The sequence below is a fragment of the Bacillus cereus group sp. N12 genome (genome assembly GCF_016483575.1).
Taxonomy (GTDB): Bacteria; Bacillota; Bacilli; order Bacillales; family Bacillaceae_G; genus Bacillus_A; species Bacillus_A toyonensis.
Genome location: NZ_JAEHBO010000032.1, coordinates 1 through 52,264, shown reverse-complemented (window position 1 = coordinate 52,264; position 52,264 = coordinate 1). Strand labels below are relative to the sequence as shown.

Below are 52,264 nucleotides of genomic sequence, written 5' to 3'. Positions count from 1 at the left end.
TATATTGTTTTCATTTACTAAAATTAAAAAGGATTGCAGAATGTTGGGAACCCTAAAGGGTTTCCCAACACTCTGAAAGAGCTTACTATATAGTAAGCTCTTCATTAAAAATCATTTATTTCACAATCGGTAATATTACTTCGCTTAATTTTACTGTAAGCTTCGTACCCGCTTTCGGTCTAATTGTATAATCATAGTCACTAGCAATTAAAACGATCCCAATTTGATGTCCTGCTTTAAATACATAATCATCTGGCTGCATGTCCCATGTAAATGTATAATCTTTTCCAGGTTGAAGCGCTGTTGAATTTTTTATACTATTTAAGTTTTGCGGGTCCATCCAACCTCTCGTAACGATTTCAGGCTTTGCTCCACCGTAATCAACAAGTAAAGCTGTTAAATTTGCTACAGAACGGTCAATATTTCCTTTGAATGAAACTTGCGGTGTACCGCTTATTCGTATATCTTTTTGCAACACCGGCATTGTATACACTAATCGATTTGCTACTTCTAATTCCGGGTTTGCTACTAATTGGTTTGATTTCATTTTTGCATCATCTACGAATGAGAAAACCTTATTAGCAGATCCCATACTTAATGGCAAATTGACTGCTTTATTACTTAAATACATTCGGATTTTTGACGGCACAGCCGCTGGATCTGGCCAATTTTTTAACCTTTCCCATGTTTTATTTTCTCGTTGTACATCAACCATTGGTTCATCCATAATTCCATTTTCAATTCCGTACAACCAATAATCTAACCATTTATTTTGTGTTTGCTGCCAGTTATTACTTGATGTTCCGCCGTGTCCACCTTGATGTAACCACATTTTACGAGGTACATCATTTTCTCCAAGCGCATCCCACCATTGCGCGAACTGCTTCGTTTTTACGTTCCAATCGTTTAAACCGTGAACGACAAATACGCTCGCTTTTACATTTTTAGCATCTTTCACATAGTTACGTTTATCCCAAAAATCATTATAATTACCAGTTTTCCGGTCTTGTCCATCAGTGAGCTCTTTTATAACTTGTCCGCAAACTTCAGGGTTTTCCCTTGTTAGTACTGCTTCTGCCATATTATCTGTATCTTCCCCTTGATACCCACCTGGTGCAATGACTGCGCCATTTGCACGATAATAATCATACCAACTACTAATCGCTGCGATTGGAATAATTGTTTTTAACCCTTCAACGCCAGTCGTCGCAACAGCATTTGGTAACGTACCATTATAAGAAACCCCTGTCATACCTACATTTCCAGTAGACCAATTTGCATTTACTTCTTTTCCATCTTCTGTATATGCTTTCGCACGCCCATTTACCCAATCGATGACAGACTTCGTCCCGAGTATTTCCTGTTCGTCTCCAGTCGTAGGACAGCCATCTGATTTTCCAGTACCGATACTTTCTCCTAAAATAACTGCATAACCTCTTGGCACGTAATAGTTTCCGTACGAACCAAGATTAACCGCTCCATACGGTTTTCCTTCATACGCATACAATTCTTCATCTACATTATATACAGGAACATCTTTTAATCCAGCTCGATATGGACTCATTTCATAAATAACAGGAACTTTCACATTCGGATCAGTTTTTGGACGCATAACCTTTACTGATACACGATCCTTTTTACCATCGCGATCACTATCAACTTCTGTTTCTACAAACAAATTTTCAATAATCGCTTCATCAAGTGAGTAAATAGGTTTTGTCATCCCATTTTCTAATTCAATTTTCGTGTTCGAATGTAATGCTTCTGAAACTTTTCCATTTAACTTAACGCCATTTTCATTTCTAGTGTTTGTTTCCTTATTTTCTGCATACGCAGTCATAGTAGAAACTCCTGATGTAATTGATAAAGATAAAATAGCTGATAGTGTAATTGCAATTTTCTTTTTCTCCATGCCCTTCCCTCCCCAATACTTCTCTTCTTACTATACAACAAAATTACTGAAAATTCAGTTTATATTTTATACAATAACTTGAGAAATTTGTAGAACATTCTCCCTACGAGCTTTCAAAATTATATAGTTCCACTTAATACTGTCTTATAATCATAAAAAAGCATCGTCTCCTATTGAAAATAGACGATGTTTTTTTAGTTTTTAATTAGCCCTTCTTCATATAAATATCAAATTGTATCTCTCCATCTATAGTAGAGACTCCATATTCAAAACCATGTCTTTCTAAAATACTTTTTACTATCGCTAGTCCTAATCCTGTACCTGATTTTTCTTTACTACGAGAAGATTCTAATACATAAAATGGTTCCCAAATTTTATCGATATCTTTAATTTGTTCAGCATGAATACCATTTTGAATTTGAAAATATATACCATCGTTTCTATTTTCTAAATAAATTTTTACATTTTGATTCGTTGTATATTTAATCGCATTAGAAATTAAATTTTGAAACACCATTCCCATTTTATTTAAATCGGCATAAATGATTGTATCACCAACAGTATTGTTCACTTGCAAATTGATTTCTTTCGATTCCAGTTCAATCTTATGTTTATCTATTATACTTTGGACTAGTGGCTCAATAGGGAATTCTTCTTTTTGTAATATATCTCTTTCTAGTTTAGAAAATCGTAATAACTCTTCAACTAGATTTGAAATTTGATCAGTTTGTTTAATAATTGTATCTACGTACGTACCATCATCTAACCCATCTTTTATTCCCATAGAATATGCTTTTACTAATGCTATAGGTGTTTTTAATTCATGAGTGATATCACCCATAAATTGTTTTAAATGTTCATTACGATCTGTTAAATCTTGATGTGCTTCATGCAATTTATCACTCATAATATTGATACTTTTGGCTAAGTCTCCTATTTCATCGTTCGTTTTCACTTTCGTTCTTTTAAACTTCAAACGTGAAATTTCTTCTGCAACATCACTTAATTCTTTCAATGGTGTCGTGATTGTTTTTGAAAGTATCCACACAAGTAAAATAATGAGAAGGAGTGAGAGACACAAAATGTATAAGTAAAATGTATTTAACGTATTAATAATTTCATTTGAATTTGCAATAGAAGTCCCAATTAAAATTATCGTATCATCTTTCGCAATATACTTAGCAAAAAAGCTTGCTTTTACCTTTCCTTGATCATATAGTTTATTCGATTGCCCTTCCGTTTTCACTTTTATGACTTCGTCTTTCGTAATCCACAGTTTATTTAATGTTACCTTCTTTCTCATAAGTTTTGTGTGTAGTGCTTCGTTCATATCAACTATTGACTGGTTGATTGGCGTATACACAATTGAAACATTACTTTCATTTTCAATTGTATGGACAACATCTTCTAAATCTTTTACTGATGTATTTTGTATTTGCATTGTAAATTTATTTAAGTTTTCACGTGTTTTATAAATATTATATTTCGGTAAAAGATAATTAATTAATAATAAAGAGATCATAAAAATAAGAATAACCGTTAAAGAAATGCTGAAAAATAGCTTTTTTCCAAGTTTATTCACTTTGTTCCTCCAGACTATAACCTAAACCACGATGCGTCTTTATAATATTCTCTCCGATTTTTTTACGCAATCTCCTCACATGTGTATCAACCGTTCTCTCTTCTCCAAAATAGTCAAATCCCCATACGATATCTAACAATTTTTTACGCGTTAAAATCATTCCTTTATGATTTAAAAAGCACTTTATTAATTCTAGTTCTGTTTTTGTAATATCTAATTCTATATCATTTTTATATACTTTATTTTTGGCGAAATTTATCTTTACATCTTGCACTTGAATTACATCATCCTGTTGTACAAGCTTTTTCGCTCGGGTAATTAGTACTCCTGGATGAAATGGTTTTTTCACATATTCATCTGCCCCGCTTTGAAGCGCTGCTAATTCATCTTCACTTTCACTTTTCGCCGTAAGCATTAACACTCTTACACTTGAATTCTTTTTTATTTCCTGACAGACTGTAATACCACTATGTTTCGGCATCATCCAATCTAAAATAGCTAAATCTATTTTCTCATCATAAAAAATTTGAAGTGCTTCCTCTCCATCTTTTGCTAATAAAACTTCGAAACCTTCTTTTTCAAAATAAGCTTTTAAAATTTTCAACATATCTTGTTCATCATCTGCAATCAATACTTTCATAATTTATCCTCCATTGCTTTTAAACAAAAACCAATTGTATCATACAACTTCTTTGTTACATGTATGTGACAGAAAAATATTTAAACCTTTTGAGGGTATAGTAAAGATGAGGTGTTGTATTATGAAAAAAAAAATCGGGGTCATTTCTCTTCTTTTCTTCCTATTATCAACAAATGTGCTCGCAAATACAAATCAACAAATTGAAGTGTTTGATTGCAAAAAAGAAATGGTCATTCAAAAACAATCTTTAGATCCAGCAATCGAAAAAGAAGCTGTTCAATACGCTAAAGCAATAACTGGACCATTTAAAAACTTAAATGTCGTTCCGAAAGATGGACATATGATAAAAATCCCTTTATCTAAACCTGTTTCTATTGCCAATCAATGGTTACATACTACAATAGACGAAGTACTTATACTGCTCCCACAAAATGAAAAACCTTATATTATGCTATATGATGATGAGAATAATCCGCATTTTTATTATGTGAAAGGTGATCCAAATAGATTATTGAAACAAATGAATGTTACATTATAATTTAAGAAAGATCCCACAAATATCATTTGCGGGATCTTTCTTTATCGGTTAACAACTTGATTTTCATTTAAAAAATGCATAACCTGTCTTTTATGATGGTTATCATGATCTACAAATTCTTTAATAATATATATAAGAGAATACGGCGTTCCAGTATGAGGACAATGTGATACTCCATTGGCAGTTACAGGTTTCTTTAGATTTCCAGCAGGCAATAATCTAATTTCTTTTACGAGTAACTCTCTTTTTGTTTTTGCTTCTTCAAGAAGTTTCATCTTAGATATACCTGATTTGGCATAACTAGATGCTATTTTATTATATGTATTAAAGTCAGGGAACTCCACTCCCTGTCCTTCTCTCACTGATGGTAAGACCTTACTTAAAAGACATTCATCCCAATTCATAATATGAGATACAATCTCACCAATAGTCCATTTCCCCTCTGATATTGGTGCCACCCACAATTCTTCTTTCATACCTTTCAATGTATTTAACCAAATTGAATATTCATTGAAATCATGAATAATTTTATTTTCTCCCATCATCCAATTCCCCATTCTAATAATAGATTCAAATAAATTATATCATCAATCCACATAAAAATAGAACAAAAGTTCTGTCAGAGTGGATAAATAATAATTCACTACATCCTTTTATATAAGTTCAAATAATGGCTCGCTCCTACATATTTTTTCCCTTTCACAAATCCACCCGAAGTATAAAATTTGTCACCCTGTTCCGTATCTGTATTTTAGACAACGATATTAAAATATTTTTTAGCATCACTTAAAATTCGCACTAACAGTAACCTTCCTAATCCTTTCCTTCGGTATTCTTTTGCAATATAAAATCTCCTTACCCTACCAATCTTATTATTTTCTGTATATGGATCCTCATTTAGCCCTCCTATTCCAATTAACTTTTCCCCTTGAAAAATACCATATAAACATTCTCCAGTTTTATTAAATACATTTATTTTGTTTTCATATTCATTTATTAATTTTATTAGGAAGTTAAAACCTCCTTCCTTACTGTCCTGAACGAGATGACTAATTTCATATTTCATTAAATTTTCTATTTGTTGAATATGTATATCTTTCAAGTAAATTCCCTCCCTTAATATAAAAATATATAAAAATGCTCAAGAATCATTTATTCTGAGCATTTTTATGGTTGTTACCTTATTCAATTCGTAGCATGCGTATTCTGCACTTCAGACAATATCCCCTTCAACTCCATTAAATCATCAATTACTATATCCGCACGAGCCAGTTCATCTTCTTGTGCAAAATCAAAATTGCATCCAATCGCAATTAAACCGTTATCTTTCGCTGCATTTATATCAGATAGTCGGTCTCCAACTACGGCTGCTTCTTTTATATCATATTTGTTCAAAATATTTTTGACTAAGTCACTTTTATTTAGCGATTGTATTTGTTCAATACTACATGTTTCAGTAACCCACTGATCCAAAGCATAATAAGATACGATTGCTTGTAAGTATTCTTTTAAGCCATTACTAGCAATGTATATTGAACAATTATTTTCTTTTATGTGCATAAATACTTCTTTTACATTTGGATATAAAGCACCTTTTCCGCTCTTTATGTTTTCAATTAATCTTTCCAAAAAATATGCGTCTGTTTGTTCTCTCGCTTCAATAGAATGGTCTGGTAATAACGTCTCCCAAACTTTCGGTAACGGCACACCCATAATTTCACGATACTTATCAATTGGCGTTACTGCATCCCATAATTGTAGTGACCGTAAATGATTAAAAGTATCATCTAGCGATACTTCTAAAATTTTATCTGTTTGAAATAACGTTCCGTCCATATCGAAAATTAGTGCTTGAAACATGTCATCCTCTCCTTACATAAGCTGCAAATATTCATCAATATCTTTAGAAATTTGTATAAAAGCTTTATCCCAAAATTCATAGCTTGTTATATCTATTTGAAAATGTTTTTTCATCAGCTCTTCTACTGGAGCTTTTCCTGTTTCTCGTAGAAATTCTTTATACTTTAAATGGAATGTACTTGAGTTTTGCTTCGCTATTTCTACTAAACTAAAACTTGCTAAATATCCAAATGTGTACGGATAATTGTAAAAAGGAACATCCGCAATATAAAATTGAATATATTTCATCCACACGAACGGCTGATATTCACTTAAAGCATGTCCATATACTTCTTCTTGTGCCAATATAGATAACTTCTCAATTTCGTCAGCACTTATGGGACCTTCTTTACATTTTTCATAAAAATTCTTCTCAAATTGAAATGATGCTCGAATGGCCATAACATAATTAAAAGTATTTCTTATTTTCCAGCTAAGTAATGACTTTTTCATATCTATACACTTTGTTGTTTCAATTAAATAGTTTATGAGTACTGTTTCAAAGAAAATAGACGCGGATTCAGCCGTACTCATTGGCAAATAATCATCTAAGAAAGAAGTAGTTTGTTCAAAACTCATATTATAAAAATGCCAAGCATGTCCTAGTTCGTGGACAAGTATCCTTACACTATCGATACTTCCGTCATAACGCATTGAAATACGGGATTCTTTCTCACTGAAAAAAGGAGCGCAAAACCCACCTGGTGGTTTATTCTCTCTCGGTTCACCATCTACCCATCCACTTTCTATCGCATTACGTGCAAATTCTGCTAATTCTTCATCAATAGCTTTTAATGCATCATATATGTTTTGTACTGCTAGTGAAAAAGGAATAATAGCCTCATTATTTTCCTTTATTGTCATAAGTTCATGCCATGTAATGGAATCTTTCCCTATTTTATACATGTTTAAAGCACTAACTAATTTATCAAGATTTTCTTCTGTCGCATTCCACATTTGTAATAATACAGTTTCAGAAATACCATTCACATGAAGAGATTGTGTTAAAATCTCTCTATCTTCTTTTTCATTACTCTTTGTATTACGCAATCTCCCTATTTGATTTAATACAGTAGCAAAGACTTCTTTTTCCTTATGTAATGCATTTATTAGTAGCACAAATACTTCTAATCTTTCCTTTTCATTATCACTATTCATTGCAATATGATTTGCTTGACCAAATGATAATTGTTTATTATTGTGCTCTATTTCTATCTTATTTCTTAATTGTATGTACATATTTTCCCACGCATTAAGTTCATCTTTTATGAACCTAGTATTAATATTATCAGAAATTTCCACCTCACTTTGTTGTATTACTTGCTGTACTTCACTTTTTAGTTCCTTTACTTTCACAGTCAATATAGTATTGTCAGATGAAACACTTTCTTCAGCCGATCGGCAATACAAATAGTATTCTGCCTTTTCAATAGCCTGTATAAGTTTTGAAAGGATTTCCACATCCTTTGTCACTATATATTGTTCTTTCAACTCTAATATCGGAAATATAATATCTTCACACGAATATAATCGATCTAAATCCCACCTAGCAATTTCATGCATTTTTATAGCCGCCTCCTATGTTTACAAATAATTACAGATATTTCTCCCTACCCAATTATATATGAAACTACAATTTTTTAATATCTTTAAATATTTCGTTTTTTCGATGAGCAGGACTAGATTTATATTCGTTTCTTTCACCACTCAATCACAAATAGCATAAACACATGAATGATACGATGCGTAAAAAAGACAATAAAGTTATTTACTTTTAAACCTAAAACAAGCATAACCCCGTTCTAAATTTAGGACGGGGTTAAAATATAGTTGTATAATTTTCGATATAAGATACTTCACTGTACTTAAAAATATAACAATAAAGTCGTTTGAAAATCTAATTTTTATTCAACAATAGCGCCTATTGTTGAATAATGTTCAATTTTAAACGAATAAAGCCATTAATATTAAATTTTGATAGCCGTCATCCAATTTTACACCCTTTGCTTTTCTACCCTCTTCAAAAAATCCTAGATTCTTATATAACTGGATTGCACCTAGATTATCTTCCATTACCTCAAGACAAACTTTTTCAATCTTACTGTTATTTTTAGCCCAATTGATTAACGTTTCTAGAAGGGCTCTTCCAATACCATAATTTCGATATTCAGGTAGTATGGTCATCGCAAAAGCCCCTTGATGACTAATTTTTTCTTTGTTTCCGTTCTTAAAATCGATTGCACCGACTAACTTACCATCAACTTCAGCAATAAACTGTACATAATTTGGATTTTCATGATAAGCTTTTAACGTTTTTTGAATAGCATCAACACTCATCTTTTTTACACCCTCAACCGTACTTAGCATGTATGGAGCATTTATTAAAGCTTTTGAAGCAGCATTTAGCATTCTTTCTGCATCCTGTTCTTTAGCTTCTCTAATTATTACTGTTTTTCCATCCTTAGATTTATAAGTAAAAACATTAGTTGATAATATATTACACACACCCTTTCGGAATATACTTAATCGGATTTTTTAAATATTCCACAATTCTTAAGTAAGAGAAAGTCGTATCACCTTTTTCTGTAATCGCCCTCTTTTAACTTAATAACAATTATTTCAAATATTTTTAATTTTGACAAGAAATCGTATCGTTATATAGCTCGATTGTTGAATAGCATGACTAGCATTTTTTAACCGACTTTATTATTTCTTTACACGATGATTGATATAAGTATCACTTCACCAATACCATATCGCCCAATTATCACAGATTAAAAATAAAAAAGGATTGATCAAAAGATCAATCCTTTACTCTACTTCATTTAAGAAAAATAATGTTATAACGCCAGGTCCTGTATGTGCTCCAATTGCTGCACCAATTGTATTTACGATAAATACTTCACAGCCGAATCTTTCCGTAATTAATGCTTTTAACGCTTCAGCTGTTTCTAAGTCGTCGCCATGAGTCATTGCGATTGTTTGACCTTTAAGTTCTTTCCCGCGCTTTTCCATAATATCTACAATTCGGCCAAGTACTTTCTTTTTTCCTCTTACCTTTTCAAGTGGTACAAGTTTTCCTTCTTCAACATTTAAGATCGGCTTAATGTTTAATAAACCGCCGATAAAACCTGCTACTTTACTTAAACGTCCACCTCTAACAAGGTACTGTAAGTCAGCCACAGTGAAGATATGTTCCATATGGTTCATTAAAAAAGCGACACGTTTTAAAATATCTTCTTTTGATGCGCCGTCTTTCGCCATTTTAGCAGCTTCTAAAACGACAAGCCCTTGACCAAGCGAAGCACATTTCGTATCAATAATCTCCAAATCTAAATCTGCATATGTTTCTTTTACTTCCTCTTTAATGACAATTGAAGATTGATATGTACCAGACAGTTCAGATGAAAAAGCTAAATATATACAAGGGTTACCTTCTTTTGCATAAGAAACAAATTTTTCTTGGAAAGTTTCAAGTGAAGGCAATGATGTTCTATAAACAGCGCCTTCTCTCATTTTTTGCAATAATGTAACTGACTCTAATGTAACTCCATCTAAATACTCTGTTTCTGCTTCATCATATACACGGAGTGGAATTAAATCAATATCATATGCTTGCAGCAATTCTACCGGTAAATCCGCCGCACTATCCGTAATGATTTTAACACCCATTTTTAAACCTCTATTCTGTTATAAATATAAAATAATAAAATAAAAATAGTACTTTTAAATTATATACGTAAAACTTAAATGAAGAAAGGAAAACACTTTATATTGTATGCACTATTCTTCAAAACTTGAACTGTTAATAAAAATCATGCCATTTTAACCACTTTTTCCTGAAAATATATTATGTATAATGGAAATAGTAAAAGTTTTCTGAAGGAGGATGCATATGAGTATTCAACTGGCTACATATAATGATCTAGAATGGATTAATAATCAATACGAATCAATAGGATTTGTACGGAGCGATTTAAAGCGAGATAAAGTTGCAATCATTACATACAACAATGAGTACGCAGGTGTTGGACGACTAGTCAAAATAGATGATAATACTATAGAAATGGGTGGGATTTTTATTCTCCCTAAATTTAGAGGTCTACAATTAGCTGGGGAACTTGTTTCATTTTTAGTAGAAACTGCGAAAAAATTACACGTACAAAATGTGTATTGTCTTCCTTTTGAGGAACTAGAAAACTTTTATAAGAAATATGGCTATACTGAGGTCGATACTACGAAAGAAGTTGTCCATCCAATTATTCTAAAAAAATATAATTGGTGTTTAAAACATTATGATAAACATGTATTACTGTTTAAATTGTAAGTTTTCTATAATGGGGGTGGATACACTTTGTGTTACACCTCATATTTTAACAAAGATTTATCCATTTCATCTATTAAAAGAATTAGTTTTTTAAAGCGATCCATCAATTGTATTTCATATCTTTCCCAAACGCTTATTAGCAAGCTCATTTACAAACTTGCTAGCATTATTTTTAAGTTTCTCTAATACATTTTCCTGAAGAAATTTTTAACTAATTGATGTAGAAATGATTAATTATCTAATCCGCACCCAAACTTCCTGTTCTTGTAACAATTGCACAGTTAATTCCAATACAAGGTTTTGTATTAACTGATACGCGTTATCATGCGGTGTACTTCGTTCCGATATAAATTCAATACATTGAAAAATATAACCTTCTACGAGTAAGCTCCCTTTTTCAATTTTAGATGGATTATTTCCTTTCCTTATTATTTTTGGTAATAAAAACTCTTTTTTTGTTAAAATAATTTCCTGTGACACCTCTTTTATTTCTATAACTTTTTCTTTAAATACCACTTTTTCTCGTAAATTAATTTCACCTTTATACTTCCCTATTTCTATTGGGAATTTCGCAGGTATATAATTATTTACTCCTCCTTCATCTTCCTTATCTAAAATTATTCCGTGTATAGGAATCCACGAAGATGTTCCTACCCAATTCTCTTCCATATTACTTTTTATTTTTTGATTAGAAAGTTCTAAAAGCACTCTCTTTTCATAAAGGTTTGAAGAAACTAAATTACAATTAACTTCTCCTTGATAATGTTGCACTGTAGTTAATAACTTAGTATCCAATTCACGACCCCTTTCATCTTTTTGATTCCGAAATACAAATACTTCTTGATTTTTCACATTCATATTAGGGAATTTTATAAAACTAGTCACATCTGAAATAATAGAAAATGGGGTTTTTACTACTTTTGAACGTACTAAGGTCTCTATTTTTGATTCTGAATCTTGACGTTTTTTCTGTGACTCTGTTTCTTTACTCTTTTTCTCGGATTTAACTGCTTCTTCTTTTTTTGACTTTGTTTTTTTACTTTCTTTCTCTGATTCAATTGTTTCTTCTTCTTTTTTCGACTTTGTTTTTTTACTTTCTTTCTCTGATTCAATTGTTTCTTCTTCTTTTTTCGACTCAGTTTCTTTACTTTCTTTCTCTGATTCAATTGTTTCTTCTTCTTTTTCCGACTCAGTTTCTTTACTTTCTTTCTCTAATTCAATTGTTTCTTCTTTTTTCGACTCAGTTTCTTTATTTTTTTTCTCTAATTCAATCGCTTTATCTCCCTTTTTTGATTCTGTTTCTTTATTTTCTTTCTCTAATTCAATCGCTTTATCTCCCTTTTTTGATTCTGTTTCTTTATTTTCTTTCTCTAATTCAATTGCTTTATCTTCTTTCTCTGATTCTGTTTCTTCAATTTTTTCCTTTTTTCTTATTTCGCGTGCATCATCTTGAACATTCAGCTTTTTCCCTTTATAAACTTTGTTCCATATTTCCTGACCAACCCATGGATTTTTCATCACCATCCCCCCGTCTAATGAAATTCATAAAAATATGTTTTTTGTACGCGACCATTTCATCATTATATATGTTTTATAATAATAAAAAAGACATTGTCTTTTTATCAAAGACAATGCTTTTTTAGTTTTATACTTGTACTTGTTGTACTTGTAAAACTTTTAAAGTAAGATCTAGTACAATTTTTTCACGAAGAGTATCAAATGGTTCGTTTAGGTCTGTTGGACAAGGTGAAAAGTCTAATTCAAAAAATTGAGCGCTGACTAATTCGCAATACGGTTGTTCATTATAAAAAACTGTATTTTCGAAGAAGTATTTGTCTAAACGTGGTAGATCACCATTTTTAGGATTAATAAAGTGAGAAGTAGTATCTGAGGAAGCAGCCACTATAGCTAGTGATAGAAAATCACCAGCTGTTAAATCAGCAAAACCAGAAAATGGAACATTAGCAATGCGGTCATATAGCACTCCATTACACTCGTCATTTGCATATTCAATATTTTTACGAATATATCCTTGTACAAATAACTTTGCTCTTGTAACTCGACGGTAAGGTGTACCTGGTACTGGTTCGAATGCTACAGGAACTAACTTACATTGTGTTAAAAATGCATTTTTTAAGATACGTTTAATTTCAACCGCTGGAGGATCTAATGAAATATCAGATTCTACAACAATTTGAATTGTTCTTTCTGCTAATACAACCGGTATTTTTACAATTGGTGCTCCCGGAGTAGTAATTGGCGTTGCAGGTGCATCACTTAATGGTGTTTGGGTTTGTCCTACTACCTGACATGGTACATTAATTGGACATTGTTCACTCATATTTTATAATCTCCTTTATAATAAAATTTAGAGTTTTTTAACTCTCTTTACTGTATATGTACTTTTTCTATTAATGCGTGGGTTTGTATCATAGTCACTTTTATCAATTGCATAGTAAAAGCTTCAATTCCTCTTGATAGTTAAAAATACATAAATTAATATATAGAGCCTATACTGATATCTACCTATATAAAATAGAATTTCTCGACTTTTTTATGATAGAGCTAATAGGTGTTCCAAAATTAATTTTTCAAGAGTCTTTTATTCTATCTAACAAAGAATACATTTAATAAGAACCATCTGCCAACTTAATACTATCCACAAAACAGAACATCACGACTATTGTCCCCTTTATAAAAAATAAAAACCAGCTAAAAAAGCCGGTTTTTGTACTCAATAGATTATAAAATCACCTTATTATTGAAATAATCATTTTATTCCCTAATATTTCCATAGGAGTTTTTAACAATGCTATCGAAACATTCCAGTCATTTGTCTTTCCCTTTCTAAATTCTTTATTTTGTACAACTCTTACAATCTCTGATCATTCATCTATTATCCACAAAATAAGTATCATACGCCTTATCAAAAACATATCCTAGCTTTTCTGCTAGTTTGGCAGATGTCGTATTCGCTGCATCCCAGTTTGGGTATTTCCCCTTTTCTAAACAATCCAATATTAACGCTGCACTCACTACGGTCGCCAAACCTTTTCTTCTATGGTTCAGATCCGTCGCAACTTCAATTTCTATCCCCTTATCGTAAATACTATACGAGGATGCACCACATATAACTTCTCCGTTATACAAAATGCTATAACCTATACCTCGATTTAAATAATCTTCTACCGATTGAAATTGACTTGTAAAGTCTTCAGAAAGCTTATGTAGTGTAGAATCATTTGCAATATGCACATCTATTCTTCTTAACTCATATCCTTTTGGAAGTGTTGACATAAAAGATTGTAATTTTGAACGGTCAAAAACTTCCGAATTACGTTTGAATTTATAGCGTAAAAACTTATCTATTTTTCTTTCATAAAATATTTCTAAACGCTTTTTCCATTCTTCACTATTTACGATTACTAACATTTTTTCAGGAATATTACGTAATAACTCTTCTGTTTCTTTCACATTTGGATCTCCAGTATAAAATGTGAAAATCCCTACTGTAACTTGTGCTACTGTCGGATTTTCTAGATCGTTTACCCAGGCTCTTCCCATATGTCCTTGTAAATAAGAAAGTAATATAACATTATTAAAATCTTCGAACATGGAAACTAATTTTCTTCTAGTATGTATATTCGCTTCATATATCATTTACATTCCTGCTTTCTACAAATCAATATAACTCTACATTTTCATGAGGTAACTTATACCCTTTTTACACATCCATTTATTCGGCATATAAGCAAACACCCATTAGACTTAACTTTCATATAATTATAAATTATTCACAAATACAAAATCATTATAACATCAAATCAAAAAATATAAATTCACTTTTTCAATTTTAAAATATACATCTTATTATCCAAATGAAAACTATTTGTTGATAAAATTTTAACCATATACCAATCCAGTTGAATCGCTGTAAGATTGATTAATAAATAAGCTTTTTAAGGGGGATTATAAAATGACTGATTTCTATTCTCGCCTTTCAAAAAGTGACGCCGCTCTTATGCGTATGGCTCATGGCGGGGTTCAACTAATGAACTGGTTTAGCGTTGCAGCAGAATTACAGCGTGACTGGCGAAATGATGTTGAAGGCTTTGGAGCTTTACTTGCTAAACACCTTCCAAGTTATCAAAATATTATAGGAAGCTATATGGGAGCTCAAAAGGAATTTAGTAAATAAATTACTCAATTTTGGATAACTATGTAAACATAATAAAAATAGCAACAGCTATGTACATAATTAAGAAAAGGGCTGCTTCAATAGCCCTTTTCTTAATTGCTTTATCAATATTGTATGCTCTTCCGTCACTTTATTTAAATCAATTACATACTATTCCCCTAGCTTTTCTGTAATGGCTTCTTTCATATTTTGCTGCAAAAGACCGCATTATAGGAGATTATCCATAACAAATCATAGTACAACTAACCACTCTATTTACTTCTAACACCGTACATACGACAAAAGTGATTTTCCCGCCACTATAACGCTCCCATTATATGTAAAAACCCTCCTGTATTTTAAGAGGGTTAATCAATAGATACGTTATAACTCCTTCTTAGAAATAAAGGATTCCGTCTCACCATTTTTATATACTTTAGTCAATTTAACAACTGATTTGTACGTGTTATCATCATCGTTTATCATTTTTTTCAGCTCTTCTATTTCAGCATTACCAGTTCCACTCTCTATTTTTAAGCAGTTCGAAATGGAAAGGTATCCGCTTGATGCCAATATAAAAATAAAAATCGTATCAGGAAAATTAATAAATAACAATCCGTAGTTTAAAGGATCTCCAGCTGGATGCGATAAAAGCAGTCGAAAACCTACCAGTTCAGGCACTTGAACGAAATCTTTAGAAACAATTGCCTCACCTACTATAGTAATTTGCTTTACTACATTCCCGAGTTCATCTGTAAATTCAGTACATCTAGGTGGATTAATTGTGGTTGCTTGGAAAGACACATTTAATTCAGGATTGTTAAAATCAAAAAAGATTGTACTACCCTCCGTTAAACATTGCGGGCAAACATTTCCTAGCAAGCTAAAGTCCTCTTCAATATATTTAACTTTCGATTTACAACTACACACTTTTCCTATTCGAATTGCATCAATCTTTGAACAGTCTACAAATATTACCTCATTGTCTTGTTGTACAAATGATACAATGCCCTTCCTCTTGTTAAATGAAAGAAAATAAGATACATCGATTTCGTTTCCAGCTATTACGATACTTTCAACTTGAGTAAAAGGTTCTAGACTTTGTAAAAATTCACATATACTATTTTGACAACACCCACAATTTCGTTTCGGCTCGCAATCCACTTACATTCAATCCCTTCCCTATATGTTTTTATCTAATACATATAATATGAGCGGAAGATAAGAAAAGCTTGGACAATATAATATTAACGTAAGGAGATAGTTAACTACTCATTAGATTAATAAGGGAATTACACCAATTATAAGTAATAACACATATTTTTTACTATAAATACGTATAACAATTTCATCTTTCATGAAAAAAACGTTATAATAAGGTGTAGCCTCTACGATTACGTTATAAAGGAGATTAAAACAATGGCTAAAATTAAAGTATATCAAGCAAAAGAAGAAAATATGGACGCAGTAAAAAACATCATTGATGTTGAGGAACAAAACCCAACTGCTGAAAACTTACAAAATCTATACGCATGTGTATTAGAAACTGAAGATATGGCATTGCCTGAATCATACATTGAAGAAGATATCTTAATTGATTCTATGGAAGTTATGGTTAATGCTTCTCAAAGCAAACTAAGAGACTTAGGTACATATGATGTAATCGAAGTTCAAAACAAAGGTAAGAAAACACAAATTTTATTATTAGCAGACGAAGAATACGAAATCATCGAAGGCTAATTTAACACCGTACATACGACAAAAGCTCCTTTCAAATTTGAAAGGAGCTTTTTCATTAAGATTTTGATGTTTCACTCTTTATATTCTTTTGTTCTTTCTGCAACACCATGCGCTCATTTCCCATAAAGAAAATGAATACGAATGCTAAACCAGCTGGTACCAATGCCCACATGAATGTTTGAACGATTGAACTAGAAAGAGCGTCAATAATTTTATCTAATATTTGTGGCGGAATTTGAGTTCTAGCCGATTCTGATAAAATGGCTCTTGAATCTCCTAAAGCGTTTGAATTCATTCCCCCGCCCATACCTTTAAATGCTTCTTCTAATTGTTCTTGGAAACCTGTTCTTTGGATCATTCCGAAGATTGTAATACCAAGTGTCATACCTAATGAACGAATAAAGTTACTCGTTGAAGTCGCAGATCCGCGCTGTTCCATACCAAAGTTGTGAATTGAAGCCATGCTTAGTACCGAGAATGAGAAACCAACTCCGAATCCGATAATAATCATGTAAACCGTTAATATTGCCCGACTTGTTTCAGGCGTTAACGTGCTTAATAAGAATAATCCGATTAGCATAATAACAGCAGAAATAATCATAATGTTTCGGTAGCTAAGCTTTGTCGTTAAAAATCCGCCTAACTGTGCTGTTACGACTGACCCTAACATCATCGGTAAAAGTAACAATCCTGAGTTTGTTGCAGTCCCACCATATACACCTTGAATAAATAACGGAATGTACACAGTTGCTGACATAAATGCAGCTCCGTAACATAATGCAATAATTGTACTCATTCCAAACAGACGTTGTTTAAACATCTCAAATGAAATGATTGGTTCTTCTACTTTTCGTTCGATATAAATAAATGCGATTATTAAAATAGCGAATCCAGCAAATAAACTTAAAATAAAGCTAGAATTCCAATCATATTTTTGTCCGCCAAGTTCAAGTGCAAACATTAAAGAAACTACTGCACCAACTAAAGTAATTGCGCCGAACCAATCAATTTTTTGTTTTTTATGAACTCGTGATTCTTTATAAAAGAATGTAATAAAAATAAGTGCTAAAATGCCAAGCGGTAAGTTAATATAAAATACCCAGTGCCAACTAATATAATCTGTAATATATGCGCCAAGTAATGGCCCGAAAATACTTGATAATCCAAATACTGCTCCGAATAATCCACCCATTTTCCCGCGCTTTTCAGGTGGGAAAATATCAAACACGATAGTAAACGCGATCGGCACTAATGCCCCGCCGCCAATACCTTGAATGGCACGATAAATGCCTAATTGTGTAATATTTTCAGCAGTCCCACAAAGTGCCGAACCAATCATAAAGACGATTAAACCGAAAATAAAGAATCTCTTTCTTCCATACATATCTGATAGTTTACCGAAAATCGGCATACCTGCCATTTCTGCGACCATATAGGCAGAAACGACCCATACAAAGTTTTCAAGACCTCCTAAGTCACCAACGATCGTTCCCATCGCTGTTACGACAATGGTATTATCCATTGATGCCATTAAAATACCTAGCAATAAGCCCGCCACAATAAAGCCAAGCTTATTATTCTTCTCAACCATATCTCTTGCTCTCCCTCGCATTACTTATATTTGTTTATGTTCTTTTACGACTGCATTACCTTTTTGATTAAAACTAGTATGATATTCTACAACACTAATTTCACATCCAGGACCAATGGTAACGTTGTTTCCTCTTACTACTTCAGCAATTGTATGTTCTAAATAAATATCATCCCCTTCAACAATTGAAGTTTGGAGGTTTCCAGCATGACTAGTAAAAGGAATAAATCTTGATTTCTTACGCACTGTAATCTTTTTGCCACCGATTTCTCTTACTTTACTTCCTTCATAACGAAGTGAGATTTCAATATGTTCAGCATTAAGCAAACCATCACTTTCAAGACCACCAGTTAGTGATAATTCTTCTACTTCAATATCTCCCTTCACATTTAAAGCACCTTTCACATCTACGAAATCACCTGAAAACTTCCCTGTAACATCAATCATACCTCTAATTTTTGTTTTTTCAATATGAGCATCACCATGCATTTGTGTATTACCATATACTTTTACATATGCTGCATCTACATTTCCTTGTACTTCACTATCTCCATACACGACATAGTTTTTAACTTTCATATTGCCACGCACATCACTTGTGCCATATGTTTTAAACTCATTACAACTCATATCATTCGCAATTGTCCCTTCACCGCGAATCTTCACTTTGTTATAATCTCCGCCCGCTGAATTACCAGAACCATTTACTGTGAGACTATGTTGATGTTCCATACTGATTTCCCCCCTCCGTTAAACTTGCTTAATTTCTTTTACATTTGCGCTTTTATCAACAGTAATAACACCGCTATATTCAATCAGTTCAATCTCACAGTTCGGTCCTACTGTTACATTGTTTCCTCTTACTGTTTTTATGTGAGCATAATCAATATCGATATTGTCACCTTCTAACAATTCAGCTTCTAACTGCAAGCCAAATACTGATTTAAATAGTCTACTAAATGTACTCAATCTATGTCTTACTTTAATCGTTTGGCCGCCAATTTCTTTCGCTCTACATGTACCGTGAATATTTATATTAATCTCATCTGCGCTTAATAAACCACCGATTGTAAATTGTCCTTCTGAAGAAAAAATATCAACTTCACAATTCCCATCAATCGTCGCTTGACCGTTGATTTTAAATTCTTCACCCTTAACGTTTCCACCTATCGTACCTTTTCCTGCAATTTTTAAACTATTCGCCTTTACATCTTGTGTAATTGTTGCTTTCCCATCAATTCGCATCGTTTCTGTATTAACTGTACCATCGACTTTACCTGATCCACTAATTCTTGCGTTGCTACTGTTCAAATCACCAGTTACTGCACCATAACCATTACATTGAAATTCATCACATTCAACATTTCCGTTTACAGTGCCTTTTCCATTTAGTTGTACTTTATGAAATTCACCGCCATTGGATGAACCGTAACCATTTATAATTAAATTTTCTGTACGCATTATTTCTCCTCCACTACAACAGTTTAGTTTTTAATACTTCGGTATACTTCATAATCGCTTCTCGTAAAATAATCTTCGTTCCCTTTTCAAAAATTAAATCCTCAATATTTGATACTAAGAAACATGTAGAAATCCCTATTTTTCGAATCATAACTAAATCACAATTTTTATGTTTGATTGCTTCATAATTTTCTCGTAAAACTTGCAGAACCATTTTTCCTTCTTCTAAACTAACTTCTCCTGATTGTAGTAACTCTTCTAACATATACACATAAAGAATATCTACAAATCGAAAGTCTGTCGTTTTGTTCGTTTGCTCAATAAAAAATTGTAAAACAGGTTCTGATGTAATCCCTTTACGGATGAGATCTTCTTTCGTTAAAAGGATTTCTGTCACACTCGGTGAAAACATATTTGCTAATTCATCTAGTGATAAATCTTCTTTCATCGTTTGGATTTTATCAATACGCTCTAAAATCTTTTCTTTCGGAAAAAATGTCTCTTGACCAGTGAATGTTGACTTTCGTACAAACCAATCTTCCGGAATTAAATTTTTTCTCTTCCACCTGTATAACTGTCCGTATGAAATACCTGTAAGCTCTAATAAATCTTTTTTTGAAATTAAATCTGTACTCAACTGTATAACACTCCTTCCTAACAACAATGTAACATAACACTGTTACGTTGTAAATGGAATTATACTACAAGTAGCGTAACAATGTGTAAAACAAACTTGTTTCACATAGAAAAAAGGCTCTGACACATCTTCTGAAAAATGCGTAAGAACCTATATATATCAAGACTTAAACCATATTTCATAAAAATCAATCCAACCTTGCGAATTAATCATTATATTTTGTACTTTTTCATGTGTACTTACCTCTTGTTTGTTACGATATAAAGGAATAATATGAATTTGACGTAACAATGTGTCCTCAAGATCGCGTAACAGTGCAACTCTTTTCTCTACTTGTTCTTGTTTAAAATAAGGGGACAACATTTCATGAAAGTTCATGCTGCTATGCCCATGAATAAAACTGTTTTTTGTCAGAAACATATATAGCAAACTATCTTCTATTCGTTCACTAATTGTTGCGCTATCATGCATGATATCAGCTTTTTGTATCGTACTTATTTGCAATAGTTCTTCTATTTCAAGAAAATTAATCTCTACACAAATTCCATATTTCGCACACTCTTTTTGTATCCATTTTGCATCTTCAACGTGATCTCGTCCTTTAAATGTATACAGTTGTAGCACTTCATTATGATAAATACTTCTTTTCATTAAACTTTCTATATCTTCCTCTATCTCTACTATGCTGGCCTTTGCTGATATTAGTTCCTTTGCCACTTCTCCACGTTCTCCACCGAGTTCTTGAACGATTATATCGCCATGAATGATTTTATATAACGCTTTCCGAAATAACTTATCTTGCATTGGTCCTTCTTTCGTAAGATTGCATGTTACATAAGTCACGTTCGACTCAAGTCGAGACAGTTCTTTATTATGTTTCTCTTTATCTTTATACTGTGCCTTTACTAAAACATCATATGTATCTACACTTTGTTCTACATTCCACAACTCAACGCGATCTAGAAAAGGTCTCTCACGAAAATATAAATGATGCGCTTCCAGTATAAACAGATCTTCATTACTTTTGTATAACTGAAAAGGTCCTGTCCCTATTAATTTTCCTGCTTCATCTTCACTTACGATAGAACACTGTTCTAAACTTAGCATATGTAAAAACATCATATTTTCCGTATGTAATTTAATTTCTAAAACATATTCACCAACTGCATGAAAACTTTCCACATGCTGTAACATCCATGCGTGCGGGTTGTCTACAGCTGTCATGAATCGATTCAATGAATATATAACATCATGTGCAGTAAGGCGTTTTCCATTATGAAAGTGAACTCCTTTTCGTAAATAAAATGTCCATATTTTTTCTTCATCATTATATTCCCAGTGAAAAGCAAGTCTCGGCTCAATAGCAGTTCTTTCTTCATTGATATATACGAGTGTATCAAAAATATGTTTAACCATATGACATTCCGAGCGCATTGTAGCGTAAACTGGATCTAAAGCGATGTCCAGATTCATTTGTACTTGTAAACGGAGTACATCTTTTCTCCCTTCAGAAGTCATTTCAATTTTATGACCAAATATAGAATCAACCCAAGACTGGTATTCTCTCTTTACTGATGGAAAATGTGCGCTATAGCGTTCCACAAATGAGATCCCGCTTTTCACATCCCCTTTTTTCGTTATTTCTTTTCCTCTATCTAAAATCAATGGTGCCGGATTCTTTTTAAATATTAATTTAGAACGATTTCCTCTCCCGCGACCTGGAAACCAAGCGATCCAATGTAACTCTTCTAATTTTTTTATAATTAATTTACTATTACGCTCTGTACAAAATAAAGTTTCAGATATATTTTGCACTGTTATCTCTAATTGTTCTCCTTCTCGTTTCCCTTTCCCATAGGCAAACCATAATTCAATGTATTGATCTAAAATAAACATCATAATCCCCCTAAAAGGTGAAAAATACTCCCTTTTATTTCTACCCTTTTTCCATTTCTCCTTTCATCTTATCATTTCAATATAGAAAGGAGGAAATCAAATTGAACCATCTCTTACTACGTTACAATAAACCTATTATCATTAGACTGTGTGGTGAATTATTAACCCGAACAACGGAATCAATGTTAGCCCTCATTATGATTATATACGTTAATAAGATGTTAAACGGCAATATAATGATGACTATGCTTATTTTCGGACTACAACCACTTTCAGACATTGTCTTTACACTTATTGCTGGGGGCGTTACTGATAAATATGGGAGAAAAAAAATTATGTTACTCGGCCTATTGCTGCAAGGTGTTGCAATCGGTAGTTTTATTTTTGCTCAATCCATTTTTATATTTGCACTGTTATACGTCATTAATGGTATTGGTCGTTCTTTATACATTCCAGCTCAACGTGCGCAAATTGCCGATTTAACAAAACAAAAGCAGCAAGCAGAAATTTTTGCTCTCCTGCAAACGATGGGAGCAATTGGATCCGTAATCGGTCCTTTAATTGGTGCTATCTTTTATACTACTCACCCTGAATATTTATTTATGATGCAAAGTATTACACTTATGATATATGCAATAGTTGTTTGGACGCAGCTCCCAGAAACTGCTCCAGCAATTACAACGCCAAAACAAACACTTGAAGTAGCATCATCTCCAAAACAATTTGTACACAAACATTACGCTGTATTTGGACTTATGGCTTCTACACTTCCTATTAGCTTTTTCTATGCACAAACGGAAACAAATTATCGTATTTTCGCAGAACATGTATTTCCAAATTTCGTATTCATACTCGCATTTATTTCAACTTGTAAAGCCATTTTGGAAATCATTCTACAAATTTTCCTCGTAAAATGGTCTGAACGATTTTCCATGACGAAAATCATCCTTATTTCTTACGCCTGCTATACGATAGCCGCAATTGGCTACGGGCTTTCATCAACAATCTCGTCACTATTTTTCACATTACTCTTTTTAGTCATTGGAGAAAGTATTGCTTTAAACCATTTATTGCGATTCGTTTCAGAGATCGCTCCTACAGATAAACGTGGATTGTATTTTTCGATTTATGGCATACACTGGGATATATCTCGAACGTGCGGTCCTGTTATTGGTGCAGTATTATTAAGTAAACTAAACGGTAATATGCTATTTTATATTTGTGCATGTTTCTTAATAGTTGGAGGTATTGTTCAGGCACTTTTTGTTCAAAATTTAGAACGTAAAAAAATAAAGGGAAATGTCCAAAAAGATAATTCGCAACATACCCCTCAAGTTTTATAGGATGCTACTTTTTTAATAGATCGATATCTCTTATTAGATGAATTATAAAAAACGTTATCCTTCCCTATAAATCTATAGGTAGATAGCGTTTTTTTACTTGCTTTGTATTTTTTTCAAAAATATAATTGAATTATTTCGCCATATGAAAGTATGTATCATAAGGTCGGAAACATACCTTGTTTACAATTGAATACACCTCACTTTTAAAATAAGTGAGGTGTTCTGGAGATTATTTGATTTTTTATCCTGCCATTTTATTAATACTATCCTCTGGCGAAAATACCGAAATATGATATACCTTACCGATCGATTTTGGAATGATGAATTTTAACTCGAACTGATTGTTTACTTTATATACATATATTTGATCTTCACCATTTACTTTAACTGAAGTTGGTTTTCCTAACGCCTTTTCAATTTCTTTTAATGTAATTGACTTTAGTTCTGTTTGATATGAACGTACATCAAAAACTTGTGATCCTTTATTAAAACCGAAGACAACATTTTTATTTGTAAAGGTTGCGTACATTCCGCTCCCTGCTTGTTCTGTTTTATCTGCTTTCCCCCATGCTTTTTCTATTTCTTCGATATCTCCTGTATGAGCAGCAAATGGAACATTAGGTACTTTCCCTTCTTTCGCTAGTTCAAATAATTCTTTAACATAGTTAATTGATTTTTGGTTAAGAGTTGGACTTTTTGAATCTGGCCCTGTTGAAGGTTTTGTTGAATCTTGATTTTTGGGGTTATTCGCTGACTCGTTCTCTTTTTGAGGTGCAGTTCCTTCATTCTTTTGTTCCGTATTTTTTTCAGATGTTGGGTTCGTCTGTTTCTTTTCCTCATTATTCGTACAAGCCATCAATGTTAATACACATGTTAAAGTGAACAATATTCTCAAATGCGCTTTCATATTTTACTACCTCCCATTCGTAAACACTCTATAACATGATTTTTATCTTACATTGATTTCAAACAGGTTGAGATGTGTTGTTTTTCCTTACTATACACCTTCTCTTCTTACATGCTTTATCCTTCTTCTGTCACCTTGAATAAAGTACGTCACAAAAACGCAAAAAACCAACAGAAACTACGTAACATTTCCCTGCTGGTCTCATATTTTTAAGGTTTGAAATTTAATTACATCATTTCTTATTAGTAAACATATGATTCTCTCTACTCTTGTTTTAATGAAGTTGTATAATTTTTCTTTATAATATCTTTTATATGTATGATAAACGATATAAGGAATATCACTGCTAATACACCATTTATCCAATAATATGTATTTTCTTCTGTGTATTTATTATAAAACGATTGAACATTAAATAATAACAGAAACAGAGAAAACAAAGCAGAGCTTGCTAGCATGCCAAAACTTTTCACGAAATTCACCTCTTTTCTAAAATTTATGACCTTTATAATAATACATTTATATAAAAAGATTTTCAAATAGCAGATGAACTTATCTATACTTTAGTATAAATTAAAAAGAACCTGAAATAATACAGATTCTTTCCAAAATAACATATGTAGATAAGCTTTAAAAGCAAAACTAAGAGGTAAGTTATACTTTCTTTACGTATGTAGAAATCGTACTTTTTACAGTTTCAAAATTATGAGCAAATGTATTATCTCCACTCAGTGCCGTTATACATGTTAAACTTGCCGCTTTAATAAAATGTTTTACATCTACAAGCATTGAATTAGCCCCCATGAATTTAATTATGCACATTATAACAGATGTATTCCGATTGAAACATGGAAGAAATAAACAACCCTTCGGAAAATTCCATTTCCCCTCAACTTTTTAGCATACAACATACATGTACCTTTATTATATAATTAAAAAGCTGTCCAATATTGGACAGCTTCAAATATGTATATTACACTTCGATTGACTTACCATCTTCTACAATATGATAAAGTAAGTGCGCTAAATGATGAATTGGACCATATTCTTCCTCTTCTTCATTTGTTTCACCTTGGAATTCAAGATCATTTAAGTATAATGCTAAAAATTGATAGTATAATTTCAAATCAAATCCGTAGCAAGCACTTGGCTCTTCGTGATCTCCTTCATATTGTAACATTAAGTATTGATCATTTCCTTCTGCATCTTCTGCGTCAAAGAATACGAAGAAACCAACGTTTGTATCTAAATCAAATAGATGACGAGTACCTTTTTCTGTTGCTTTATTGAAGTCCTCTTCACTTAATTTATGTACTGTTGTCGCTTTTGCATTATCTTCTTGATGGAAATTTACTGTATATGATTTCAATGCTGACACCTCCTGATTGTATAACAGTAGCATAACAGATTAGGCCATATAATTCAAAGGGACTGCTTACAAATGTAAACAGCCCCCTGTATTCATTTTCGCATCGCCCGGAATATAAAGCTTACGATGAAAATCAAAATAATCGCACCTATTAAGGCTGGAACAATCGCATATCCACCTATAATAGGTCCAAATTTACCAAGTAACGCTGTACCAAGCCAAGAACCGACAATACCAGCAATAATATTACCAATTACACCGCCAGGTACATCCCTTCCAGTAATTAAGCTTGCAAACCAACCTAATATACCACCGACAATTAAAGACCAAATCATATGATAACCTCCTTTATAATTCACCAATCAAACTATAATCAGAAACAATTGCTTACCATTAGTTATGTTTCATTTTTCATAAGTTATTCATACAGCTCAACTATTAGATTATTTGAGAACGAAGCTCACTGGACAAATGATTTTACAACTTCACATTTTACATATTAGGGACAATCAGGCTTTAATATCGTCCTCATAAATTCTTCTTTAAAAACTGGATAATTAAAACCAACCGCAATTTTTTGTACAGGCCTATTATCAAACGTCGTTGGCTCAGCTATTTTTCTAAAATCCGCAACACTTTGTCCTCTCATTACATCATTCGTCGTACTAATCCAAACTGCTGATTTTTTATATTCGAAAATATCATCATTTATAAACGAAATAAACGGCAGTAAATCATGAATAGGACTCCCAGTAATACCCGGGTATTCCTTTTTATAAAAGTTCTCATAATAAAAATCGATCATTGGTTTAATGAGTTTCGCCTGTCCCGTTCCTTCTTTATTAATAATATCAAGCATTTCAGGAGTAATAAGCGCAGCCTGTGTTACATTTAACGGATATATAGTAGCGTTCTGCGCATACTTCATAACAATATTCGCCGCAATTGGATCGCCATAAAAATTCGCTTCAGACACGGGTGTAACATTACCTGGAAATAAGAAAGCGCCTCCCATAATATAATAAGAACAAATACGATTCATTACATTTGGATATAATAAAAATAACGTTGCAAGTGTTGTTAATCTTCCTGTCGCCACAATAACTATATCTTCTGGACAAAGCTCAATTAATTTAATTAATTCACAAAAATTTTCCCGTTTACAAATTCTCATTTCAGGTGGAATAATTGGCCCTAAACCGTGATCCCCATGAATTTCCGGGAAGAATAAAGGCTCTTCAGCTGTCATTGGTCTAGCAGCACCTTCGATGATTTTCACTTCTGTAGCATAGTATTTTTCTAAAAAATATACATTCTCTGTAACGATTTCTCGCGATACATTCCCATACTCTGCGACAATTCCTATAATATCTAATTTACAAGTTTTATTTGCATAAATTAACGCAACTGCATCGTCAATACCAAAGTCTCCAAAAAAGATAATTTTCTTATTAACAATCCTCACCTCTCTTCAGCATAATCTACTATTATTATTATGTGAAAAAGACAAGGCGGTGAAACGCTGCAAACTAAAAAAGCCGCCTATTTATTGGCGACTTCAATCTTTTTATAAGACAAATATGCTAATACATTCTTACTTGAATCGTATTTTGGATTGTTTCCTTTTCTCGGTTCTCTCATATGCGTTTTTTCAAATCCAGGAATGTCCGGCATTTTCTCCATAAATTCAAGCATTTCTTCTTCAGTTCCTTCAATACGTACGCGAATCATTATTGCAATTCCTCAATTCTCATTTTCTCAGTACTAAGTATAACGCACTTTGAAAAGACTTCAAGAAATTTATCTTTTTAATGTTGTACTTTTTTTACAAATAAACATAGCCATTTCAGTATAGAATGACTTTACTTTATTATTTTCAAATAGAATATGAAAGTATTCCTTCATTTCGTTTGGTGTTTTCATCATACACTCTGTTAATTTTTCACGCTTTTGCATAGGTACTTCCAGCATGTCACACCACCAGTCGAAATCAAACTTTTTATCGAAAGTGAAGCATGACTGCATTTGCAAACCATTTTTTTCTAATAAAGTAATCCATTCTGTCTTTTTCAAAGCTCTTTCATGACTCGGATCACGCTTTTTTTCTATAAAATTATAAAATGTATCATATTCATTATTTTCTGGCGAAACATTATCTATTAAAATAAATAATCCATCTTCTTCTAACGTTCGATTTACTTCATAAATAAATCGCGTCGGATTTGTAAAATGATGTGCTGCAATCCTGCATGTAATTGTATCAAATGCTTTATCAGCAAATGGCAATTTTTCAGCATGTCCAACGATAAAAGATACATTGTCATGCCCATTACCTAAAATGAATTTTTTCGCATTCTCTAACATTTTTTCAGTTAAATCTAATGCAACTACTTCTTTAAACAATGGTGCTAATAAATTTGCAACATGTCCACCACCAGTAGCAATATCAAGAAGACGATTATTATGACGAGGTTCAACTTGTTGAACTACATATTGTAAATCCAGTCCTTTAGCATGAATTTTACTTTTTACATACTTTTCTGCATTATTACCAAACTGTTGTTTCATAAGCTCTTCCTTACTCATTTTATCATCTTCCTTCTATTGTTATTAACATATATGATTCATATAATAATTAAAGTTCTCTTTATGTATTTTCAAATCCTCTTTTCAGCTCACCTCTTGTAATACAGACAGACCATCGTCAAAATGATATGAATATTACTTTAAAACAAAAAAGGTTATAGGAACTAATCCCCTAACCCAACTAAATATCTATTACATCTTTATTTCCTCATATATATCTATGTAATATAAATCCTCTTTCAACTTCATAATAACTTCTACTTCATTATAAGTAGCCTCTCGAGCATGTAAACCAAATTGATTCATGCCAATCCATATCCATCCAGGTGTATGATGAAGTATATCGATATTAAAACCATCTAACTTAGTAAGCTCCGATTTAATAAATGTATCTTTAATAGCGATTTGTTTGTCTATTAATCCATATTCTTTTCCATTTTCAAATAGCGATATAATTTTCCCTAAAATCGGATGTTCCCGAACAATAAAATGATATTCCCTTTCATCTACATTCGCCACAATCAAACGAAAATCAGATACATCAGTCCCAAAATTCGGCATATTCATTTTTTCACCCCCTTAATTAGCTTCAATAATATCATAACAAATGAATATTTAAATAAAGTTAATAAAATGTAAAAAATAAAAAAGCTGACTTCCCTTTAGGAATCAGCCTTTATATTTTAGTTACCTTTATACTTTTACAACCTATTACAATGTTTCCTTTTCCTCATCATTTCCAGAAACTAAATTTCCTATAGCATCTGCCGTTACTTCTACCACAAATTCACAAATACCTGCTACAACTTCTCCAATTACTTCATCCATCTTTTTCCCTCCTTATTTTATGTAACTTATTTGTAGTATAGAAGAGATTGGTTATTTTTAACTATCGGAAAAGGTGACAAAAACATTACAGATTTGTAAGCTATTTCAACATGCTAACATTTTTACTTCTACCTTTTGAAACCCAAAGTATGATTAACAGGTATATAGGCCACCATAATATAAAGCAAGTAATACATTCGATAGAGGAGGCGTGCAAAATCTATTACGTAAAATTAATTAAAGGAAAATCATTCTATGCGTTTGATCATCGTTACTTAGTGTCTGAAGAAGAAGAGGTTTCAGAAAAAATTTATAATTACTTACGACGTAATGAATTTTTCGAAGTTCGTAAAGAAGAATATTCTGCTTAATGTAGGAAGGGCATCAAGAAATACACCACCTACTCTTGGTGCTTTTATATTATTCCCCTATATTCAACCCTATTCTATTACTATCTTCTAATATACGTCCAATCTAATCCGTCATTACCTTCATATTTTAATATATGAGGAGGTGACAACCATAACTCATATCATTGATTACCAAGCTATTCAGCCAATAAATAAAACTGATGCAACTACTTTTACAATTCCCGATTCCCCAAACAAAGCAATTCTAGCAAATATTGAATTAAAAATTCCAATAAAAGATTCACGTGATAATCGAGTAGAATTAATTGCTACAGTTGGAGTTAAAGGTATAACTGATATATCACAAATATTGTTTAGGGTTTTCCGTAACAACATTGAAATTTTCAACACACAAGTAAGTATTAGATCTACAGATTCTGAACAATATTACGTTGAAACATTTCAAACAATTAATAAAAATATAAGCTGTGGGATTCACGAATACACTTTAACTGTGGAAAATTTAACAAGTGCTGCAAGTGCAGATGTTATTGGCCCCCTCACCTTTAGTGCATTAGCAATTGGACAAGGTCATAATAGTTATTAAGCAACTCTATTTACAAAGTGTATTTTAGAAAAGTGAGACGTACTATTACGCTCTTGCTTTTTTTATTTTTTATATGTAATTAATTCAAAGTTCATTTTATTTTTAATGCTTATTTTATCAACTCATAAATCCAATTTTCGCCAAATCAAAAAGATTGAAATCCACTAATGAAACACGTAATATAGACTCTGACTCGAAAAAAGTTCGTAAAAAAATACTACATAAATAAGGAGGTTTTATATACGAGTTTTTCACTTTAAAAGACGGAGAGGTTTTACATTATGTGGCGTAATAAAAATGTTTGGATCGTTTTAATTGGGGAGTTTATTGCTGGTCTAGGTTTATGGCTTGGTATTCTTGGCAACCTAGAATTTATGCAAAAATATGTCCCTTCTGATTTTATGAAATCAGTTATATTATTTATCGGACTATTAGCAGGTGTTCTTGTTGGTCCAATGGCTGGTCGGGTCATCGATCAGTATGATAAGAAAAAAGTTCTTCTTTATGCTGGGTTTGGTCGGGTTTTAAGTGTTATTTTTATGTTTTTCGCTATTCAATTTGAAAGTATAGCCTTTATGATCGCCTTTATGGTTGCACTTCAAATTTCAGCCGCATTTTATTTCCCTGCATTACAATCTGTAATTCCACTCATCGTACGTGAACATGAGTTATTACAAATGAACGGTGTACATATGAATGTTGGTACAATCGCTCGTATTGCAGGTACTTCACTAGGTGGAATTCTTTTAGTTGTAATGAGTTTACAATATATGTATGCCTTCTCAATGGCTGCATATGCTCTATTGTTCCTTTCAACTTTCTTTCTACAATTTGAAGATAAAAAATCAACAGTGCCAAGTAAACAGGCTGCAAAAGATAATAGTTTTATGGAAGTATTTCGTATTTTAAAAGGAATTCCTATTGCTTTCACAGCACTTATATTAAGTATCATCCCACTATTATTTATTGCTGGTTTTAATTTAATGGTTATTAACATTAGTGAAATGCAACATGATCCAACGATTAAAGGATTCATATATACAATTGAAGGTGTTGCATTTATGTTAGGTGCCTTCGTTATTAAACGTTTATCTGATCATTTTAAACCTGAAAAATTACTATATTTCTTCGCAGTTTGTACCGCTTTTGCACACCTTTCATTGTTCTTTAGCGATATAAAATGGATGGCTCTTACATCATTTGGTTTGTTTGGCTTTAGTGTCGGCTGTTTCTTCCCTATTATGTCGACAATTTTCCAAACGAAAGTAGAAAAAAGCTATCACGGCCGCCTCTTCTCATTCCGTAATATGTTTGAGAGAGTTATGTTCCAAATTGTCTTACTTGGAACTGGCTTCTTCTTAGATACGATTGGGTTGCAATATATGGTTCTCATCTTCGGAGTCGATTCGTTGTTGATTATTTCTATTTCCCTTTCTAAACAGAAACATTATGAAAAACAACCTTCGCAATCTGCGAATTTATAACGTAAACATTATTGGGCATGGATTCAGTTTTATACTGGGCCATGCCTTTTTGTTTTATAAAAAACCATTTAATATGTTAAGTGAAACGATTTAAAGGAGTCCCCCTTTCGCTTTCGAATATAGTATATAAATAATAAATAAAGGAGTTGCAAAAATGTATGATGGCATGCAGTTATTTATTATCTTTATTTTTGTAATAGTTATATTTAGCATCCTAAACTTTTTAACCATTTCCCTTTCTCAACATAGCTTTAAAAGGCGAATTGTGGCAGGTTTCGTTTTCTTATTGTTAACTCCCATTGTCTTTTTGACTACTACAGCATTCGCTTCTTTATTCGATAAAAGTGGATTTAGCGTAGGTACGTTAGCCTTTATTATTGCAAGTGTATATATTTTAAATGGAATAGTCATCCTACTTTCCTCCTCATTTATCCTCAAAAAGGCATAGCCAAAATTATACTGATAGGCATGAATAACTAGTAATACGCTAAATTCATGTCTTTTATTTTTGCTATGCTTTTCCCAATTTTTATGTGAAATTAAGTAATTCTTTAAAAAAATTTAAACTTTATTTATTACAATATTTCTATCGTATTCGCACTTTTATTAGCCATAATAAGAAAGGAGCACAAAATGAAAAAATATCTACTTATATTTCCTATACTGATCGTTTTACTTAGTGGCTGCAACAAGAATGATATATACGGTTCTTGGGAAGTCGTTGACAATAAAAACGGTGAATGTCCTGTATATTATAAATTTGAAACAGTTGTCAAAAAAGAAAATAAAGAGGAAATTGTTCAAAATTTAGTAGAAATGCAAACTACAAATAAAAAAGAAGATTTATATAAAGGTTCATTTGTCAAAAATTCTAATGTATATCACATTGATTATGGCAACTCATTTACATCAGATCAAACTTTAAAGGTTGTCGATGATACATTAAATGTATATTTTTTGACAGCTGAAAAATTATGTACATATAAAAAGAAATGATTACATTTCAGATGAGACGCAGGAAATATTTTCTGCGTTATTTCACTTTAGAAAGCTTTCTCAAAAACATTTCCCTCTTTTTAATCTTTTAATTTGAATGTATAATTGCTTAATAATCTAAATAATTTCACTGTGAGGTGCTTATTATGAGAAGTTTAAGTTCCTTACTTATATCAACAATTTGTCCCGTCATCCTAATCCGCGTAGAAAGATATAATAGACATTTCAATTAACCATTCTAGCCTATATACAGCTTCCTCTTTCAAAATAGACTAATCCTTCCTCTAAATTTGTCAATCGTTTTAATTTTCATAAAAAAGTGATAAAATGTAAACATGTGTTTTCAGAATAATTAAATACGTAGAAAGAAAGCACTGTTTTTAGGAGGGGTTTTGATGACTTACACGTTAGCAACTAGAATGAAAGCATTCCAATCTTCTATATTTAGTGAATTAGGGGCCTATAAAAAAGAGAAAATTGCAGCAGGTCATAAAATGATTGATTTAAGTATCGGAAATCCTGATATGCCTCCTGCTGATTTCGTAAGAGAAGCAATGGTACATACAGCAAGTGAAAAAGAAAGCTATGGATACACATTAACAGGTATTCAAGAATTTCACGAAGCTGTAACTGAATATTACAATAACACTCATAACGTTTTATTAAATGCTGAAAAAGAGATTTTATTATTAATGGGTTCACAGGATGGACTCGTTCATTTACCGATGGTTTATGCAAATCCAGGAGATATTATATTAGTTCCTGATCCAGGATATACAGCTTATGAAACAGGTATTCAAATGGCTGGTGCAACATCGTACTACATGCCATTAAAGAAAGAGAATGATTTCTTACCTAACTTACAAGTTATCCCTGAAGAGATCGCCGATAAAGCAAAGATGATGATTTTGAACTTCCCAGGGAATCCAGTTCCAGCAATGGCACATGAAGATTTTTTTAAAGAAGTAATCGCATTCGCGAAAAAACATAATATTATTGTTGTCCATGATTTTGCTTATGCTGAATTTTATTTCGATGGCAATAAACCAATTAGCTTCCTCTCTGTACCTGGTGCAAAAGAAGTTGGCGTAGAAATAAACTCTTTATCAAAAAGTTATAGTTTAGCAGGTAGCCGCATTGGTTATATGATTGGAAATGAGGAAATTGTCGGAGCGCTTACGCAATTTAAGTCTAATACAGATTACGGTGTATTTTTGCCTATTCAAAAAGCAGCATCTACAGCACTAAGAAATGGTGCGGAGTTTTGCGAGAAAAACCGCACCATTTATCAAGAACGTAGAGATACTTTAGTCAATGGGTTCCGAACGTTTGGCTGGAATGTCGATAAGCCAGCTGGCAGTATGTTCGTATGGGCTGAAATACCGAAAGGATGGACTTCTCTAGAATTCGCTTATGCATTAATGGATCGTGCAAATGTCGTTGTAACACCAGGTCATGCATTCGGACCTCACGGAGAAGGCTTTGTACGTATTGCTCTTGTTCAAGATAAAGCGGTATTACAACAAGTTGTTGAAAACATTAGAAATAGCGGCATTTTTTCTCTTGAAAAAATAGAGGAATTAGTTAAAAATTAGTTACTACTCCCCTGCTTAACTTTAGCAGGGGTATTATTTATTGGAGGTACTTTCATATGCACATTAAAGATACACTACCCCATCGTTATCCATTTTTAATGATTGATAAAGTAACAAGTATAAAACAAGGTGAATCCGTGACAGGATACAAACTCATTACAAATAACGAATGGTTTATAAATGATACGCAAAAACATATGCCTCATATGTTAATTGTAGAAGCACTTGCTCAGCTTAGTGCATTTGTAAATACAAGTGACTCTGAAGGATTAGGCTTTCTCTCCTCATTAGATGGAGTTGATTTCCATGAGAAAGCATACCCTGGTGATAAACTTGATTTACATTATGAGCTAACACGTAACCGTCGAGGGTTTGTTCTCGGTACAGGTACGGCAACAGTTAACAGCCACCCTATTGTAACTATAAAAAAACTATTAATATATCAAGCAGATTAATCACTATTTGATCCGCCCGGGATATCTATCCCACGCCAATTGGGCTTATAAGATAAATATATTACGTAGTTAGGAGTAGGAAAATGGAAAGAACTATCGGTATCGATGCTGGAGGAACATTAACGAAAATTGCTTATATTAATGAAAAAAAGGAATTAGCTTTTGAAAAGTTTTATTCACATGAACAAGATAAAATTATAGATTGGCTTCAGAGCAATAATAGAATGAAACAAATATGTATTACAGGTGGTAAAGCGAAACTATTACAACAACTACTTTCAGATGCATATACACTAGTAGAGCTAAACGAATTTGAAGCTACTCTTGCAGGTGTACGATACATATTAAAAGAAGGAAAACATTCTATAAACAACTTTATTTTAACAAATATCGGTACAGGTACTTCTATCCATTACGTTTATAATGACCATTATATTCGAGCTGGAGGAACTGGAGTTGGCGGAGGTACTATTATGGGACTTTCAAAATTATTAACAAATATTGATCATTTTGAAGATGTAATCCCTCTTACAAACATAGGTTCTAGAAAAGAACTAGATATTACGGTGGGAGATATTTATGGTGGTATTCTCTCTCCTATTGATAATAGTTTAACTGCAAGCAATTTTGGTAAAGCCGCTATTACAGACTCAAATTATAGTAGCTCAGATATAATTGCTACTGTACAAGGACTTGTCGGTGAAGTCGTTACTGCATTAAGCCTTCAATTCGCCGAAGCAAAAAACATTGACCATATTATTTATATTGGTTCGACTCTATGTAATAATGTACACCTTCAAAATATTATTAGTAGCTACACAAAATATCAAAATAAAACACCAATCTTTATACAAGATGATGGTTATAGTGGTGCGATTGGCGCTTTACTTCATGCTACAAAATAAAGAGGCTGACTTTTGTCAGCTTTTTTGCAATGGTACTTCAAATTCAATAATTGACTCTTCGTTCTCTCCAATTCGCTCCACACTAATTCTATTAATCACACAATTTAATTTCTCATGAAAACTAGGAATACTTTTAACTACTTCAGCAGCTAGCTCAACACTTTCTTTTCTCCCGACTGTTACATGCGGGATGTACGGTATGTCTTCTTTCAAAAACTGTAATAAAGGTCCTGTATACAGGATATTACGTAGATTTTCTATTTGTTCTTTCCCTTTTTCAACTCGTAAAAACAAATATGCTCCTTCACTCGTTATTTGATTCGCAAATTCAATTTCTATATTATGTATCTTTTTTGATACATTCAAAATATGTAATTTCAACTCATCATTTGAAATAGGACTTTCAAACGGAAATACAATTGTAACATGCGGTGGGATTAATCCGAATAAAGGATCATGCTCTAGTCTAATGTCCTCTATTTCATGGATGGACATGTTGTTTAGAAAAAGTAAAATGGTACGCATTTTTATATCCCCTACTTCCCCTCAATTTTTTATATTTATCATATTGTATGGCAGCTTGTACTTCAACAAATTGTTTTGCTTACATCTAAAAATAAAAAACTTCTCAAATGAGAAGTTTTCATATAGCAGGATTATTATTTTCTCGCCAAACTTTCCTAAATTTTATATAACAAGCAATTCTCCATGGAATGATATAAGATACTGCAACTACGTAAAATAATAAACCTATTGTTTGCGGATCTAAGCCAACAATATATTGTCTTGAACTATATCTTAAAATAACAATTCCGATAAAAGTAATTAAAAAGGCAGCACTTTTTTTCGTATAAATGTTTCCATCTTCTCTTCGCTCATAGTTTGTTAAAAATATAAGTGGGATTGCGAAAATCACCCCAATGGACGCTGCTATAGTCATTTGTAATATAGCTGGATGTACTGGACCAAAAAACCACAAAATACCTGGTGTTAAAAATAGTAATGGCCATAAAATACGTTTTCCTGTTCCTTTTATTGGCTTATGCATAGAACGATAACGACGCCAAAATATTAGTAGTGCAATGCATAAAAAGACGGTTATTAGTGAAGAAGTGTCTCCCATTTGTTTTTCCTACTCTCCCAAAATATATACTTAATTACACTTTAAATTTTTTGCTCAAATGATACTTTTCGAATAAATATACCGCTAGTCACGATATAGACGATAGTTATTACAATTGAAATGACAATAAAGTATGGGATATCTATTAAATATAGATTAGTTGTAGAATTTAAATCCTGTATTCCTACTTCTGCATAAAGTACACTATTCAATGATATAAAAAATGTTCCGCCTATCATAAGACCAATCCACTTAAAACGTTTCTTAATCACTACTGCTACTTGAAAAAAAGTTGCTATTGTAACATACAATAATAGTTGTACAATAAACTGTTTAACTGAGTGTTCTCCTAAACTAATATTTACTGTTCTATACAATGTATTTTGTAAAATAATCACTTGAAGGAATGAGAAAACCGCAGCTTGTAATATGATATAGCAAACTGATCCAATGAAAAACTGTAATCTCGTTACTCCAAATGAAACTGCTAAACGAAACACATCATCCTGTATAATAAAAGTACTTATTACTATAAACAATGTAATTACAATCGAAGGATTATTTAATATATGTTGTAAAAATCCTTCTCTTATTTCTTTTAACTCCATTACACTTGTGATTCCTTTTATAAGTAAAGCTGTAATCCAAAATATTAAAATTGCTTTATAATGAAATTTTATATGTAACTTTAACTGCTTCATTATCATCGTCATTTCACTTCACCACCAGTTATATGAATAAATAGTTTTTGTAATGTAATTCTATCAACTACTAATCCTTCTTTTTCAACAGAATAATAATCTTCATTAGAAAGCTCTTCCCATATAACAGTAATGCCTTTGTTCCCATAAACTTCTCGATTTAAAACTTTTTTATTAATTGAGAACTCATCCACTTTATCTTTTTTCCCCGAAATAATATGTCCTTGTTGTAATAAATCTTCCACTGATGATTGAACAACTAATCTTCCTTCTTTTATGATGATTACCTCCTCAATTACATGAGTTACTTCTTCTACTAAATGTGTTGATAATATAATTGTTCGAGGATGCTCACCATAATCTTCTAATAGTAAACTATAAAACAACTCACGATGCGCTGCGTCTAAACCTGTAGTTGGTTCATCAAAAATAGTAATTGGTGCTCTACTTGCTAGTCCTTGTATTATTCCAACGACTGTTTGCATGCCATGTGATAGTTTATGGTATTTCTCTGTCATATTAAGCTGAAATTTATCAGCAAGCTTTTCAGCGTACTTTCCATCCCAATTTTTATAAAACATGCTACACATCTTAAAAATTTCTCTTACTTTATAACTTAAATGAGCTTCTTCTTTCACTCTAACGAAACAAATATTTTGCATCGCTTTACTATTTTCAAATATATTTTCACCTAATATTGAAACACTTCCATTACTTGAAATAATTTGTCCTGCGAGTAAATTTAATAGTGTCGTTTTCCCTGCTCCGTTCCTTCCAAGCAAACCATATATTTTATGCTCTTCCAATGAAATAGTTACTTCATTTACAGCTATTTTCTTTTTATATTTTTTCGTTAAATCTTTCGTTTCAAGTGCAAACATTACTCTTTCCCCTCCTTCGTAATTTTTTGTACCATATCCATCAATTCGCCTTTTGATATTTCTAGTACTTTTGCTTCTTCCCACACTTTAGGTAAATACTCTGTCATAAAAATATTTTGTCTTTTTTTTAGTACGACTTCTTTTGCTCCCTTTGCAACAAACATCCCGATCCCTCTCTTTTTATATAGAATCCCCTCATCTACTAATACATTTACCCCTTTAGCTGCAGTAGCTGGATTTATTTGTAACATCTTTGCAAATTGATTTGTCGATGGAACTTGTTCTTCTTCAAGCAATATATCTTTTAAAATATCAGATTCAATAGTTTCCGCAATTTGTAAGTATATTAACTTATTTTGTTCTAGAGTAGGTTTCACAATTTCACCACCTTAGGTTCATAGGTTCATTACTTATGTGATTAACCATAGCACATTACAAATGTTTTTTCCATAAATTTCTTATACATAAAAAGGAATCATTCGTTTAAGAATGATTCCCTAAAAAAACTCGTAGTTTCAACAATTATTCCAACTGCTTCACTGGATATTTAGCAAATAAAGATTGCCTAAAATCTTTATCATTCACAAGCATTTTAATTTTTTCTTCATTGCCCTTTAAAAACTTTATAACTTTATTTTTATCCCATATATCTTTTTCTTTTAGGAAATCATCAAATTTCCCATACAAGATTGATAGTATATCTTCCCTCTTTATCGTAAACATTTTATTTTCTACTTGAAACTCGTAACCTTTTGCATTTGGTACTAAAACTGCAAGATAAATCACGTTAAAGAGAAAGTTCTTTTTCATCGTATCTTTCCCATTAAACCAATATGTCTCAATCATATCCTCTGTCAGATTTTCATGCTCTTTTGCACCATAGTTCACTTTTATACTTTCATTTTCTAAACTTATACTTTGAACTGTTCCACCACCGGGTAAATTTTTAACAATTGCAACCACATCTGAATTATTACCAACGTACGTTCCAGTATATTTCTTAAAATCATCTGACCTAACATCAGATATATCTTTTATTCTTTCTCCGTTAGAACAAGCCGTCATAAATAAAAAAATTGTTAGCATAACGAGCACATTACGATGCATATATTTCATTTAGCATCCCCCATTTTTATCGATATTTCGTTACTTACTATACTGCTTTTCAAATCCCTTTTAAATATAAGCATTTTAATCAAAATTAAAAATTTTCAATTTTTAGGTTTACAATTATCCATTAATTGTATATAATTACTAACGTAAGAAAAAAATTCTAAAAGGAGGTCGAAGAAAATGATAAAATTACAATTACATGCATTAACTTTTGCGTTAGCTGCACCTTTGTTTTTCGGACAATTGAATATGAATTCGACCACCCTAATGGAGAATTGAAGATCGTATATTATTTCTTTTAATTCATAAATTCGCCACAGGAGGTCGTATACTTTCCTGTGGCTTTTTCACGCCCAGCCGTAGGAGAACTGTATCTTCCTGTGGTTTTTTTGTGCGGTTTTTTAGTCTCTTACATTATTTTTTAAAGAAAGGAGCAACATTCAATGACTATTAGCGTATTGTTTTTAAGTATTACGATTCAAAGAAATAGACGTTCCAATACGGAACTGCTTCATAATGCGCGAATTGAAAAAGCTATGGATGATGTTAAGGAGCGCCAAGTGCTTTATTGTGATCACCTGTAATTCCTTTTCGAAAGGAGGAATTCATTTATGACTTTTCATGTTTTCTTTTTTACGACTGCACTTCAGAAAAACACTTTATCTGAAGATGAAATCATTCGTAAACAACAAGTAAAACAAACAACTGATAAAATAACTGACATTAAAATTTCATACTATACACAAATGTATTAAAAATATATTTTAAAGGAGCAATATCTTAATGAAATTTAAAGCATTCTTTTTAACCATTACCATTCAAAAGCGTAAACTTTCACAAAATGAGGTTTTACACGATCAACACGTTCAAACTACTATGGACGAAGTAAAAGAGCTTCAATCTTCTTTTTACAATCGTCTGTTCTAAATAAATCCTAAAGGGGTAATAATTCAATGAAATTTAAAGCATTCTTTTTAACCATTACCATTCAAAAACATAATTTTTCTGAAACTGAAATGCTTCACGAACGTCAAATTAATCAAGCTATGGATTATGTAAAAGAAAGACAGAGTCATTACTGTAGTCATTTGTAATTCCCATTTGAAAGGAGGAATTCACATATGAAGTTTCACCTTTTCTTTTTAACTATTACGATTCAAAAAGAAACGATTTCTCAAAATGAATTAAAACAAGAGCAACAGTATAAACAAATTATTGATGAAATTCGTGATTGTAAAAGTAAATATTACACTCACCTATAATTTATATGAATTAACTTGAAAGGAGTCGATTATGATGTTGATAGTACGGTGTAAAGAAATGATTTGGATAGTTCAGAGGGATTCCACATAGTTTTATAGACCTTAAATCCCACAAGTTTACCGTTAAATTTGATATATAAAAAGCATATAATTAAATCGCATTAATACACTTTTTTATATTGATTAACAAACGAAAGATACACCACTTAAAAAGCGGTGTATCTTCCTCAACATATACTATTTTCGATTATTTCGTTTCGTTTTAAACAATCTTACTAAGTTTGAAACAACTGTTTTTGTTACTGCATAAACTGGTACTGCTAAAATCATTCCGATAATTCCCGCGAAATTACCTACCCCTAAAATTAAGATAATAATTGTTAACGGGTGAATATTTAATTTCGAACTCATAATACGTGGTGAAATAATATTACTTTCAAATTGTTGTACTATTGTAACAATAATAATTACGTACAATGCTTGCATCGGAGATACGAACAAACCTACAATAACAGCTGGTGCCGCACCGATAAATGGACCTAAGTTAGGAATGATATTTGTAAATGCTGCAATAATTCCTAAAACAAAAGCGTACGGTAAATCGATAATTAAATAACCGATGAAAGTAAAAGCACCAACAAATATACAAACGAGCGCTTGCCCTTGAATATATGCAGATAACGTTTCATTCGTTTCCTTTATGATACGAAGTCCTTCTTCACGGTAAGACTCTGGTAATAAGCTAACCGCTTTTCCTGGAAAGGCATGCCCATCTTTAAACATGTAAAATAAAATGAACGGTACTGTAAAGATAACTAACGCAACGTTCGTGATGATACCAAATAAAGCCGTTGCACTCGACGTAATTGTATTTGGTATATCCTTTAAGTATTCAATTGCATTTTTTTCAATTGTTTCAATGGAAACGTAATTTTGTGTAGATAACCATTCAAACAATCTGTGATGTGATAAATCTTGTATGTATACTTTTCCCTCTTTTATATACCCTGGCATATTTTTCACTAAATCCATTAACTGTTGTGAAATCGTCGGAACAACTACTCCAACGCCAACCGCAGTTAATGTGATGATAAAAAGATATAACAGTAGAATCGCTAAATTTCTAGGTACTTTTTTATTCTCCAAAAAGACTAATACAGGATTAAATATGAAGTATAAAAAAAGCGCGATTAAGATTGGGAAAAACAATGTTGATATGAAGATACCAATCGGTTGAAATAGAAACGATATTTTTGTGCAAATAAATATGATTCCTACAACCATTAGCACTTCTAATGTCCAAAAGTGCACTTTCGATTTCAAACAAACGTCCTCCTTTAAACTAGCACTTCTCTTTATTGTACCAAATTAAACTTTAATTTCACATAATATTTTCCTTTACAATATTCCAAAATACCAATAAATACACTACAATGAGAATACATACAAATTTGCAGGTAAAGGTGATAAAAATGACACAATGCATCATTTGCAGAAAAGATACGAAAGAACTGAGTGAACAATATGTCATCCCAGAAATATTATGTGGCTATTATTTCACAAACTCAATTTGTGATACTTGTCATGAACAAATGACAACAAATATTGATCGCCCTTTAATTAGGCATAAATTAAGTCAATTTAAGATTGAGCAAATGAAAAAACAAATCGACTCCCCTCTCTATACAAATGAGCATGGTGAGGAACTTGCGGCGGCTGAGACAGATGTTGTTGAAGTAAGTGATGAAATACTTTATTCCAATGCATTAATTATGAAACTATGTAAAAAGCACGATATTTCTCTACATAATGAAATTTGGAAAGAAGAACGTGTAACGAAAGTAGCTAGCTCTATTCAACGTGAATTACTTTTAGATAACCGTAAATACAAAATGAGCGTATTAAAAATGGCTTACGCTTTCGCTGTACAAACAATTGATGGCTACTTTGAAGATCCAGATGCAATTGATATTTCTAATATTCTATCAAATGCCGATTTCATGGAATTAAAAGAAAAGAGTATTGTTCGTGACTTAAGCAAAAGTTCATTATGGAATACATTAAATACAAATAGTGAAAACCATTACTTTATTTTACTTAGCGATAAAGACGGCCTATTCTGCTTCATTCGTTTGTTTGACATCTTTGATGTTGTCGTTCATTTATCAGAAAAGCGATATGAACTTGCATCGCCAATTGTAGGCGTAAATAATGTGAATAAGCAAGAATTTTATGTCCAAACTTTAAAACAGTATATGGATGGGTTATTTAAAGAAACACCATCTACTATTTAATCAAAATCAGAACATACGGTCTCCTTTCTTCATGAAAAGACACTGTGTTATAATGAGTATGAAAAGAACAATACAATCACATAAACTAATTATAAATTGTATATAAATAAAAAAGACTAGTGTGCGGCTACACACTAGTCCACGTAACTTAGCAGATTGGATTGTTCACTTATCCTATTTGTTTCTTACAAACAAAACAACCCACATTCTATTGGCTTAGGTGGGTTGTTATTTTTTGAGCTTGTCTATTAAAACAACGACGAACGTTAACAATGCAACGAGAAACAGTCCACCCTGCAGTAGCAACGCTATTTCACTCATGTATTATCACCCCCCTCCTATTCGGAGAAGTGATAATTGAACAACCAACCGTACCTTAAGTTACTATTTAATTTTACCATATTTTCTGATAGTTTACGATGAAAACCCGCATGCGAATCGCTTGCGGGTTTTTTCTCATTATTTTTTTAATGCAAATGCATCAGCTATCATTTCACCAACAATTTTATTTTCTTGTTTCTTCTCATCTTTCAATAAAGGGAATAACAGTTCTGCCACTTCATATGCCTCTTCTAAATGAGGATATCCCGATAAAACAAATGTATCAATTCCTAACGCTTCATATTCTTTTATTCTTTCCGCTACCGTTTGCGGATCTCCTACAAGTGCAGTGCCTGCACCACCTCTTACAAGTCCGATTCCAGCCCATAAGTTTGGGCTTATCTCTAACGACTCCCTTGTTCCTTTATTTAAATATGTCATCCGTTTTTGGCCAACTGAATCATATCTTGCAAATGTCTTTTGAGCAAGCTCAATCGTTTGATTATCTACAAATTGAATTAAACGTTCTGCCTCTTCCCATGCTTCTTCTTCTGTTTCTCTTACAATTACGTGCAACCTGATACCGAATCGTACCGTACGCCCCTTCTCTTCTGCAAGTTTTCTTACTTCCTCTATTTTCTCTTTTACTTGCTGAGGTGGCTCTCCCCACGTTAAATATACATCACTATGTTCAGCTGCAACTTCTTTTCCAGCAGCTGATGACCCTCCGAAATATATAGGAGGATACGGTGTTTGGACTGGCGGGAACACGACTTTACTTTCTGTAACTTTAATATGTTTTCCTTCTAATGAGATCGTTTCACCTTGCAAGGTCGATTTCCAAACTTTTAAAAATTCATCCGCTGCTTCATACCTTTCGTCATGTTCAAGATACAATCCATCTCCTTGTAGTTCAACGGGATCTCCTCCAGCTACTACATTAATAAGTAATCGACCATCTGAAATTCTATCAAATGTAGATGCCATCCTCGCTGCAACTGTAGGTGACATTAATCCTGGTCTCACTGCTACTAAAAATTTTAGTTTTTCTGTTTCAGCAGCAAGAGCTGAAGCTAACACCCAAGGGTCTTCACATCCTTGACCAGTTGGAAGTAAAACACCCGTATATCCTAAATAATCAGCCGCCTCAGCAACTTGTTTATAATAACCATACTCAGCTGCTCTTCCTCGTTTTGTCGTTCCTAAATATCGACCATCTCCATAAGCCGGAATAAACCATAATATTTCCATACTCTTGCACACCCCTTATTTATTTTGAAACGCAAACTAAAAATCTGTATATAAATTACCCCTAATAATTTACATATTAATTCCCTGTCTCACCTTTAAAACTATCTCGCCACCTTAAAAACTTCACTTCTAGTAAACGGACGAGTGAATCAGAAAACTTCCCGACGAATGCAAAGATTATAATACCGACAAATACGATATCTGTATTTGAAAATTGCCTTGCATCCATAATCATATAACCGATACCTTCTGTAGATCCCATAAGTTCTGCTACTACTAAACTCACCCATGCAACACCTAACGATAACCTTGCTCCTAGTAAAAGGTTAGGCAATGCAGCTGGTAAAATTAGTTTCGTAATTAATTTTCGTTTATTAAACTCTAATACTCTCGCAACATCAAATAACTTTGAGTCTACACCTCGTATCCCTAAAAACGCATTTACGTATAAAGGAAAAAATGCACCGTCCGCAATTAATAACACTTTCGATGTTTCACCAAAACCGAACCATAATACGAAAAGCGGCGCAACAGCTAAATGAGGTACATTTCTTAACATTTGCACAGATGGATCTAAATATTGCTCACTTCTCGTTGAAAATCCAACAATCGTTCCTAAAATAACCCCTAAGCCCCCGCCAATAAAGAAACCAGCTGCGGCCCTGAATACACTAATACTTAAATGGCCGAATAACTCTCCTGTTTTAATAAGCTCTTGGAAAGCTAGAAAAATATCTAATGGTGTTGGTAAAACTGTTTTAGAGACAAGACCGAATACGCCAGCCAACTGCCAAATTATTAATATAATAACCGGTATAGTAATCGCCCTTACTAAAACTTTTATATTTAACTTCCGCACCTTCTTTACGCTGTTTTTCTCAATCATTATACTCGCTGGTTTCATAACAGCTTTCGTATTTTCCACTTTACAAAACCTCTTTTCACTTCGCTTTCAACGCTTTTTCTACGAAAGAATTATCTACAACTTTTTCCGTCTTAATTTCTTTCTTTATAGAACCGAGCTTATATTGAAATTTCGCTGTCTTTTGTTGTTCTGCTATTATTTCCTTCGTTACCGGAACTAAAATTGGTTTGTCGTGATTAAAAACTTCTTTTACGATTTCCGCATCTATCTTTTTTACAGAAGTGTATACTTTTATTGCTTCATCTAAGTTAGCATCTTGCCATACACGTGCTTTCTCATAAACTTTGAGAAATTTCTCAACTAATTCTGGATGTTCTTTCGCAAATTTTGTTCTCGTAATTAAAAATTCTGGTGAAGAGACATCTAATGTTTCACCATCTGCAATCACTTTCGCGCCCTTATTTACCGTATGTAACGAAATAAATGGATCCCAAATCGCCCATGCATCTACTGATCCTGATTCGAATGCAGGCTGCGCTTCATCTGGTTGTAATTGAATGACATTTACATCTTTTGCATCAATACCTTCTTTATCAAGTGCTCGATATAATAAATTAAAGGCACTACTTCCTTTTGCTACTGCAATTTTTTTACCTTTTAAATCTTTTATACTCGCAATCTTGCTATCTTTTTGAACGAGAATTCCAGTTCCTTTTCTCACATAACTTGTATTGGCGATTTCGGTAAATCCAATACCTGCTGCTTGCGCTGAAATGACTGGAGAATTCCCTACTTCACCAAAATCTAATCGGTTTGATGCGATTGCTTCAAAATAAGGAGGTCCACTTTGGAACTCTGTCCATTTCACTTTAACTCCTTCTTTTTTAAACTCCTCTTCAAACCACCCCTTTTTCTTTGCTAGTAATAGTGGACTTAATCCTTGCTGTATACCAATTTGTATTGTTACATCTTCTTTCTTACTACTTGCTGTACTTTTTTCGCATCCTAATAAAAATACTGATATAGCTAAAGCAAAAGAAAGAACTATAAATTTTTTATACATATAAAATCACCCTTTTCCTATATACTTGTTTGAATCAATCCTCCATATTCAAACTGCTGTAATACTTTCGTTCGAAGTTGTTGGAACGATTGTGAAATTTTATTTCGCGGATAAGGCAACTTATTTTCAATCACTTTATGTATTTCCCCTGGTTTTGCACTCATAATGATGATTCGGTTTGAAAGATATATCGCTTCATCTATATCATGTGTAACGAATATCATTGTTGTTTTCTTCTGCTCCCAAATATTTAGCAATACTTCTTGTAAATGACTTCGAGTAAACGCATCCAGCGCTCCAAAAGGTTCATCAAGTAATAATACATTCGGATCTCTTAACAAAGCTCTTGCTATCGCAACACGTTGTGACATCCCACCTGAAATTTCTTTCGGATACGATTTTTCAAAGCCATCTAACCGAACGATTTCAACCCATTCTCTCACTTTATCTTTCACATACTTATCTTTTAACGACAAATCTGCCGCTATATTTTCTTCAACTGTTAACCATGGAAAAAGCCTATGTTCTTGAAAAATAAAACCTTGTTTCTTACTTGGTTTTACGATGCGCTCGCCATCAATAGCAACTTCCCCTTCAAAATCATTATCTAAACCTGCAACAATTTTTAATAATGTACTTTTTCCGCACCCACTCGGACCAATTATTGTAACAAAATCCCCTTTCTCTAATTGAAAATTAATATTCTCTAATACTTGAACACTACGTACCGCTTTCGCAAATTTCTTAGATACCCCTTTAATTGAAACTGTCACACGTTCACCCTCCCTACTATGAATCATTTGGATTAATTGATTATGCTGTTATGTAACTAATAAAAAAACCAAAGGCATTTTATCAATAGATAAAATGCCTTTGGTTTCTCCAATCAGCCACTTGTTATAGAATTAACTACATATTATACAAATATTTCCGATAAGTCAACTAGGTTTTAATGAACATTATTTATTTTTAAAGATAGTAGCAGTTTCTATTATAATTTTAGGAAGCAACTCTTGAATGGTATCCGTCAATGTATGAAGAGCTTCTTTTACAAATCCATCTTCAAAGTTTTCTATCGGCTCCGGTAATTCATCCTCATCTAATATGAAATATTCTCCATTTGGAAGTACCATAATATCGATAATTAAATCTTCGAAGGAAACTACTTCTTCTGTTATTTGTGTATTTTTTACGATATTAAAATAGGCGCCTACATAATTCCCTTCCTTATCTCTCCATACGTATAAATTGTAAGGACGATCTTCCCAGTAGTATGCAATTGTGTAACTTCCTTTTTGAATAGTTAACTTTGTATCGTGTGCCGTCATTGTAAATGAATACTGGACCTCGTGAAATAACACGATACTTTCCGATTGTTTTTTCAGCAATAAGCAATCGTAATCCACTATTGTCGAATCATACCGAATTTTTCTTTCTGTAATTTCAATTTTTGATGTACGTAATTGATTCATTATTTTGTTCCCCTTATGCTATTTCTATCCTTAATTATATCCATTTATATAGCAATTAAGAAGTATATAGTTGTTTATATTGTTGTCTACAATTACACAATAAAACTCCCTCTTATTTTAGAAGGAGTTTTTCACTATTCATGACTTATAAGTTTTAACCTTTCAGAAATCGCATTATAAAATTTCCGTTCCTCATCAACATTTAAGTGCACACGATTTACTGTTTTAGAAAAACCATATAACACCTGCGCTTTTACTGGCTCTTTTAACGTTATTTCAAAAGTAGCAGGTTCTTTTATGAACTCCATAACAGTTGCATCCAATACCTCTTTCTCTTCTTTTGCTGTTAGTGATTCCCCCTTGTAGAACGTAATATTATCAATTTGTGTAAATGGCAAAACGATTTTCTTTCCTAATCCGATTTGAATCATTACTTGTTTTTCTGTTATGATAATTGGATTTTTACGTATCGCTTGTATTTCAGCTATAAAATAAATCATCGCATATACGTTTAAAATAAGTAAAATCCAAGCTATTACTGGATTCCATTGATGAAGTAAATAATGAAAACCGATACTTTCAATTGCTGTTGCGTGAATTATCATGATATAAACACCTATAGCACCGGTGTTTTTATGGTAGGAATAGGTAAATTCGTCATCTGGTACTTTTGCACGCCAAGATAATAACGCATAATAGATTAGCTTACACTCAGTAAGCATGATATTTATAACTTTACTTCTTTTCATAGTGTCATCAAATGCTGCATCAATTGAATAAGAGAATGAAGAATACTCTTTTTTATGTGCTTTATATTTATTAATTATTTTAGGAAGCATTGTCACGATTTTATATAGAAGGAACAATTGTAAAGCTACAAATGCAATTTCCCCCGTCACTACTATATAAGAAACGAATGAAAAAGCTTGTAAATAGTCGCTTGGAATTATAAATCTCGCAAATATATATCCAGCTATTACGACAGGAAAGATATACGTTAACGAGTATCTTTTTCGAATAATAAAGAAATACGTAATGACTGGAATTACAAACATACAATCTAATAATGACCCAAGCACTACTTCTTTTGGAGCAGCTGGTACAATGGGAAGGGCATACAATAAATAGTTGGATAACATAATGCAAGATACGAGTCCAATCCAAATGCCTTTTCGCCTTCGCGATAGTGTGACACTCATACGTTCACTCCTTTATTTAAACACCTCGTTTAAGTGGTCTTTATAAAATGAAATAGCACGTTCAAATTCTTTTACTTCATCTACTTTCACGACTGTTTCAAGTAATAATTTCATTGCGGATTCATGTTCGTTTACATTATACTTTGCTAATGATAAAAATACTCTCATCGGATCGTTCTCAGGGAATTTCTTTACTCCAGCTTCTAGTACCACAATTGCCTTTTCATACTCTCCAATGCAACGATATGTACTCCCTAAACCGATATAGGCACCGCAAAGGGATTCACCATCAAGTCCATGTGCGATCGCCTGCTCATAATACGGAACTGCTTCTGTTTCTAATCCCATGACATCGTGTATCCATGCACATTGGTACAGTACTTCTGCATCTTTTGTAAAGTTTGTTAATCCTATAAGTATTTCTCTAGACTGCGCATATTTCTTTTCATTTCTAAGTTTAATAGCTTGCTTTAATAAATGTTCCATAGAATCCACTCCTCACCAATTATTCTGCGTATAGCTCTTGATTGGTTTATGCTTCACATTCGTGTAAAAGTAAAATTCCCACTAATTAAAGTTTCGCTTACCCATATACTATGCGGATTCATTCTTATCTAAAAACTTAATTTTACAAAGCAGTAATACGATTACATAATATCTCTAAGCTTTTGACAATTTCTTTCGCTGTTTCATCTTTCCCTTTACATAACTTTCCTTTACCATCTTGTCCAATTACATAGTGTACAGCCCCGCGCGAATATAAAGAATGTGGTGAATTTGCTATCATTACATTCGCCTTTGCTTCTTTCATTCTATTTTTCGCTCTCTCAAACAGTTCTTCTTCACTTAAATCACTTTCAAGCTTAAAACCAACGAGTACTGTTTCCGGATCCCATTGTTTTATTTGCTTCAAAACTTTTGGAGCTTTTTGAAAATGTATAATTGGTGCTATATCACTTGAAATTTTCCCATTCATATTAAGAACATTGCCATCTTGATCACAAATCTTTTCCACAACCCAATCTGATCCAGCCGCTGCCATAATAACCGCATCGACTTTTTCATGCGTAATGATACTTTTCATTTTATCTTGCAAATCAACAATTCCCTCAAATGGATGTAATTCTAATCCTCTATTTACATCGTTCGGTTTCTCAGCGAAATAACCGTGTAAATATATAACGTGTGCCCCTTTAGCTATAAGTTCTTCTGCGATTATTCTTCCAATCGTACCTTTAGCCATATTCGTATGTCCGCGTACTTGATCCCATTTTTCTAAACAACCACCGCTTGTAATTAATACCTTTTTCCCCTTCATTGTAACCATCCCTTACTGATTTTTCTTAAGAAACCATTCTGTTCCAAAGTCAACTATATCACGTTGCTTCATAAGACGGCTCGTTGCATTACCTATTTTCCCCATTGTTACAGTTCCTTTTCGCTCAAACTCTACACCAATTTCTACAAACGTATCTGATTCGTAATCCATTTCAACAAATTCTTTCCATACTCTTTCACCGTTTTCTATAATTGGTGCTCCTACTTTTATTAATTCACATGCACCAGAACGTACTTCAGATAAATGAACAGACGTATTCGAGTCATAGCCAACACCAATTAATAATATGTACCCATCAAAATCGTATATTTTTTTTAATGGTGATTCCTCTCCCAAACTCATCGATAGCGAATGATTCATTGTTATTTCCTCTGCATGTTTCCCCCATGCAGCAAAACTTCCTAATGGATGATTACTTCGTACTACATTCGGGTATGTACGAAAACATTCAACTATTTTCCCCATTCCTCTTGTTGGTGTTATACGTGGATCAAATGCTGGGACGCTATCACGTATAATTTGCCACCAATCTTCAGGTACAGGCGGTCTTGACCAATGTTTCGGATCAGATAAATCCGAAGATTGTGTTGGCATTATAATTGTTCCTTCTTCTGTAACGACTTTCATTAAAGCTTCTACTACTGCAACCACTCCGCCAGATATCCAGCCGATAGAACTTAATGATGAATGAACAATAATTGTCATTCCTTTTTCGACTCCTAGTGCTTTTAAATCGTTTGTAATTGTTTGAATTGTATTCGGAAATTGTGTACTCTCAACTATTTCATTCATTTTCATAACGGTTCCCCCACTAACCACGTATATTAAAATTTAAACTTTTATATAAATATATTATCATATTTTTCTTAATTTTTAACTTGATCGTATTCAATACTACAAAAAAATGGTAGTATTATTACGTAAAAAATAGTTAAATTATGGTATATTCATTTGAATTAATAAAAGAAGGTGAACAAATGAAAAAAATTCTATTTCCTTTTCTACTATTTGGGCTCATTTCTTTACATGCATGTGTTTCTATTAACAATGACTATGAGGGGTATTGGGTATTAGAAAAATCCAGATATAATGAAGGCGGATATGGGCCATTAAATTTATATGAAAAAGCACAAAAAGATCCAACTATGATTCATTACTCAAATGGTAGTATTAGTGAAGGAAAAAGAATGGTGTATGTAGCATTTGGAAAAAAGTATAAAAACGATAAAATTACAGTAAAAGAAGTACAAGACGAAAAAGACACATCTGTTATCGTATTACATATTGAAAAAGATAAAGGGCAAGATGAAAATCCCGTTTTATATATTGGTGCACCAAAACTTAGAAATACTATTAAAATTGTAGATGAAGATGGAAAGAAAATCTTTGAAATGAAGAAAGATGAAAGTGTTACATCACAGCAATAAAAAGTTACCATTTCAATTTACACTTTATAGATAGACGAAAAAGCCCATCAAAAATGAAGTGCACCCCAATTGTTAGACACATAATTAACAATTGGAGGTGCATTTTTTATGGCTAAATTTTCTTCAAA

The 52,264-nt window shown here is 32.4% G+C and carries 62 protein-coding genes and 2 pseudogenes; 20 read left to right on the top strand and 44 right to left on the bottom strand.

The genetic code is table 11. The annotated features are described in order from the left end of the window. Positions 1 to 115: 115 nt before the first annotated feature. From JDS92_RS16160 to JDS92_RS16150, 3 genes are all read right to left on the bottom strand, one after another. On the bottom strand, positions 116 to 1,912 hold the full coding sequence (locus JDS92_RS16160; protein ID WP_098711354.1) for a Xaa-Pro dipeptidyl-peptidase: 1,797 nt from the start codon (positions 1,910 to 1,912) through the stop codon (positions 116 to 118). 205 nt (positions 1,913 to 2,117) lie between these two features. After that, positions 2,118 to 3,494 (bottom strand): sensor histidine kinase, encoded by a 1,377-nt coding sequence (locus JDS92_RS16155; protein ID WP_199632146.1) that lies wholly within the window; start codon positions 3,492 to 3,494, stop codon positions 2,118 to 2,120. Continuing rightward, positions 3,487 to 4,134 (bottom strand): response regulator transcription factor, encoded by a 648-nt coding sequence (locus JDS92_RS16150; RefSeq protein ID WP_000865955.1) that lies wholly within the window; start codon positions 4,132 to 4,134, stop codon positions 3,487 to 3,489. Before JDS92_RS16150 ends, JDS92_RS16155 begins: the two co-directional genes overlap by 8 nt. A gap of 121 nt (positions 4,135 to 4,255) precedes the next feature. Between JDS92_RS16150 and JDS92_RS16145 the strand changes: the two genes are divergently transcribed. Further along, complete coding sequence (locus JDS92_RS16145; protein WP_087969918.1) at positions 4,256 to 4,672, top strand: hypothetical protein; 417 nt, start codon at positions 4,256 to 4,258, stop codon at positions 4,670 to 4,672. A gap of 41 nt (positions 4,673 to 4,713) precedes the next feature. Here JDS92_RS16145 and JDS92_RS16140 read toward each other — a convergent pair whose 3' ends face one another. The 6 genes and pseudogenes from JDS92_RS16140 to JDS92_RS16115 all read right to left on the bottom strand — a co-directional run bounded on the left by JDS92_RS16140 (position 4,714) and on the right by JDS92_RS16115 (position 10,243). Beyond that, complete coding sequence (locus tag JDS92_RS16140) at positions 4,714 to 5,214, bottom strand: DinB family protein (protein ID WP_098711355.1); 501 nt, start codon at positions 5,212 to 5,214, stop codon at positions 4,714 to 4,716. Between the two features lie 101 nt (positions 5,215 to 5,315). After that, a pseudogene (locus tag JDS92_RS16135) lies at positions 5,316 to 5,774 on the bottom strand (GNAT family N-acetyltransferase). Positions 5,775 to 5,857: 83 nt separating this feature from the next. Continuing rightward, positions 5,858 to 6,532: an HAD family hydrolase gene (locus tag JDS92_RS16130; RefSeq protein ID WP_098711356.1), complete on the bottom strand. Its 675-nt coding sequence runs from the start codon at positions 6,530 to 6,532 to the stop codon at positions 5,858 to 5,860. A 12-nt stretch (positions 6,533 to 6,544) separates the two neighbouring features. After that, positions 6,545 to 8,134, bottom strand: coding sequence for a M3 family metallopeptidase (locus JDS92_RS16125; protein WP_098711357.1), 1,590 nt, complete (start codon positions 8,132 to 8,134; stop codon positions 6,545 to 6,547). Between the two features lie 381 nt (positions 8,135 to 8,515). After that, positions 8,516 to 9,076: a GNAT family N-acetyltransferase gene (locus JDS92_RS16120; RefSeq protein WP_015000610.1), complete on the bottom strand. Its 561-nt coding sequence runs from the start codon at positions 9,074 to 9,076 to the stop codon at positions 8,516 to 8,518. Positions 9,077 to 9,382: 306 nt separating this feature from the next. Further along, positions 9,383 to 10,243, bottom strand: a complete 861-nt coding sequence (locus tag JDS92_RS16115; RefSeq protein ID WP_097957346.1) for a DegV family protein — start codon at positions 10,241 to 10,243, stop codon at positions 9,383 to 9,385. Positions 10,244 to 10,466: 223 nt separating this feature from the next. Between JDS92_RS16115 and JDS92_RS16110 the strand changes: the two genes are divergently transcribed. After that, on the top strand, positions 10,467 to 10,898 hold the full coding sequence (locus JDS92_RS16110) for a GNAT family N-acetyltransferase (protein ID WP_087969921.1): 432 nt from the start codon (positions 10,467 to 10,469) through the stop codon (positions 10,896 to 10,898). Between the two features lie 234 nt (positions 10,899 to 11,132). Here JDS92_RS16110 and JDS92_RS16105 read toward each other — a convergent pair whose 3' ends face one another. The 3 genes from JDS92_RS16105 to JDS92_RS16095 all read right to left on the bottom strand — a co-directional run bounded on the left by JDS92_RS16105 (position 11,133) and on the right by JDS92_RS16095 (position 14,558). After that, the gene (locus JDS92_RS16105; protein WP_199632145.1) at positions 11,133 to 12,416 is read right to left on the bottom strand and encodes a BC_2427 family protein; all 1,284 of its coding nucleotides are present in this window, start codon (positions 12,414 to 12,416) and stop codon (positions 11,133 to 11,135) included. Positions 12,417 to 12,543: 127 nt separating this feature from the next. Beyond that, on the bottom strand, positions 12,544 to 13,239 hold the full coding sequence (locus JDS92_RS16100; RefSeq protein ID WP_001294998.1) for a CsxC family protein: 696 nt from the start codon (positions 13,237 to 13,239) through the stop codon (positions 12,544 to 12,546). A gap of 548 nt (positions 13,240 to 13,787) precedes the next feature. Further along, positions 13,788 to 14,558, bottom strand: coding sequence for a GNAT family N-acetyltransferase (locus JDS92_RS16095; RefSeq protein WP_098711981.1), 771 nt, complete (start codon positions 14,556 to 14,558; stop codon positions 13,788 to 13,790). A 340-nt stretch (positions 14,559 to 14,898) separates the two neighbouring features. Here JDS92_RS16095 and JDS92_RS16090 point away from each other — a divergent pair. Then, positions 14,899 to 15,096: pseudogene (locus JDS92_RS16090) on the top strand (isochorismatase hydrolase); the annotation flags it as partial. A gap of 363 nt (positions 15,097 to 15,459) precedes the next feature. On the opposite strand, the gene JDS92_RS16085 reads toward JDS92_RS16090, so the two are convergent. Next, positions 15,460 to 16,239 carry a BC_2878 family exosporium-associated protein gene (locus JDS92_RS16085; RefSeq protein ID WP_098711980.1) on the bottom strand — a complete coding sequence of 260 codons (780 nt, stop codon included), beginning with the start codon at positions 16,237 to 16,239 and terminating at the stop codon, positions 15,460 to 15,462. 255 nt (positions 16,240 to 16,494) lie between these two features. Between JDS92_RS16085 and JDS92_RS16080 the strand changes: the two genes are divergently transcribed. After that, entirely contained in the window at positions 16,495 to 16,815 is a 321-nt protein-coding gene (locus JDS92_RS16080) for a hypothetical protein (protein WP_001062729.1), read from the top strand. Positions 16,816 to 16,870: 55 nt separating this feature from the next. Here JDS92_RS16080 and JDS92_RS16075 read toward each other — a convergent pair whose 3' ends face one another. The 5 genes from JDS92_RS16075 to JDS92_RS16055 form a co-directional block, all read right to left on the bottom strand. Next, entirely contained in the window at positions 16,871 to 18,406 is a 1,536-nt protein-coding gene (locus JDS92_RS16075; protein WP_106080553.1) for an MDR family MFS transporter, read from the bottom strand. A gap of 24 nt (positions 18,407 to 18,430) precedes the next feature. Beyond that, entirely contained in the window at positions 18,431 to 19,138 is a 708-nt protein-coding gene (locus JDS92_RS16070) for a hypothetical protein (RefSeq protein WP_000401015.1), read from the bottom strand. 18 nt (positions 19,139 to 19,156) lie between these two features. Next, positions 19,157 to 19,867 (bottom strand): polymer-forming cytoskeletal protein, encoded by a 711-nt coding sequence (locus JDS92_RS16065; protein WP_001258574.1) that lies wholly within the window; start codon positions 19,865 to 19,867, stop codon positions 19,157 to 19,159. 13 nt (positions 19,868 to 19,880) lie between these two features. Then, a complete protein-coding gene (locus JDS92_RS16060) occupies positions 19,881 to 20,504 on the bottom strand; it encodes a YhbD family protein (RefSeq protein WP_098711977.1) in 624 nt (207 codons plus the stop codon). A gap of 159 nt (positions 20,505 to 20,663) precedes the next feature. Further along, entirely contained in the window at positions 20,664 to 22,400 is a 1,737-nt protein-coding gene (locus tag JDS92_RS16055) for an ABC transporter substrate-binding protein (RefSeq protein ID WP_098711976.1), read from the bottom strand. 101 nt (positions 22,401 to 22,501) lie between these two features. Between JDS92_RS16055 and JDS92_RS16050 the strand changes: the two genes are divergently transcribed. After that, positions 22,502 to 23,743: an MDR family MFS transporter gene (locus tag JDS92_RS16050; RefSeq protein ID WP_098912152.1), complete on the top strand. Its 1,242-nt coding sequence runs from the start codon at positions 22,502 to 22,504 to the stop codon at positions 23,741 to 23,743. Between the two features lie 241 nt (positions 23,744 to 23,984). Here the strand turns inward: JDS92_RS16050 and JDS92_RS16045 are convergent, their stop codons facing one another. The 9 genes from JDS92_RS16045 to JDS92_RS16005 all read right to left on the bottom strand — a co-directional run bounded on the left by JDS92_RS16045 (position 23,985) and on the right by JDS92_RS16005 (position 29,166). Next, positions 23,985 to 24,650: a YjgB family protein gene (locus JDS92_RS16045; protein WP_098106678.1), complete on the bottom strand. Its 666-nt coding sequence runs from the start codon at positions 24,648 to 24,650 to the stop codon at positions 23,985 to 23,987. A 263-nt stretch (positions 24,651 to 24,913) separates the two neighbouring features. After that, a complete protein-coding gene (locus JDS92_RS16040) occupies positions 24,914 to 25,123 on the bottom strand; it encodes a hypothetical protein (RefSeq protein ID WP_000834516.1) in 210 nt (69 codons plus the stop codon). 181 nt (positions 25,124 to 25,304) lie between these two features. Next, a complete protein-coding gene (locus JDS92_RS16035) occupies positions 25,305 to 25,439 on the bottom strand; it encodes a chorismate mutase (RefSeq protein WP_199632144.1) in 135 nt (44 codons plus the stop codon). Positions 25,440 to 25,623: 184 nt separating this feature from the next. Continuing rightward, positions 25,624 to 26,019, bottom strand: a complete 396-nt coding sequence (locus JDS92_RS16030; protein WP_000844593.1) for a hypothetical protein — start codon at positions 26,017 to 26,019, stop codon at positions 25,624 to 25,626. A gap of 92 nt (positions 26,020 to 26,111) precedes the next feature. Continuing rightward, entirely contained in the window at positions 26,112 to 26,354 is a 243-nt protein-coding gene (locus tag JDS92_RS16025; RefSeq protein ID WP_000638302.1) for a GlsB/YeaQ/YmgE family stress response membrane protein, read from the bottom strand. Positions 26,355 to 26,518: 164 nt separating this feature from the next. After that, the gene (locus JDS92_RS16020) at positions 26,519 to 27,484 is read right to left on the bottom strand and encodes a nucleoside hydrolase (protein ID WP_098711972.1); all 966 of its coding nucleotides are present in this window, start codon (positions 27,482 to 27,484) and stop codon (positions 26,519 to 26,521) included. A 77-nt stretch (positions 27,485 to 27,561) separates the two neighbouring features. Beyond that, positions 27,562 to 27,750: a DUF3970 family protein gene (locus tag JDS92_RS16015; protein ID WP_000621879.1), complete on the bottom strand. Its 189-nt coding sequence runs from the start codon at positions 27,748 to 27,750 to the stop codon at positions 27,562 to 27,564. A 69-nt stretch (positions 27,751 to 27,819) separates the two neighbouring features. Beyond that, positions 27,820 to 28,605 (bottom strand): class I SAM-dependent methyltransferase, encoded by a 786-nt coding sequence (locus JDS92_RS16010; protein ID WP_098711971.1) that lies wholly within the window; start codon positions 28,603 to 28,605, stop codon positions 27,820 to 27,822. Positions 28,606 to 28,797: 192 nt separating this feature from the next. After that, positions 28,798 to 29,166, bottom strand: coding sequence for a hypothetical protein (locus tag JDS92_RS16005; RefSeq protein WP_033657361.1), 369 nt, complete (start codon positions 29,164 to 29,166; stop codon positions 28,798 to 28,800). Between the two features lie 485 nt (positions 29,167 to 29,651). Between JDS92_RS16005 and JDS92_RS30890 the strand changes: the two genes are divergently transcribed. The 8 genes from JDS92_RS30890 to coaW all read left to right on the top strand — a co-directional run bounded on the left by JDS92_RS30890 (position 29,652) and on the right by coaW (position 35,825). Beyond that, on the top strand, positions 29,652 to 29,804 hold the full coding sequence (locus JDS92_RS30890; protein WP_079996667.1) for a YqbF domain-containing protein: 153 nt from the start codon (positions 29,652 to 29,654) through the stop codon (positions 29,802 to 29,804). Positions 29,805 to 29,955: 151 nt separating this feature from the next. Further along, entirely contained in the window at positions 29,956 to 30,390 is a 435-nt protein-coding gene (locus JDS92_RS15995) for a hypothetical protein (protein ID WP_033657360.1), read from the top strand. Positions 30,391 to 30,671: 281 nt separating this feature from the next. Beyond that, positions 30,672 to 31,874 carry an MFS transporter gene (locus tag JDS92_RS15990; protein ID WP_199632143.1) on the top strand — a complete coding sequence of 401 codons (1,203 nt, stop codon included), beginning with the start codon at positions 30,672 to 30,674 and terminating at the stop codon, positions 31,872 to 31,874. A gap of 154 nt (positions 31,875 to 32,028) precedes the next feature. Then, positions 32,029 to 32,322, top strand: coding sequence for a hypothetical protein (locus tag JDS92_RS15985; RefSeq protein WP_087951064.1), 294 nt, complete (start codon positions 32,029 to 32,031; stop codon positions 32,320 to 32,322). 185 nt (positions 32,323 to 32,507) lie between these two features. Then, positions 32,508 to 32,870, top strand: a complete 363-nt coding sequence (locus JDS92_RS15980) for a hypothetical protein (protein WP_000760384.1) — start codon at positions 32,508 to 32,510, stop codon at positions 32,868 to 32,870. A gap of 395 nt (positions 32,871 to 33,265) precedes the next feature. Continuing rightward, entirely contained in the window at positions 33,266 to 34,465 is a 1,200-nt protein-coding gene (locus JDS92_RS15975; protein ID WP_141499473.1) for an LL-diaminopimelate aminotransferase, read from the top strand. A gap of 56 nt (positions 34,466 to 34,521) precedes the next feature. Beyond that, complete coding sequence (locus tag JDS92_RS15970) at positions 34,522 to 34,920, top strand: 3-hydroxyacyl-ACP dehydratase FabZ family protein (RefSeq protein ID WP_199632142.1); 399 nt, start codon at positions 34,522 to 34,524, stop codon at positions 34,918 to 34,920. 83 nt (positions 34,921 to 35,003) lie between these two features. Then, a complete protein-coding gene (gene coaW, locus JDS92_RS15965) occupies positions 35,004 to 35,825 on the top strand; it encodes a type II pantothenate kinase (protein WP_098711969.1) in 822 nt (273 codons plus the stop codon). Positions 35,826 to 35,840: 15 nt separating this feature from the next. On the opposite strand, the gene JDS92_RS15960 is transcribed toward coaW, so the two are convergent. The 6 genes from JDS92_RS15960 to JDS92_RS15935 all read right to left on the bottom strand — a co-directional run bounded on the left by JDS92_RS15960 (position 35,841) and on the right by JDS92_RS15935 (position 39,646). Continuing rightward, positions 35,841 to 36,350 carry a 2'-5' RNA ligase family protein gene (locus JDS92_RS15960; RefSeq protein WP_098711968.1) on the bottom strand — a complete coding sequence of 170 codons (510 nt, stop codon included), beginning with the start codon at positions 36,348 to 36,350 and terminating at the stop codon, positions 35,841 to 35,843. Between the two features lie 118 nt (positions 36,351 to 36,468). Then, complete coding sequence (locus tag JDS92_RS15955; protein ID WP_098146158.1) at positions 36,469 to 36,948, bottom strand: CcdC family protein; 480 nt, start codon at positions 36,946 to 36,948, stop codon at positions 36,469 to 36,471. Between the two features lie 41 nt (positions 36,949 to 36,989). After that, positions 36,990 to 37,661, bottom strand: coding sequence for a DUF4052 family protein (locus JDS92_RS15950; RefSeq protein WP_098711967.1), 672 nt, complete (start codon positions 37,659 to 37,661; stop codon positions 36,990 to 36,992). Next, positions 37,658 to 38,530 carry an ABC transporter ATP-binding protein gene (locus tag JDS92_RS15945; protein WP_199632141.1) on the bottom strand — a complete coding sequence of 291 codons (873 nt, stop codon included), beginning with the start codon at positions 38,528 to 38,530 and terminating at the stop codon, positions 37,658 to 37,660. Before JDS92_RS15945 ends, JDS92_RS15950 begins: the two co-directional genes overlap by 4 nt. Continuing rightward, positions 38,530 to 38,907: a GntR family transcriptional regulator gene (locus tag JDS92_RS15940; RefSeq protein ID WP_199632140.1), complete on the bottom strand. Its 378-nt coding sequence runs from the start codon at positions 38,905 to 38,907 to the stop codon at positions 38,530 to 38,532. The genes JDS92_RS15945 and JDS92_RS15940 overlap by 1 nt, the downstream gene beginning before the upstream one ends. Before the next feature lie 145 nt (positions 38,908 to 39,052). Further along, positions 39,053 to 39,646 (bottom strand): DUF4825 domain-containing protein, encoded by a 594-nt coding sequence (locus tag JDS92_RS15935; RefSeq protein ID WP_098711965.1) that lies wholly within the window; start codon positions 39,644 to 39,646, stop codon positions 39,053 to 39,055. A 440-nt stretch (positions 39,647 to 40,086) separates the two neighbouring features. On the opposite strand from JDS92_RS15935, the gene JDS92_RS15930 reads away from it, so the two are divergent. Genes JDS92_RS15930 through JDS92_RS15910 form a run of 5 tightly spaced genes read left to right on the top strand, consistent with a single transcriptional unit; the run spans position 40,087 to position 40,905 of the window. After that, positions 40,087 to 40,227, top strand: coding sequence for a YrzI family small protein (locus JDS92_RS15930; RefSeq protein WP_098711963.1), 141 nt, complete (start codon positions 40,087 to 40,089; stop codon positions 40,225 to 40,227). Between the two features lie 27 nt (positions 40,228 to 40,254). Continuing rightward, positions 40,255 to 40,398: a YrzI family small protein gene (locus JDS92_RS15925; RefSeq protein WP_000142746.1), complete on the top strand. Its 144-nt coding sequence runs from the start codon at positions 40,255 to 40,257 to the stop codon at positions 40,396 to 40,398. Between the two features lie 28 nt (positions 40,399 to 40,426). After that, entirely contained in the window at positions 40,427 to 40,570 is a 144-nt protein-coding gene (locus JDS92_RS15920; protein WP_000668979.1) for a YrzI family small protein, read from the top strand. 26 nt (positions 40,571 to 40,596) lie between these two features. Further along, complete coding sequence (locus JDS92_RS15915; protein ID WP_000668955.1) at positions 40,597 to 40,737, top strand: YrzI family small protein; 141 nt, start codon at positions 40,597 to 40,599, stop codon at positions 40,735 to 40,737. Between the two features lie 27 nt (positions 40,738 to 40,764). After that, complete coding sequence (locus JDS92_RS15910) at positions 40,765 to 40,905, top strand: YrzI family small protein (RefSeq protein WP_000668494.1); 141 nt, start codon at positions 40,765 to 40,767, stop codon at positions 40,903 to 40,905. 237 nt (positions 40,906 to 41,142) lie between these two features. Here JDS92_RS15910 and JDS92_RS15905 read toward each other — a convergent pair whose 3' ends face one another. Further along, on the bottom strand, positions 41,143 to 42,228 hold the full coding sequence (locus JDS92_RS15905; RefSeq protein WP_000837897.1) for an AI-2E family transporter: 1,086 nt from the start codon (positions 42,226 to 42,228) through the stop codon (positions 41,143 to 41,145). A gap of 149 nt (positions 42,229 to 42,377) precedes the next feature. Here JDS92_RS15905 and JDS92_RS15900 point away from each other — a divergent pair, with 149 nt between their 5' ends. Next, positions 42,378 to 43,199 (top strand): HNH endonuclease, encoded by an 822-nt coding sequence (locus JDS92_RS15900; RefSeq protein ID WP_000189689.1) that lies wholly within the window; start codon positions 42,378 to 42,380, stop codon positions 43,197 to 43,199. A 228-nt stretch (positions 43,200 to 43,427) separates the two neighbouring features. Here JDS92_RS15900 and JDS92_RS30885 read toward each other — a convergent pair whose 3' ends face one another. From JDS92_RS30885 to JDS92_RS15855, 10 genes are all read right to left on the bottom strand, one after another. Continuing rightward, positions 43,428 to 43,520, bottom strand: a complete 93-nt coding sequence (locus tag JDS92_RS30885; RefSeq protein WP_001289320.1) for a putative holin-like toxin — start codon at positions 43,518 to 43,520, stop codon at positions 43,428 to 43,430. Positions 43,521 to 43,658: 138 nt separating this feature from the next. Beyond that, entirely contained in the window at positions 43,659 to 44,771 is a 1,113-nt protein-coding gene (ssuD, locus tag JDS92_RS15895; RefSeq protein ID WP_087969941.1) for an FMNH2-dependent alkanesulfonate monooxygenase, read from the bottom strand. A gap of 76 nt (positions 44,772 to 44,847) precedes the next feature. Beyond that, positions 44,848 to 45,696, bottom strand: coding sequence for an ABC transporter permease (locus JDS92_RS15890; protein ID WP_199632139.1), 849 nt, complete (start codon positions 45,694 to 45,696; stop codon positions 44,848 to 44,850). A gap of 16 nt (positions 45,697 to 45,712) precedes the next feature. Continuing rightward, entirely contained in the window at positions 45,713 to 46,699 is a 987-nt protein-coding gene (locus JDS92_RS15885; protein WP_087969943.1) for an aliphatic sulfonate ABC transporter substrate-binding protein, read from the bottom strand. Between the two features lie 17 nt (positions 46,700 to 46,716). Then, positions 46,717 to 47,472 carry an ABC transporter ATP-binding protein gene (locus JDS92_RS15880; RefSeq protein ID WP_199632138.1) on the bottom strand — a complete coding sequence of 252 codons (756 nt, stop codon included), beginning with the start codon at positions 47,470 to 47,472 and terminating at the stop codon, positions 46,717 to 46,719. Positions 47,473 to 47,658: 186 nt separating this feature from the next. Continuing rightward, entirely contained in the window at positions 47,659 to 48,171 is a 513-nt protein-coding gene (locus JDS92_RS15875; protein WP_001072802.1) for a ribonuclease FAU-1 family protein, read from the bottom strand. Positions 48,172 to 48,305: 134 nt separating this feature from the next. Next, on the bottom strand, positions 48,306 to 49,370 hold the full coding sequence (locus JDS92_RS15870) for a hypothetical protein (protein WP_000117462.1): 1,065 nt from the start codon (positions 49,368 to 49,370) through the stop codon (positions 48,306 to 48,308). 12 nt (positions 49,371 to 49,382) lie between these two features. After that, complete coding sequence (locus JDS92_RS15865) at positions 49,383 to 49,856, bottom strand: tetratricopeptide repeat protein (RefSeq protein ID WP_141555946.1); 474 nt, start codon at positions 49,854 to 49,856, stop codon at positions 49,383 to 49,385. A 142-nt stretch (positions 49,857 to 49,998) separates the two neighbouring features. Further along, positions 49,999 to 50,688, bottom strand: a complete 690-nt coding sequence (locus tag JDS92_RS15860; RefSeq protein WP_000676697.1) for a phosphopantothenoylcysteine decarboxylase domain-containing protein — start codon at positions 50,686 to 50,688, stop codon at positions 49,999 to 50,001. Positions 50,689 to 50,700: 12 nt separating this feature from the next. Further along, positions 50,701 to 51,501 (bottom strand): AAC(3) family N-acetyltransferase, encoded by an 801-nt coding sequence (locus tag JDS92_RS15855; RefSeq protein ID WP_131202461.1) that lies wholly within the window; start codon positions 51,499 to 51,501, stop codon positions 50,701 to 50,703. 185 nt (positions 51,502 to 51,686) lie between these two features. On the opposite strand from JDS92_RS15855, the gene JDS92_RS15850 reads away from it, so the two are divergent. Then, positions 51,687 to 52,136 (top strand): hypothetical protein, encoded by a 450-nt coding sequence (locus JDS92_RS15850; RefSeq protein ID WP_000721816.1) that lies wholly within the window; start codon positions 51,687 to 51,689, stop codon positions 52,134 to 52,136. Positions 52,137 to 52,264 lie beyond the last annotated feature (128 nt).

Excerpts from the sequence above, each read along its gene's own strand:
- JDS92_RS16160 (WP_098711354.1), bottom strand. The coding sequence starts at position 1,912 with ATGGAGAAAAAGAAAATTGCAATTACACTATCAGCTATTTTATCTTTA.
- JDS92_RS16150 (WP_000865955.1), bottom strand. The coding sequence starts at position 4,134 with ATGAAAGTATTGATTGCAGATGATGAACAAGATATGTTGAAAATTTTA.
- JDS92_RS16145 (WP_087969918.1), top strand. The coding sequence starts at position 4,256 with ATGAAAAAAAAAATCGGGGTCATTTCTCTTCTTTTCTTCCTATTATCA.
- JDS92_RS16140 (WP_098711355.1), bottom strand. The coding sequence starts at position 5,214 with ATGGGAGAAAATAAAATTATTCATGATTTCAATGAATATTCAATTTGG.
- JDS92_RS16130 (WP_098711356.1), bottom strand. The coding sequence starts at position 6,532 with ATGTTTCAAGCACTAATTTTCGATATGGACGGAACGTTATTTCAAACA.
- JDS92_RS16125 (WP_098711357.1), bottom strand. The coding sequence starts at position 8,134 with ATGCATGAAATTGCTAGGTGGGATTTAGATCGATTATATTCGTGTGAA.
- JDS92_RS16115 (WP_097957346.1), bottom strand. The coding sequence starts at position 10,243 with ATGGGTGTTAAAATCATTACGGATAGTGCGGCGGATTTACCGGTAGAA.
- JDS92_RS16110 (WP_087969921.1), top strand. The coding sequence starts at position 10,467 with ATGAGTATTCAACTGGCTACATATAATGATCTAGAATGGATTAATAAT.
- JDS92_RS16105 (WP_199632145.1), bottom strand. The coding sequence starts at position 12,416 with ATGAAAAATCCATGGGTTGGTCAGGAAATATGGAACAAAGTTTATAAA.
- JDS92_RS16100 (WP_001294998.1), bottom strand. The coding sequence starts at position 13,239 with ATGAGTGAACAATGTCCAATTAATGTACCATGTCAGGTAGTAGGACAA.
- JDS92_RS16095 (WP_098711981.1), bottom strand. The coding sequence starts at position 14,558 with ATGATATATGAAGCGAATATACATACTAGAAGAAAATTAGTTTCCATG.
- JDS92_RS16080 (WP_001062729.1), top strand. The coding sequence starts at position 16,495 with ATGGCTAAAATTAAAGTATATCAAGCAAAAGAAGAAAATATGGACGCA.
- JDS92_RS16075 (WP_106080553.1), bottom strand. The coding sequence starts at position 18,406 with ATGGTTGAGAAGAATAATAAGCTTGGCTTTATTGTGGCGGGCTTATTG.
- JDS92_RS16070 (WP_000401015.1), bottom strand. The coding sequence starts at position 19,138 with ATGGAACATCAACATAGTCTCACAGTAAATGGTTCTGGTAATTCAGCG.
- JDS92_RS16065 (WP_001258574.1), bottom strand. The coding sequence starts at position 19,867 with ATGCGTACAGAAAATTTAATTATAAATGGTTACGGTTCATCCAATGGC.
- JDS92_RS16055 (WP_098711976.1), bottom strand. The coding sequence starts at position 22,400 with ATGTTTATTTTAGATCAATACATTGAATTATGGTTTGCCTATGGGAAA.
- JDS92_RS16045 (WP_098106678.1), bottom strand. The coding sequence starts at position 24,650 with ATGAAAGCGCATTTGAGAATATTGTTCACTTTAACATGTGTATTAACA.
- JDS92_RS16035 (WP_199632144.1), bottom strand. The coding sequence starts at position 25,439 with ATGCTTGTAGATGTAAAACATTTTATTAAAGCGGCAAGTTTAACATGT.
- JDS92_RS16025 (WP_000638302.1), bottom strand. The coding sequence starts at position 26,354 with ATGATTTGGTCTTTAATTGTCGGTGGTATATTAGGTTGGTTTGCAAGC.
- JDS92_RS16015 (WP_000621879.1), bottom strand. The coding sequence starts at position 27,750 with ATGATTCGCGTACGTATTGAAGGAACTGAAGAAGAAATGCTTGAATTT.
- JDS92_RS16010 (WP_098711971.1), bottom strand. The coding sequence starts at position 28,605 with ATGAGTAAGGAAGAGCTTATGAAACAACAGTTTGGTAATAATGCAGAA.
- JDS92_RS16005 (WP_033657361.1), bottom strand. The coding sequence starts at position 29,166 with ATGCCGAATTTTGGGACTGATGTATCTGATTTTCGTTTGATTGTGGCG.
- JDS92_RS15990 (WP_199632143.1), top strand. The coding sequence starts at position 30,672 with ATGTGGCGTAATAAAAATGTTTGGATCGTTTTAATTGGGGAGTTTATT.
- JDS92_RS15985 (WP_087951064.1), top strand. The coding sequence starts at position 32,029 with ATGTATGATGGCATGCAGTTATTTATTATCTTTATTTTTGTAATAGTT.
- JDS92_RS15980 (WP_000760384.1), top strand. The coding sequence starts at position 32,508 with ATGAAAAAATATCTACTTATATTTCCTATACTGATCGTTTTACTTAGT.
- JDS92_RS15975 (WP_141499473.1), top strand. The coding sequence starts at position 33,266 with ATGACTTACACGTTAGCAACTAGAATGAAAGCATTCCAATCTTCTATA.
- JDS92_RS15970 (WP_199632142.1), top strand. The coding sequence starts at position 34,522 with ATGCACATTAAAGATACACTACCCCATCGTTATCCATTTTTAATGATT.
- coaW (WP_098711969.1), top strand. The coding sequence starts at position 35,004 with ATGGAAAGAACTATCGGTATCGATGCTGGAGGAACATTAACGAAAATT.
- JDS92_RS15960 (WP_098711968.1), bottom strand. The coding sequence starts at position 36,350 with ATGCGTACCATTTTACTTTTTCTAAACAACATGTCCATCCATGAAATA.
- JDS92_RS15955 (WP_098146158.1), bottom strand. The coding sequence starts at position 36,948 with ATGGGAGACACTTCTTCACTAATAACCGTCTTTTTATGCATTGCACTA.
- JDS92_RS15950 (WP_098711967.1), bottom strand. The coding sequence starts at position 37,661 with ATGACGATGATAATGAAGCAGTTAAAGTTACATATAAAATTTCATTAT.
- JDS92_RS15945 (WP_199632141.1), bottom strand. The coding sequence starts at position 38,530 with ATGTTTGCACTTGAAACGAAAGATTTAACGAAAAAATATAAAAAGAAA.
- JDS92_RS15935 (WP_098711965.1), bottom strand. The coding sequence starts at position 39,646 with ATGAAATATATGCATCGTAATGTGCTCGTTATGCTAACAATTTTTTTA.
- JDS92_RS15930 (WP_098711963.1), top strand. The coding sequence starts at position 40,087 with ATGACTATTAGCGTATTGTTTTTAAGTATTACGATTCAAAGAAATAGA.
- JDS92_RS15925 (WP_000142746.1), top strand. The coding sequence starts at position 40,255 with ATGACTTTTCATGTTTTCTTTTTTACGACTGCACTTCAGAAAAACACT.
- JDS92_RS15920 (WP_000668979.1), top strand. The coding sequence starts at position 40,427 with ATGAAATTTAAAGCATTCTTTTTAACCATTACCATTCAAAAGCGTAAA.
- JDS92_RS15915 (WP_000668955.1), top strand. The coding sequence starts at position 40,597 with ATGAAATTTAAAGCATTCTTTTTAACCATTACCATTCAAAAACATAAT.
- JDS92_RS15910 (WP_000668494.1), top strand. The coding sequence starts at position 40,765 with ATGAAGTTTCACCTTTTCTTTTTAACTATTACGATTCAAAAAGAAACG.
- JDS92_RS15900 (WP_000189689.1), top strand. The coding sequence starts at position 42,378 with ATGACACAATGCATCATTTGCAGAAAAGATACGAAAGAACTGAGTGAA.
- JDS92_RS30885 (WP_001289320.1), bottom strand. The coding sequence starts at position 43,520 with ATGAGTGAAATAGCGTTGCTACTGCAGGGTGGACTGTTTCTCGTTGCA.
- ssuD (WP_087969941.1), bottom strand. The coding sequence starts at position 44,771 with ATGGAAATATTATGGTTTATTCCGGCTTATGGAGATGGTCGATATTTA.
- JDS92_RS15885 (WP_087969943.1), bottom strand. The coding sequence starts at position 46,699 with ATGTATAAAAAATTTATAGTTCTTTCTTTTGCTTTAGCTATATCAGTA.
- JDS92_RS15875 (WP_001072802.1), bottom strand. The coding sequence starts at position 48,171 with ATGAATCAATTACGTACATCAAAAATTGAAATTACAGAAAGAAAAATT.
- JDS92_RS15870 (WP_000117462.1), bottom strand. The coding sequence starts at position 49,370 with ATGAGTGTCACACTATCGCGAAGGCGAAAAGGCATTTGGATTGGACTC.
- JDS92_RS15865 (WP_141555946.1), bottom strand. The coding sequence starts at position 49,856 with ATGGAACATTTATTAAAGCAAGCTATTAAACTTAGAAATGAAAAGAAA.
- JDS92_RS15860 (WP_000676697.1), bottom strand. The coding sequence starts at position 50,688 with ATGAAGGGGAAAAAGGTATTAATTACAAGCGGTGGTTGTTTAGAAAAA.
- JDS92_RS15855 (WP_131202461.1), bottom strand. The coding sequence starts at position 51,501 with ATGAATGAAATAGTTGAGAGTACACAATTTCCGAATACAATTCAAACA.
- JDS92_RS15850 (WP_000721816.1), top strand. The coding sequence starts at position 51,687 with ATGAAAAAAATTCTATTTCCTTTTCTACTATTTGGGCTCATTTCTTTA.